53 protein-coding genes, 4 tRNA genes and 1 pseudogene (2 of these 58 cut by a window edge) are annotated in these 55,710 nt (G+C 61.3%); 35 read left to right on the forward strand and 23 right to left on the reverse strand.

Annotated features, from left to right (window positions below; genetic code table 11):
- From sucC to QRN10_RS20255, 4 genes are all read left to right on the forward strand, one after another.
- Positions 1-645, forward strand: partial view of an ADP-forming succinate--CoA ligase subunit beta gene (gene sucC / locus QRN10_RS20240; protein ID WP_060754516.1) — the 3' portion only. Its footprint begins 522 nt before the window's first position; only the last 645 of its 1,167 coding nucleotides appear in the window; the start codon falls outside the window, past its left edge; it ends in the stop codon at positions 643-645.
- The gene (sucD, locus tag QRN10_RS20245) at positions 645-1,526 is read left to right on the forward strand and encodes a succinate--CoA ligase subunit alpha (RefSeq protein ID WP_003172813.1); all 882 of its coding nucleotides are present in this window, start codon (positions 645-647) and stop codon (positions 1,524-1,526) included. Before sucC ends, sucD begins: the two co-directional genes overlap by 1 nt.
- Before the next feature lie 350 nt (positions 1,527-1,876).
- Positions 1,877-3,190 (forward strand): branched-chain amino acid transport system II carrier protein, encoded by a 1,314-nt coding sequence (brnQ, locus tag QRN10_RS20250; protein ID WP_181079969.1) that lies wholly within the window; start codon positions 1,877-1,879, stop codon positions 3,188-3,190.
- A gap of 170 nt (positions 3,191-3,360) precedes the next feature.
- Positions 3,361-4,101, forward strand: a complete 741-nt coding sequence (locus QRN10_RS20255; RefSeq protein WP_181079968.1) for a DUF599 domain-containing protein — start codon at positions 3,361-3,363, stop codon at positions 4,099-4,101.
- Between the two features lie 92 nt (positions 4,102-4,193).
- Here the strand turns inward: QRN10_RS20255 and QRN10_RS20260 are convergent, their stop codons facing one another.
- Positions 4,194-4,436 carry a hypothetical protein gene (locus QRN10_RS20260; RefSeq protein WP_181079967.1) on the reverse strand — a complete coding sequence of 81 codons (243 nt, stop codon included), beginning with the start codon at positions 4,434-4,436 and terminating at the stop codon, positions 4,194-4,196.
- 158 nt (positions 4,437-4,594) lie between these two features.
- Here QRN10_RS20260 and QRN10_RS20265 point away from each other — a divergent pair, with 158 nt between their 5' ends.
- The 4 genes from QRN10_RS20265 (at position 4,595) to QRN10_RS20280 (ending at position 8,310) form a co-directional block, all read left to right on the forward strand.
- Positions 4,595-5,071, forward strand: coding sequence for a PaaI family thioesterase (locus QRN10_RS20265; protein WP_181079966.1), 477 nt, complete (start codon positions 4,595-4,597; stop codon positions 5,069-5,071).
- Positions 5,068-5,520, forward strand: a complete 453-nt coding sequence (locus tag QRN10_RS20270) for a PaaI family thioesterase (protein ID WP_266248654.1) — start codon at positions 5,068-5,070, stop codon at positions 5,518-5,520. Before QRN10_RS20265 ends, QRN10_RS20270 begins: the two co-directional genes overlap by 4 nt.
- A gap of 89 nt (positions 5,521-5,609) precedes the next feature.
- Positions 5,610-7,514 carry a molecular chaperone HtpG gene (htpG, locus tag QRN10_RS20275; protein WP_181079964.1) on the forward strand — a complete coding sequence of 635 codons (1,905 nt, stop codon included), beginning with the start codon at positions 5,610-5,612 and terminating at the stop codon, positions 7,512-7,514.
- Between the two features lie 67 nt (positions 7,515-7,581).
- On the forward strand, positions 7,582-8,310 hold the full coding sequence (locus tag QRN10_RS20280) for a dienelactone hydrolase family protein (protein WP_181079963.1): 729 nt from the start codon (positions 7,582-7,584) through the stop codon (positions 8,308-8,310).
- Positions 8,311-8,410: 100 nt separating this feature from the next.
- Here the strand turns inward: QRN10_RS20280 and QRN10_RS20285 are convergent, their stop codons facing one another.
- Entirely contained in the window at positions 8,411-9,277 is an 867-nt protein-coding gene (locus tag QRN10_RS20285; RefSeq protein WP_285428987.1) for a pirin family protein, read from the reverse strand.
- Between the two features lie 64 nt (positions 9,278-9,341).
- Positions 9,342-9,758 (reverse strand): OsmC family protein, encoded by a 417-nt coding sequence (locus QRN10_RS20290; RefSeq protein WP_181079961.1) that lies wholly within the window; start codon positions 9,756-9,758, stop codon positions 9,342-9,344.
- A 137-nt stretch (positions 9,759-9,895) separates the two neighbouring features.
- On the opposite strand from QRN10_RS20290, the gene QRN10_RS20295 reads away from it, so the two are divergent.
- Entirely contained in the window at positions 9,896-10,924 is a 1,029-nt protein-coding gene (locus QRN10_RS20295; RefSeq protein ID WP_502941456.1) for an amidohydrolase family protein, read from the forward strand.
- Between the two features lie 86 nt (positions 10,925-11,010).
- Here the strand turns inward: QRN10_RS20295 and fabB are convergent, their stop codons facing one another.
- The 5 genes from fabB to QRN10_RS20320 all read right to left on the reverse strand — a co-directional run bounded on the left by fabB (position 11,011) and on the right by QRN10_RS20320 (position 17,966).
- Positions 11,011-12,231 (reverse strand): beta-ketoacyl-ACP synthase I, encoded by a 1,221-nt coding sequence (gene fabB / locus QRN10_RS20300; RefSeq protein WP_003190033.1) that lies wholly within the window; start codon positions 12,229-12,231, stop codon positions 11,011-11,013.
- 11 nt (positions 12,232-12,242) lie between these two features.
- Positions 12,243-12,758: a 3-hydroxyacyl-[acyl-carrier-protein] dehydratase FabA gene (fabA, locus tag QRN10_RS20305; protein WP_010211704.1), complete on the reverse strand. Its 516-nt coding sequence runs from the start codon at positions 12,756-12,758 to the stop codon at positions 12,243-12,245.
- Between the two features lie 249 nt (positions 12,759-13,007).
- Positions 13,008-14,909: an ATP-binding protein gene (locus QRN10_RS20310; RefSeq protein ID WP_181079959.1), complete on the reverse strand. Its 1,902-nt coding sequence runs from the start codon at positions 14,907-14,909 to the stop codon at positions 13,008-13,010.
- Positions 14,906-15,835 carry an ABC transporter substrate-binding protein gene (locus tag QRN10_RS20315; RefSeq protein WP_181079958.1) on the reverse strand — a complete coding sequence of 310 codons (930 nt, stop codon included), beginning with the start codon at positions 15,833-15,835 and terminating at the stop codon, positions 14,906-14,908. Before QRN10_RS20315 ends, QRN10_RS20310 begins: the two co-directional genes overlap by 4 nt.
- Position 15,836: 1 nt before the next feature.
- Positions 15,837-17,966 carry a TonB-dependent receptor plug domain-containing protein gene (locus tag QRN10_RS20320; protein WP_502941451.1) on the reverse strand — a complete coding sequence of 710 codons (2,130 nt, stop codon included), beginning with the start codon at positions 17,964-17,966 and terminating at the stop codon, positions 15,837-15,839.
- A 195-nt stretch (positions 17,967-18,161) separates the two neighbouring features.
- Between QRN10_RS20320 and QRN10_RS20325 the strand changes: the two genes are divergently transcribed.
- The 8 genes from QRN10_RS20325 to QRN10_RS20360 all read left to right on the forward strand — a co-directional run bounded on the left by QRN10_RS20325 (position 18,162) and on the right by QRN10_RS20360 (position 24,390).
- A complete protein-coding gene (locus tag QRN10_RS20325) occupies positions 18,162-19,187 on the forward strand; it encodes an NAD(P)H-dependent glycerol-3-phosphate dehydrogenase (protein ID WP_181079957.1) in 1,026 nt (341 codons plus the stop codon).
- A gap of 10 nt (positions 19,188-19,197) precedes the next feature.
- Positions 19,198-19,545: a DUF4389 domain-containing protein gene (locus QRN10_RS20330; protein WP_253511633.1), complete on the forward strand. Its 348-nt coding sequence runs from the start codon at positions 19,198-19,200 to the stop codon at positions 19,543-19,545.
- A complete protein-coding gene (gene sixA / locus QRN10_RS20335) occupies positions 19,542-19,991 on the forward strand; it encodes a phosphohistidine phosphatase SixA (protein ID WP_285428990.1) in 450 nt (149 codons plus the stop codon). The genes QRN10_RS20330 and sixA overlap by 4 nt, the downstream gene beginning before the upstream one ends.
- A gap of 133 nt (positions 19,992-20,124) precedes the next feature.
- Positions 20,125-20,568 (forward strand): hotdog fold thioesterase, encoded by a 444-nt coding sequence (locus QRN10_RS20340; RefSeq protein ID WP_285428991.1) that lies wholly within the window; start codon positions 20,125-20,127, stop codon positions 20,566-20,568.
- A gap of 97 nt (positions 20,569-20,665) precedes the next feature.
- A complete protein-coding gene (locus QRN10_RS20345; RefSeq protein ID WP_285428992.1) occupies positions 20,666-21,469 on the forward strand; it encodes an alpha/beta fold hydrolase in 804 nt (267 codons plus the stop codon).
- Positions 21,466-22,320: an alpha/beta hydrolase gene (locus QRN10_RS20350; RefSeq protein ID WP_285428993.1), complete on the forward strand. Its 855-nt coding sequence runs from the start codon at positions 21,466-21,468 to the stop codon at positions 22,318-22,320. The genes QRN10_RS20345 and QRN10_RS20350 overlap by 4 nt, the downstream gene beginning before the upstream one ends.
- 114 nt (positions 22,321-22,434) lie before the next feature.
- Entirely contained in the window at positions 22,435-23,253 is an 819-nt protein-coding gene (locus QRN10_RS20355) for a DUF4892 domain-containing protein (RefSeq protein WP_181079951.1), read from the forward strand.
- 75 nt (positions 23,254-23,328) lie between these two features.
- Positions 23,329-24,390, forward strand: coding sequence for an AI-2E family transporter (locus QRN10_RS20360; protein ID WP_285428994.1), 1,062 nt, complete (start codon positions 23,329-23,331; stop codon positions 24,388-24,390).
- On the opposite strand, the gene QRN10_RS20365 is transcribed toward QRN10_RS20360, so the two are convergent.
- Both QRN10_RS20365 and QRN10_RS20370 read right to left on the reverse strand, forming a co-directional pair.
- Positions 24,387-25,421, reverse strand: a complete 1,035-nt coding sequence (locus QRN10_RS20365; RefSeq protein WP_285428995.1) for a sensor histidine kinase — start codon at positions 25,419-25,421, stop codon at positions 24,387-24,389. The two genes, QRN10_RS20360 and QRN10_RS20365, sit on opposite strands and share 4 nt — an antisense overlap.
- Positions 25,421-26,185 (reverse strand): response regulator, encoded by a 765-nt coding sequence (locus QRN10_RS20370; RefSeq protein ID WP_094066275.1) that lies wholly within the window; start codon positions 26,183-26,185, stop codon positions 25,421-25,423. The genes QRN10_RS20365 and QRN10_RS20370 overlap by 1 nt, the downstream gene beginning before the upstream one ends.
- Before the next feature lie 259 nt (positions 26,186-26,444).
- Here QRN10_RS20370 and pyrF point away from each other — a divergent pair, with 259 nt between their 5' ends.
- Entirely contained in the window at positions 26,445-27,143 is a 699-nt protein-coding gene (gene pyrF, locus QRN10_RS20375) for an orotidine-5'-phosphate decarboxylase (RefSeq protein WP_181079947.1), read from the forward strand.
- An 80-nt stretch (positions 27,144-27,223) separates the two neighbouring features.
- Here pyrF and QRN10_RS20380 read toward each other — a convergent pair whose 3' ends face one another.
- A complete protein-coding gene (locus tag QRN10_RS20380) occupies positions 27,224-28,228 on the reverse strand; it encodes an NADP-dependent oxidoreductase (RefSeq protein ID WP_285428997.1) in 1,005 nt (334 codons plus the stop codon).
- Between the two features lie 229 nt (positions 28,229-28,457).
- On the opposite strand from QRN10_RS20380, the gene QRN10_RS20385 reads away from it, so the two are divergent.
- The 4 genes and pseudogenes from QRN10_RS20385 (at position 28,458) to QRN10_RS25390 (ending at position 32,915) form a co-directional block, all read left to right on the forward strand.
- Complete coding sequence (locus QRN10_RS20385; RefSeq protein WP_181079945.1) at positions 28,458-29,219, forward strand: SDR family oxidoreductase; 762 nt, start codon at positions 28,458-28,460, stop codon at positions 29,217-29,219.
- A 201-nt stretch (positions 29,220-29,420) separates the two neighbouring features.
- Positions 29,421-30,833, forward strand: a complete 1,413-nt coding sequence (locus QRN10_RS20390; RefSeq protein WP_253511644.1) for an aminotransferase-like domain-containing protein — start codon at positions 29,421-29,423, stop codon at positions 30,831-30,833.
- Positions 30,834-31,829: 996 nt separating this feature from the next.
- Positions 31,830-32,006 (forward strand): annotated as a pseudogene (locus QRN10_RS25385) (HAMP domain-containing protein); the annotation flags it as partial.
- Positions 32,007-32,210: 204 nt separating this feature from the next.
- A complete protein-coding gene (locus QRN10_RS25390) occupies positions 32,211-32,915 on the forward strand; it encodes a methyl-accepting chemotaxis protein (RefSeq protein ID WP_370694767.1) in 705 nt (234 codons plus the stop codon).
- 34 nt (positions 32,916-32,949) lie between these two features.
- Here QRN10_RS25390 and QRN10_RS20400 read toward each other — a convergent pair whose 3' ends face one another.
- Positions 32,950-33,762 (reverse strand): alpha/beta fold hydrolase, encoded by an 813-nt coding sequence (locus QRN10_RS20400; RefSeq protein WP_285428999.1) that lies wholly within the window; start codon positions 33,760-33,762, stop codon positions 32,950-32,952.
- Positions 33,763-33,879: 117 nt separating this feature from the next.
- Positions 33,880-34,650, reverse strand: a complete 771-nt coding sequence (locus QRN10_RS20405) for a hypothetical protein (protein WP_181079941.1) — start codon at positions 34,648-34,650, stop codon at positions 33,880-33,882.
- Positions 34,651-35,020: 370 nt separating this feature from the next.
- Here QRN10_RS20405 and QRN10_RS20410 point away from each other — a divergent pair.
- The 4 genes from QRN10_RS20410 to QRN10_RS20425 all read left to right on the forward strand — a co-directional run bounded on the left by QRN10_RS20410 (position 35,021) and on the right by QRN10_RS20425 (position 35,433).
- A tRNA-Glu gene (locus QRN10_RS20410) sits at positions 35,021-35,096 on the forward strand.
- A 2-nt stretch (positions 35,097-35,098) separates the two neighbouring features.
- Positions 35,099-35,174, forward strand: a tRNA-Gly gene (locus QRN10_RS20415).
- A 104-nt stretch (positions 35,175-35,278) separates the two neighbouring features.
- Positions 35,279-35,354 (forward strand) — tRNA-Glu (locus QRN10_RS20420).
- A gap of 3 nt (positions 35,355-35,357) precedes the next feature.
- Positions 35,358-35,433 (forward strand) — tRNA-Gly (locus tag QRN10_RS20425).
- Positions 35,434-35,534: 101 nt separating this feature from the next.
- Here the strand turns inward: QRN10_RS20425 and QRN10_RS20430 are convergent.
- From QRN10_RS20430 to QRN10_RS20455, 6 genes are all read right to left on the reverse strand, one after another.
- Positions 35,535-37,274 (reverse strand): dipeptidase, encoded by a 1,740-nt coding sequence (locus tag QRN10_RS20430; protein ID WP_285429000.1) that lies wholly within the window; start codon positions 37,272-37,274, stop codon positions 35,535-35,537.
- A gap of 95 nt (positions 37,275-37,369) precedes the next feature.
- Complete coding sequence (locus QRN10_RS20435; protein WP_285429001.1) at positions 37,370-38,587, reverse strand: phospholipase D-like domain-containing protein; 1,218 nt, start codon at positions 38,585-38,587, stop codon at positions 37,370-37,372.
- A 54-nt stretch (positions 38,588-38,641) separates the two neighbouring features.
- Complete coding sequence (locus QRN10_RS20440; protein ID WP_181079938.1) at positions 38,642-39,289, reverse strand: MotA/TolQ/ExbB proton channel family protein; 648 nt, start codon at positions 39,287-39,289, stop codon at positions 38,642-38,644.
- A gap of 17 nt (positions 39,290-39,306) precedes the next feature.
- A complete protein-coding gene (locus tag QRN10_RS20445; protein WP_253511696.1) occupies positions 39,307-41,586 on the reverse strand; it encodes a TonB-dependent receptor in 2,280 nt (759 codons plus the stop codon).
- A gap of 24 nt (positions 41,587-41,610) precedes the next feature.
- Positions 41,611-42,342 (reverse strand): energy transducer TonB family protein, encoded by a 732-nt coding sequence (locus QRN10_RS20450; RefSeq protein ID WP_285429003.1) that lies wholly within the window; start codon positions 42,340-42,342, stop codon positions 41,611-41,613.
- 2 nt (positions 42,343-42,344) lie between these two features.
- Entirely contained in the window at positions 42,345-42,752 is a 408-nt protein-coding gene (locus QRN10_RS20455; protein WP_181079935.1) for an ExbD/TolR family protein, read from the reverse strand.
- Positions 42,753-42,942: 190 nt separating this feature from the next.
- On the opposite strand from QRN10_RS20455, the gene QRN10_RS20460 reads away from it, so the two are divergent.
- Positions 42,943-43,497 carry a GNAT family N-acetyltransferase gene (locus QRN10_RS20460; RefSeq protein ID WP_253511699.1) on the forward strand — a complete coding sequence of 185 codons (555 nt, stop codon included), beginning with the start codon at positions 42,943-42,945 and terminating at the stop codon, positions 43,495-43,497.
- Complete coding sequence (locus QRN10_RS20465) at positions 43,494-45,068, forward strand: alkaline phosphatase D family protein (RefSeq protein ID WP_285429005.1); 1,575 nt, start codon at positions 43,494-43,496, stop codon at positions 45,066-45,068. The genes QRN10_RS20460 and QRN10_RS20465 overlap by 4 nt, the downstream gene beginning before the upstream one ends.
- 49 nt (positions 45,069-45,117) lie before the next feature.
- On the opposite strand, the gene QRN10_RS20470 is transcribed toward QRN10_RS20465, so the two are convergent.
- Complete coding sequence (locus tag QRN10_RS20470; protein WP_285429006.1) at positions 45,118-45,744, reverse strand: alanyl-tRNA editing protein; 627 nt, start codon at positions 45,742-45,744, stop codon at positions 45,118-45,120.
- A gap of 89 nt (positions 45,745-45,833) precedes the next feature.
- On the opposite strand from QRN10_RS20470, the gene QRN10_RS20475 reads away from it, so the two are divergent.
- On the forward strand, positions 45,834-46,766 hold the full coding sequence (locus QRN10_RS20475) for a LysR family transcriptional regulator (protein ID WP_181079931.1): 933 nt from the start codon (positions 45,834-45,836) through the stop codon (positions 46,764-46,766).
- 27 nt (positions 46,767-46,793) lie between these two features.
- On the opposite strand, the gene QRN10_RS20480 is transcribed toward QRN10_RS20475, so the two are convergent.
- Both QRN10_RS20480 and QRN10_RS20485 read right to left on the reverse strand, forming a co-directional pair.
- Positions 46,794-47,201, reverse strand: coding sequence for a PA2817 family protein (locus tag QRN10_RS20480; protein WP_266248683.1), 408 nt, complete (start codon positions 47,199-47,201; stop codon positions 46,794-46,796).
- Between the two features lie 74 nt (positions 47,202-47,275).
- Positions 47,276-49,723, reverse strand: a complete 2,448-nt coding sequence (locus tag QRN10_RS20485) for an acyl-CoA dehydrogenase (protein WP_285429008.1) — start codon at positions 49,721-49,723, stop codon at positions 47,276-47,278.
- 191 nt (positions 49,724-49,914) lie between these two features.
- Here QRN10_RS20485 and QRN10_RS20490 point away from each other — a divergent pair, with 191 nt between their 5' ends.
- From QRN10_RS20490 to QRN10_RS20505, 4 genes are all read left to right on the forward strand, one after another.
- Complete coding sequence (locus tag QRN10_RS20490) at positions 49,915-50,574, forward strand: transglutaminase-like domain-containing protein (RefSeq protein ID WP_253511714.1); 660 nt, start codon at positions 49,915-49,917, stop codon at positions 50,572-50,574.
- A gap of 44 nt (positions 50,575-50,618) precedes the next feature.
- Positions 50,619-51,236 carry a glutathione S-transferase family protein gene (locus tag QRN10_RS20495; RefSeq protein ID WP_266248686.1) on the forward strand — a complete coding sequence of 206 codons (618 nt, stop codon included), beginning with the start codon at positions 50,619-50,621 and terminating at the stop codon, positions 51,234-51,236.
- Positions 51,237-51,370: 134 nt separating this feature from the next.
- Positions 51,371-52,303, forward strand: coding sequence for an ABC transporter ATP-binding protein (locus QRN10_RS20500; protein ID WP_181079926.1), 933 nt, complete (start codon positions 51,371-51,373; stop codon positions 52,301-52,303).
- Positions 52,300-53,079: an ABC transporter permease gene (locus tag QRN10_RS20505; RefSeq protein WP_181079925.1), complete on the forward strand. Its 780-nt coding sequence runs from the start codon at positions 52,300-52,302 to the stop codon at positions 53,077-53,079. The genes QRN10_RS20500 and QRN10_RS20505 overlap by 4 nt, the downstream gene beginning before the upstream one ends.
- 43 nt (positions 53,080-53,122) lie before the next feature.
- Here the strand turns inward: QRN10_RS20505 and QRN10_RS20510 are convergent, their stop codons facing one another.
- Complete coding sequence (locus tag QRN10_RS20510; RefSeq protein WP_253511717.1) at positions 53,123-53,662, reverse strand: TetR/AcrR family transcriptional regulator; 540 nt, start codon at positions 53,660-53,662, stop codon at positions 53,123-53,125.
- Positions 53,663-53,753: 91 nt separating this feature from the next.
- Here QRN10_RS20510 and QRN10_RS20515 point away from each other — a divergent pair, with 91 nt between their 5' ends.
- Both QRN10_RS20515 and QRN10_RS20520 read left to right on the forward strand, forming a co-directional pair.
- The gene (locus QRN10_RS20515) at positions 53,754-54,962 is read left to right on the forward strand and encodes an MFS transporter (RefSeq protein WP_285429009.1); all 1,209 of its coding nucleotides are present in this window, start codon (positions 53,754-53,756) and stop codon (positions 54,960-54,962) included.
- A 123-nt stretch (positions 54,963-55,085) separates the two neighbouring features.
- Positions 55,086-55,710 carry the 5' portion of a TDT family transporter gene (locus tag QRN10_RS20520; protein WP_285429010.1) on the forward strand. The gene runs 524 nt beyond the window's last position, so 625 of the gene's 1,149 nt are visible here — the first part of the coding sequence; the start codon lies at positions 55,086-55,088; its stop codon lies off the right edge, out of view.

Genomic DNA, 55,710 nt, shown 5'->3' on the forward strand with positions numbered 1-55,710 from the left:
GCCCAGTTCGCCAAGATCTTCGTAGGTCTGGCCAAACTGTTCCAGGATCACGATCTGGCCCTGCTGGAAGTGAACCCGCTGGTGATCAAGGCCGACGGCGACCTGCACTGCCTCGATGCCAAGATCAACATCGACGCCAACGCTATGTACCGTCAGCCTAAGCTGAAGACTTTCCACGATCCGTCGCAAGACGATCCGCGCGAAGCGCACGCTGCCAAGTTCGAACTGAACTACGTAGCGCTGGAAGGCAACATCGGTTGCATGGTCAACGGCGCCGGCCTGGCCATGGGTACCATGGACATCGTCAACCTGCATGGCGGCAAACCAGCCAACTTCCTCGACGTGGGCGGTGGTGCTACCAAGGAACGCGTGACCGAAGCCTTCAAGATCATCCTGTCCGACGCCAACGTCGCCGCAGTACTGGTCAACATCTTCGGCGGCATCGTTCGTTGCGACATGATTGCCGAAGGCATCATCGGTGCAGTGAAAGAAGTCGGCGTTAAAATCCCGGTTGTTGTTCGCCTTGAAGGTAACAACGCTGAACTGGGCGCTAAAGTACTGGCAGAAAGCGGTTTGAACATCATCGCGGCTACCAGCCTGACCGACGCTGCTCAACAAGTTGTCAAAGCTGCGGAGGGCAAATAATGAGCGTCCTGATCAATAAAGACACCAAAGTTATCTGCCAGGGTATTACCGGTTCGCAAGGTAGCTTCCACACCCAGCAAGCCATCGAATACGGCACCAAGATGGTTGGCGGCGTAACACCGGGCAAAGGCGGCACCGAGCACCTGGGCCTGCCTGTGTTCAACACCGTGAAAGACGCTGTAGCCGCCACTGGCGCCACCGCCAGCGTGATCTACGTTCCGGCTCCTTTCTGCAAGGACTCGATCCTGGAAGCGGCATTCGGCGGCATCAAGCTGATCGTTTGCATCACCGAAGGCATTCCTACCCTGGACATGCTGGACGCTAAAGTTAAGTGCGACGAGCTGGGCGTGGTCCTGATCGGCCCTAACTGCCCAGGCGTGATCACTCCAGGCGAATGCAAGATCGGCATCATGCCAGGTCACATTCACTTGCCAGGTAAGGTCGGTATCGTTTCCCGTTCCGGCACCCTGACCTACGAAGCTGTGAAGCAGACCACTGACGCCGGTTTCGGTCAGTCGACTTGCGTCGGCATCGGCGGTGACCCGATCCCAGGCTCCAACTTCATCGACATCCTGAAGCTGTTCCAGGAAGACCCGAAGACCGAAGCGATCGTAATGATCGGTGAGATCGGCGGTTCGGCTGAAGAAGAAGCGGCTGCCTACATCAAGGCACACGTGACCAAGCCGGTTGTTTCCTACATCGCTGGTGTGACTGCCCCTGCGGGCAAGCGCATGGGCCATGCGGGCGCAATCATCTCTGGCGGCAAAGGCACTGCAGACGAGAAATTCGCTGCGCTGCAGGACGCAGGCGTTAAAACCGTGCGTTCGCTGGCAGACATCGGCAAGGCCCTGGCCGAGCTGACCGGTTGGGCTGTCAAGTAAGCTCCGCGCTTAACTGACGTTCCACCCACAAAGGCCACCTTCGGGTGGCCTTTGTGCGTCTTGGATGTACACGATCCAATGTGGGAGGGGACTTGCCCCCTCCCACAGGTGGTCGTATTGCCAAATTAAGTATGAAAACGCGACATCAAGATGTCGCTTATCGGACAGTACGCCCCGCAACAGTGCGTTTGTCAGCCTAATTCTGTACCCTGGCCGCCTCTTTATGCGCCCGCATCCCAAAAGGACGCTGCGCGCTGGAACGGTCGGTCCCCAAAAGGGCCGCCGGTATTTCCCTCATCCACAGGGAATCCCTCTCTAAATTCCGATTCAGCAGTGTGGTATTTCCTTAAATGAAAGTGTTGAAAAGCCAGGACATCCTGGCGTTGGGCTTCATGACTTTTGCCCTGTTTGTGGGCGCCGGCAACATCATCTTCCCGCCTATCGTTGGATTGCAGTCCGGGCCTCACGTCTGGATGGCGGCGCTGGGCTTTCTGATCACGGCGGTCGGCCTGCCGGTGGTTACCGTAGTTGCCCTGGCAAAGGTCGGTGGCGGTATGGACGCGTTAAGCAGCCCGATCGGCAAGATCGCCGGTGGCCTGCTCGCGGCGGCGGCGTACCTGGCGGTAGGCCCGCTGTTCGCTACCCCGCGTACCGCGACCGTGTCCTTTGAAGTGGGCCTGGCGCCCTTGACCGGCGAAAGCCCGCTGGCGCTGTTCCTGTACAGCTCGGTGTACTTCCTGGTGGTGTTCTTTGTCTCCCTGTATCCCGGGCGCCTGTTGGACACGGTGGGGCGTTTTCTCGCGCCGCTGAAGATTATCGCGCTGGCTATCCTCGGCATCGCTGCGTTCGCCCTGCCGGCCGGCGATGTGGGTGTCGCTACCCCGGAATATGTCGCTGCGCCATTCTCCCAAGGGTTTATCAATGGTTACCTGACCATGGATACCCTGGGTGCGCTGGTATTCGGCATCGTCATCGTCAATGCGATTCGCTCACGAGGTGTCGAGTCTCCAAAGCTGATCACTCGCTATGCGATCATTGCCGGCCTGATTGCCGGTGTGGGCCTGGCGCTGGTATATGTCAGCCTGTTCCGTCTCGGCTCAGGCAGCCATGCCGTCGCAGCCGGTGCCAGCAACGGTGCGGCAGTGCTGCATGCCTATGTGCAACACACCTTCGGTTCCCTGGGCAGCGGCTTCCTGGCCGTGCTGATCTCCCTGGCGTGCCTGGTGACGGCGGTGGGCCTGACCTGTGCCTGCGCCGAGTACTTCAGCCGCGTGCTGCCCTTGTCCTACAAGACCCTGGTGGTAATCCTGGCGTTGTTCTCGCTGTTCGTATCGAATCTGGGCCTGACCAAGCTGATCGCGTTCTCGATCCCGGTGCTCACCGCGATCTACCCGCCGTGCATCGTGCTGGTGGCACTGAGCTTCTGCAAAGGCTTCTGGCAGGAGCAGGGGCGGATCGTCGGCCCGGTGATGCTGGTGTCGTTCATCTTCGGTTGCATTGATGCGCTCAAGGGTGCGGGCCTGGCGGATTGGTTGCCGGCGCAGTTGGCGAACCTGCCGTTGAGCGAGCAAGGCCTGGCCTGGCTGGTGCCGTCGGTGATGATTCTCGTTGTGGCGGTAGTGGTAGACCGTCTGCTCGGCAAGCGTAGCGAAGCGATCGCATAACGCGCCAGGTTCGAGGTTTACGGAAATGCCCCGTATCAATCGATACGGGGCATTTTTTATGCTTTATGAAACTACACCCTCTAGAGTTGGAAGGGATCAGTGTGGGAGGGGCTTGCCGCTCCCGCCGTCATAGCGCATTACGCCATCATTCACCCTGTCATAGGCCCCGCATGTCGTTCGTCGAAACCAATCAGATTCACCTGCTTGCCGCCCTCTGGTTCGTCCTGTGCTGGGGCGGCTATACCCGTTATGCCACCTGGAAAGCCCGAGACACCGCGTGTCTGGCCAGTGTGCTGCATCTTTACCGTGAAGACTGGATGCGCCGCATGTTGCTGCGTGACAACCGTATCGCCGACGCCAGCGTGATCGGCAACCTGGAGCGCAATGCCTCCTTCTTCGCCTCCAGCACCCTGATTATTCTCGCCGGTATTCTGACCGTGCTTGGCGCTTCCGAGCGCGCAGTGTCATTGCTGGCGGATATTCCCATGGTGCAGCAGGCCTCCCAGGGCATGTCGGAAATCAAGTTGCTGTGCCTGGCGCTGGTGTTTGTCTACGCGTTCTTCACGTTCAGCTGGTGCATGCGCCAATACAACTTCGCGGCGGTGCTGGTAGGGTCGGCGCCGATGATCGGCGAGCGGCATGTGTCTGAGCAGGAACGCAAGGCGTTTGCTTTGCGCGCGGCGCGTGTCATCTCAATGGCCGCCAATCAATTCAACTTCGGACTGCGTTCTTATTACTTCGGCATGACCATGCTTGCCTGGTTTGTCAGCCCCTGGTTGTTCATGTTGATGAGTGCCGGCGTGGTGTTCGTGCTGTATCGCCGCGAATTTCATTCCGACGTGCTGGAGGTGATGGTTTATACGCCAACCGACACGCCGTTAACGGAGCCGGTGAAGGACGCGGTGTCTTAACGCTGTAACCACTGGCGTTAAATACCAGGCAAAGTAAAGCCCGCTATATGAGCGGGCTTTCTTTTTGCAGCACGATTACTTCAAGCCAGGTCTCAGGAGCCGGTGGCAGGTGCTGCTTCTTTTGCGGCGGCAGCGTTGGATTCGGCCTGAGCTTTGGCAGCATCGGCGTTTTCTTTCGCAGCGTCGTTCACTTTATCCTGAGCCTTGGCCATATCTTTCTGAGCTTGCTCAGAATGGGCAGCGGCGTCTTGGGCTTTGTCTTCGGATTTCTTGTCGCAGGCAGCCAGACCGAGAGCAGCGGCCAGCATCATGGAAATAGCTAAAGTCTTGCGCATGGGGTGTTTCTCCTTATTGAAGATATCTACTGGCCTTTCGAGCCTGAGGGTTCAGCATTAGTTCCTTTAATTACGCAGATATATAAACAGCACCCTGCCAGGAACTTTCGCCCGCACCCCGTACTCCGCGGATCAACACTAATAAGAGTCTGGACCGAATGAGCGAAAATCCATTGTTAGAGCGTGCCCGACGCTTCGTTTCGGCATTGCGCCATTGCCAGCTGTTGGGCATTACCGTTCATGAGGCCAATACCCAAGGCATGACGCTCATCCTGCCGTACGGCCCGGCGATCGTCGGCGACCCCCTGACCGGCGTGATACACGGTGGCGCGTTGACCTCGTTGATGGACACTGCCTGCGGCATGGCGACCCTGTGTGTACTGGCGGACTTCGAGGTATGCCCGACCCTAGACCTGCGCATCGACTACATGCACCCGGCGGCGCCTCACCAGCCGGTCTACGGCTTCGCCCAATGCTATCGGGTGACCACCGATGTGATCTTCACCCGTGGCGTTGCCTACCAGGAGGACCCGCAGCACCCCATCGCCCATGTAGTCGGTACATTCATGCGCATGGGCAAGCGTCTCAAGGGCACGCAGGGGCTGGGCGATACCCTCAAGGGAGCGCAGGCATGACCCATCGATTCAAGACCCGCCTTGAACAGGCCCATGCGCGCGGTGACTATACGGCGCTGCTCGAGTTGATTCCGTATGCCCAATTGATTGGCATTGAATGCACGCGCCTGGGCGATGAATTGTTGTTTCGCCTTCCGGCCAACAAAGACAACATTGGTAACCCCATTTTACCGGCCCTGCACGGCGGCGTGATCGCAGGCTTCATGGAGTTGGCTGCGGCGCTGCACCTGCTGGTGTTTACCGGTGCGCCGGGACTGCCGAAAATCATCGACTTTTCTCTGGATTACCTGCGCGCCGGCCAGTTTCGCGACACTTACGCCACTTGCCAGGTGTGGCGTCAGGGGCGTCGCGTGGCGAATGTGGCGATCACTGCGTGGCAAAGCACCGCCGCAGAGCCAATCGCCACTGCTCGAGCGCATTTCAAGATCGAGGACACGAGCCGCTCTTGAAATCCTGCTGTTAGCCCCCAACTTTGATGACAACCCGCCGCCAACCCGCAAGGGCGCGGCCACTGCCATCCAATTGGAGTTTGATGACCATGAGTGTGGAAACTCAAAAGGAAACCCTGGGCTTCCAGACCGAGGTGAAGCAACTGCTGCACCTCATGATCCATTCGCTGTATTCCAACAAGGAAATCTTCCTTCGCGAATTGATCTCGAACGCCTCTGACGCTGTCGACAAATTACGTTTCGAAGCCCTGTCCAAGCCCGAGTTGCTGGAAGGTGGCGCCGAACTGAAAATCCGCGTGAGCTTCGACAAGGACGCCAAGACCGTCACTCTCGAAGACAACGGTATCGGCATGAGCCGTGACGATGCGGTCACACATCTGGGGACCATCGCCAAATCCGGTACTGCCGATTTCATGAAGAACCTGTCGGGCGATCAGAAGAAGGATTCGCACCTGATCGGCCAGTTTGGCGTGGGCTTCTATTCAGCCTTCATCGTGGCTGACAAGGTTGAAGTGTTCAGCCGTCGCGCCGGCCTCGACGCCAGCGAAGGCGTGCATTGGGCGTCGAAAGGCGAGGGCGAGTTTGAAATCGCCACGATCGACAAGCCAGAGCGCGGCACTCGTATCGTGTTGCACCTGAAGTCCGGTGAAGAAGAGTTCGCCGACGGCTGGCGCCTGCGCAACATCATCAAAAAGTACTCCGACCACATCGCGCTGCCGATCGAGCTGCCTAAAGAAAAGGCCGCCGCCGAAGGCGAAGAAACCCCGGCCCAGGAATGGGAAGTGGTCAACCGCGCCAGCGCGCTGTGGACCCGTCCTCGTACCGAAATCAAGGACGAGGAATACCAGGAATTCTACAAGCACATCGCTCACGATTACGAAAACCCGCTGAGCTGGAGCCACAACAAGGTCGAAGGCAAGCTGGAGTACAGCTCGCTGCTCTACGTGCCTGCTCGCGCGCCGTTCGATCTGTACCAGCGTGAAGCGCCCAAGGGGCTCAAGCTGTACGTGCAGCGCGTGTTCGTGATGGACCAGGCGGAATCCTTCCTGCCGCTGTACCTGCGCTTTATCAAAGGCGTGGTCGACTCCAATGACCTGTCGCTGAACGTGTCGCGGGAAATCCTGCAGAAAGACCCGATCATCGACTCCATGAAGTCGGCGCTGACCAAGCGCGTGCTCGACATGCTGGAAAAACTGGCGAAAAACGAGCCTGAGCAATACAAAGGCTTCTGGAAAAACTTCGGCCAGGTCATGAAAGAAGGCCCGGCGGAAGATTTTGCCAACAAGGAAAAAATCGCCGGCCTGCTGCGTTTTGCCTCGACTCAGGGCGACGACGGCGAGCAGGTTGTGTCGCTGGCCGACTACCTGGCGCGCGCCAAGGAAGGCCAGGACAAGATCTACTACCTGACCGGCGAGACCTACGCGCAGGTCAAGAACAGCCCGCACCTGGAGGTCTTCCGCAAGAAAGGCATCGAAGTATTGCTGCTGACCGATCGTATCGACGAGTGGCTGATGAGCTACCTCAGCGAGTTCGACGGTAAGTCCTTTGTCGACGTGGCCCGTGGCGACCTGGATCTGGGCAACCTGGATTCCGAGGAAGACAAAAAAGCCGCTGAAGAGGTGGCCAAGTCCAAGGAAGGCCTGGTTGAGCGGATCAAGACTGCCCTGGGCGATGCCGTCAGCGAAGTGCGGGTTTCCCACCGCCTGACCGATTCCCCGGCGATCCTGGCCATTGGCGAACAGGACCTGGGCCTGCAGATGCGCCAGATCCTCGAGGCGAGCGGGCAGAAAGTACCGGATTCCAAGCCGATCTTTGAATTCAACCCCGCGCACCCGTTGATCGAGAAACTCGACGGCGAGCAGAGCGAAGAGCGTTTTGGCGACCTGTCGCACATCCTCTTCGACCAGGCGGCCCTGGCCGCTGGTGACAGCCTGAAGGACCCGGCCGCCTATGTGCGCCGACTGAACAAGCTGTTGGTTGAACTGTCGGTTTAACAACGTCGCAGGAAAAACCCGCTTCGGCGGGTTTTTTCGTTCTAGTGCACTTCAACTGGAGTAAATGATGAGCCAAGTCACCGTGCGTTCCGTGGTCTATCAGATAGATGGGCAATCGTATGAGAGTCGCCTGGCGTTCGATGCCAGCCACGTGGGCCCGCGACCGGGCCTGCTGATGGCGCCGAACTGGATGGGGGTGAGTGCCGGTGCTGAAGAGATCGCCAAAACCGTCGCCAGTCACGGCTACGTAGTGCTGATCGCCGACCTGTACGGGCAAACTGTGCGTCCCTCCAATGGCGATGAAGCCGGCGCGGCGATGATGCCGTTGAAGAACGACCGACCGCTGTTGAACAAACGTATGCAGGCAGCTTTCGAGCAACTGCAGAACCAGACGGAGGCGGCGGTTGATACATCGAAGCTGGCAACCTTCGGTTTCTGCTTTGGTGGCTGCTGCTCACTGGAATTGGCGCGTACGGGCGCACCTTTGAAGGCGGCGGTGTCCTTTCACGGCACCCTCGATACGCCGAACCCGGCGGATGCACGGAATATCAAGGGTTCCGTGTTGGTGTTGCACGGCGCTTCCGATCCCTTGGTCCCTAAAGAGCAACTGCCGGCGTTTGAAGATGAAATGAACGCCGCCGGTGTGGATTGGCAATTGCTCAGCTACGGCGGTGCGGTGCATTCGTTCACCGACCCGCACGCCAATGTGCCGGGCAAGATGATGTACGACGCGAAGACTGCCGCGCGGGCCTTCCAGTCGATGCACAACCTGCTGGATGAAGTGTTCAAGGGCTGAGTGTTCAGCGCCTGTTCCGGCGTCATCGGGGCGAGCTCCCCCTCCCACACATGATTGGATTCAGATCGTCAAAATGTGGGAAGGGGCTTGCCCCCGATGGCTATCTCCCAGGCAACTCAATCCTTTCCGATTCCCCCGGAACCGTTGGCCAATCCCCAGCCGCCCAGCGCTGCCTGGCCTGCTCGATCACCGCAGGATCACTCGCGACAAAATTCCAATTGATCCGCCTCGGTCCATCCAGCGGTGCTCCGCCCAACACCACCAGATGACAGTCGGATTCGGCTGACAACGTCATCGTCTCTCCCTTCGGCAACACTACCAGGCTATGGGCCTGTAACGGTTCGCCATCGAGTTGCGCTTCGCCCGCCAGCACATACACCGCACGTTCCTCATGCTCATCCGGGATCAGCAAGGTGGTGGCCGTCTGCATTCGCACCTCGGCATACAGGGTGGGCGACAGCACCGGTACCGGCGATTTGAGGCAGAAGCCAGTGCCGGCAATCAAGCGGATCTGCACGCCCAGTGCGTCGCTGACTGGCAAACTCGCTGCCGGGTGATGGCTGTAATGCCCCGGCCCGGTTTCGTGGTCCCTGGGCGACGCCAGCCACACTTGCAGGCCATGCAGCGTAAAACCGCTGGCCTTGAGCGCCTCCGGCGTGCGCTCGACGTGGGCAATCGCGCTGCCGGCTGTCATCCAACTGACCTCGCCGGCTTGCACTACCTGATCGGAGCCCAGGCTGTCCTTGTGCTGCAAGGCGCCCTCGAACAGGTAGGTGAGGGTCGATAACCCGATATGCGGATGCTGGCGGATATTCATGCCGGTGCCTGGCGCATAGCGCGTAGCCAGCATGTGGTCGAAGAATACGAAAGGCCCGACGCTTCGGCATTCGCGCGAGGGCAGCGGGCGCAGGATCGGCTGGCCCTCGACATCTTCCGGGCGAGGGCGGATCACGGTGAGGGTGGTCATGGTGCATCCCTGTCTGAGCGGGTTGGAATGCGCTGAGCATAACCCGCTCGACGGGAGGCTGCCGCTATTGGCTGAAAGCACCTTCGGAGAGGGTGGTCTCGATGTTGATGTCGGCGGTGGTCATCAGTTTGTGTACCGGGCAGCGGTCGGCCACACGATGCAGCTCATCGCGTTGCGCATCGGTGAGCACGCCCTTGAGCGTCAACTTGACGTTGAGCGTATATCGGCCTTTTTGCTCGTCGGTGGCATCGTGGGTCACTTCCACCGTCACGCCTGTCAGCGGAATATCTTTTTTCTGTGCGTAGAGCCTGACCGTCAGCGCCTTGCATGAGGCCAGCGCGGCGTCGAAATAATCGTGGGGGGAGGGCGCCGAATCGTCACCGCCCAGGCTTTTGGGCAGGTCGGTGAACAGTTCGTGGTGGTTGATATTGACGCTGTGGCGATAGTTTTCGGTGTTCAGCGTATTGACGATGACTGGCATGGCAAACCTCACAGTGACGGCAGGATAAAGGTCATGCAGTTATAGAGCATGCTGGCACTTAGGTGTTCCTGCTTTTTTCGCCGGATGAACCCGGCGAGGCACGCCAGGGTCTACCTGTATTCCCTGCCTGACGAGAGATCACCGTGCCCTGGACCCGCTTGAGCCTTGCCCTGCTATTGGCCGCAGGTAGCTTCACCGTGCAGGCCCGCGACTATGCCTACAGCGATGCGCACCTGCACTACGTGGACTTTTTCCAGGAAACCGCGGGCATGGACAAGCTGCTCAAGGCCATGGCGGAAAATCGCATCGACCATGTGATGATTTCAGGCGTTCCGGTCGCCAAGAAATGGCATGAAGACGAACCCAAGCGCCCACGCTACTACGCCGGTGATGACGCCGATGCGTATTGGTACAGCGCCACTGACGTGATTGTCGCGGCCGCCGTAAACACACTGAGCCCGGAGCAGCGTCGCCATTTTCATCCGTTTCTGTCCGGTTTCAACCCCAATGACAAGAACTCCGACGCGCATATCCAGCGCATGCTCGACCTCAATCCGGGCTTGTGGCAGGGCATTGGCGAGGTCTTCACCCGCCACGACGACCTGACCGCGCTGACCTCTGGCGACACCCCGCGCGCCAACAACGAGGCCATGACGCGCATTTATCACCTGGCGGCCGAAAACGACCTGCCGGTGCTGCTGCATTCCAACATCACCTCCAAACGCGAGCGCAACCCGCTGTACCTGGCCGAAATCGAGGAGCCACTGCGCAATCATCCGCACACGCGGTTTATCTGGGCCCATGCCGGCGCCAGCAAGGAGATTCATCGGCATCAGGTACAGATGGATTTTTTGCTGCCCACCTTGAGCCGTCTGCTGGAGGCTTACCCCAATCTGTACATCGACCTGTCATGGAGCATGCTCACGCCTTACCTGCTGGACGAGTCGGGTAAACCGCGGCCGGAGTGGCTGGCCCTGGTGGAGCGCTTCCCGGAGCGCTTTATGCTGGGCTCTGACGTCGTCGGGCGCTTCAATAAACTGGGCAAGGAAATGCACCGCTTCGATCCCTTTCTTGACGCGCTGCCTGAAACGGTTGCCCGTAAGGTGGCGCGGGATAATTTCCTCGCCGTGCTGCCCAGGCACCTGCGTGATAACAGCGCTCCTTGAGCCCGCGCCCCTGCCAGGATTTTCCGTGGCCCATGAAAAAGCCCCGAACCAGTCGGGGCTTTTTCATGGGGAGCAACCTACAAGGCTTACTTGCCCTGCCAGCGCTTGAGCACCAGGGTAGCGTTAGTGCCACCGAAGCCGAAGCTGTTGCTCATCACGGTGTCGATCTTGGCGTTCTCGACGGTCTTGGTCAGGATCGGCATATCGGCGACGACCGGGTCGATCTCGTCGATGTTGGCCGAGCCGGCCATGAAGTTGCCTTCCATCATCAGCAGGCAGTAGATCGCTTCGTGAACGCCGGCGGCACCCAGGGAGTGACCGGACAGGCTCTTGGTAGAGCTGATTTTCGGTGCCTTGTCGCCGAATACCGCACGCACGCCTTCCATTTCCTTGGCGTCGCCGACCGGAGTCGAAGTACCGTGGGTGTTCAGGTAGTCGATTGGGGTGTCGACAGTGGACATCGCCATCTGCATGCAGCGGATCGCGCCTTCACCGCTTGGCGCAACCATGTCGTAGCCGTCGGACGTGGCACCGTAACCGACGATTTCCGCGTAGATCTTGGCGCCACGGGCCAGGGCGTGTTCCAGCTCCTCGACCACCACCATGCCGCCACCGCCGGCAATGACGAAACCGTCACGCTTGGCGTCGTAGGCACGGGAGGCTTTTTCCGGGGTTTCGTTGTACTGGGTGGACAGCGCGCCCATGGCGTCGAACAGGAACGACTGGCTCCAATGTTCTTCTTCACCGCCGCCGGCGAATACGATGTCCTGCTTGCCCAACTGGATCTGCTCGACTGCAGTGCCGATGCAGTGAGCACTGGTGGCGCAGGCGGAGGAGATCGAGTAGTTCACGCCCTTGATCTGGAACGGAGTGGCCAGGCAGGCCGAAACGGTGCTGCCCATGGTACGGGTCACACGGTACGGGCCGACACGTTTCACGCCTTTTTCGCGCAGGATGTCCAGCGCTTCCATCTGGTTCAGGGTGGATGCACCGCCCGAACCGGCGATCAGGCCGGTGCGCACGTTCGACACCTGGTCTTCGCTCAGGCCGGAGTCGGCAATCGCGTCTTTCATGGCCAGGTAGGCGTAGGCGGCGGCGTGGCCGACGAAGCGGTAGATCTTGCGATCGATCAATTCTTCGAGGGGCAGGTCGATGGAGCCGGAAACCTGGCTACGCAGACCCATTTCGGCATATTCCGGGTTGAAGCGGATGCCAGGGCGACTTGCACGCAGGTTAGCGGTGACGGTCTCTTTGTCATTGCCCAGGCAAGAAACGATGCCCAGACCAGTGATAACGACGCGGCGCATGCGGATAACCCTTAAAAGTTGTCAGTGGAAGTGAATACGCCGACCCGAAGGCCTTCGGCAGTATAGATCTCGCGACCGTCGACGCTCACCGAACCATCGGCGATGGCCAGGTTCAGCTTGCCCTTGAGGACGCGCTTGATTTGAATGTTATAGGTGACTTTCTTCGCGGTCGGCAGGACCTGTCCGAAGAATTTCACTTCGCCCGAACCCAGGGCACGGCCGCGACCCGGCAGGCCTTGCCAGCCGAGGAAGAAACCGACCAACTGCCACATGGCGTCGAGGCCCAGGCAACCTGGCATCACAGGATCGCCTTCAAAATGGCAGGCGAAGAACCATAGGTCCGGGGTGATATCCAGCTCGGCGACCAATTCACCTTTGCCGTACTTGCCACCTTCTTCGCTGATATGGGTGATGCGATCCACCATCAGCATGTTGGGGGCGGGCAGTTGCGCGTTACCTGGGCCGAACAGCTCACCGCGACTGCAGCGCAGCAGGTCTTCCCGGGTAAAGGCGTTTTGTTTGGTCATGCGAGCTCCTCAATAATCCCATGCGGCAGGGTAGGGTAGATCTTCCCGAACCGAATGAAGCGTTCATGCCTCATGTCGGCAGCCTACACATAGACTATTGCGTTGTAGTGAAAGTCACAGCGTCAAGGTACTCAATGTACACATGTTCACTGAAATGTTAAACCGGGCCCGTTCAAGGGCCCATTTGGGTGCCTAAGACTGCCGCACTTTCGTCTTTCACGCCAGTCGCAGTTGGCTCATCGCGCGGCATTACTGCACCCAGCGCTGCAGGATTTGCTGCAGATCGGTACGTTTGAACGGCTTGGCCAGGTAATCGTTCATTCCCGCCGCCAGGCAAGCTTCACGGTCGCCCTGCAAGGCGTTGGCGGTCAGGGCAATGATGGGCAGGTCGGCGCAGCCGGGTAACCGGCGAATCTGCCGAGTGGCTTCGTAACCATCGATCAGCGGCAGGCGGCAATCCATCAGGATCGCCGTGAAAATCAGGCTTTCGGCGCTGCGGATGGCTTCGGCGCCGTCGGTGGCCAGGCTCACCTCGTACCCGAGGCTGCGCAGCATGGCTTCCACCACGGTGCGGTTGACCGGATTGTCCTCCACCAGCAGCACGTGACGGCCTTCGCCGGCGGCGCCTTTGCGCTCGGCATCGGGGGGAGCGGAGGGCAGGCTGTGCTGGTCGATGGCCAGCGGGAGCTCAAGGGTAAACACCGAGCCACGGCCTTCTTCACTCTGGGCGCGCAGTGTGCCGCCCATGCGTTCGGCCAGCGTACGCGCGATGGGCAGGCCCAGGCCCGTGCCGCCGTAGCGCCTGGATATGGAGCTGTCGGCTTGCTGGAACGCATCGAACATCAGTTCCAGGCGTTCGGCGCAAATTCCGATTCCGCTGTCGCGCACGGTGCAGGTAAACCACACCAGCTCATGGTCGAGGGTCTGCCAATGGGGTTCGACGCTCACGCTGCCCTGCTCGGTGAACTTCAATGCGTTGCCGATCAGGTTCACCAGAATCTGCCGGATACGCGTGGGGTCGCCCCGCACCCGCAGCGCCTCCATGCCCGGCGGGATCGGCAGTCGCAGCGCCAGCCCGCGCTGCTGGGCGCTGTGCTGGAAGGCTTGGGCGCAGCTGTTGATCAGGTCGGCCAGGTTGAAGGGGATATGTTCCAGCTCCAGGGCCGCACGTTCGATGCGCGAGAAATCGAGGATGTCGTTGATCACCTTGAGCAAATGCTCGGTGGATTCGGAGGCCAGCGCCGCATATTCGGTCTGTTCCTCGGTCATCTCGGTGGTTTCCAGCAACTGCAGCATGCCCAGCACGCCGTTCATCGGAGTGCGCAATTCATGGCTCATCATGGCCAGGAAATCCGATTTGGCGTTATTCGCGCGCTCGGCCTCTTCGCGGGTCTGGATCAATTGGGCCATGGCCTGCTGTTGTTCGCGACTGGCCTGGTTGAGGCCTTCGGCCAGGTTGTTGATATGCCGCGACAGATCGCCCAGCTCCGAGTCGTCCACGATCGGCAGTGCGGTCTTGTAGTGGCCCTGCTGGATAGCTTTTACCGCAGTGCCCATGGCGCTGATCGGCTGTGACAGGCTGGCGGCCAGGCGCCGGGCCAGCAGGAAGGTAAACAGCAGCGTGAACAGCGCCAGGATGCCGGCCTTGAGCAGGATCTCCTGCTGGCGCTGGCTGAACGCATCGTTGGACATACCGACGATGACCCGACCCAGGTAGTCGGCACGCGGCGCCTTGGTTTCGTTGAGGTTGTCCTGAAAAAAGTCGTTGCCCAGCTGGATATGCTGCAGGCGAATCGGCGCCTGGAACACTTTTACCGACAGCGAGCGATCATGTTTTTCCGAAGGCTGTTCGACGTACACCAGAATATTCTCGGTGCTGTCCTGAATCTCCAGGAAACGTACATGAGGCGTCGCCAGCGTGGCGCGCAGCAGGCTCTCGAGCACGTCGGTGTTGCCGGAAATCACCCCATATTCAGTGGCCGGCGCCAACTGGTTGGCGATCAGTTGCCCGGTGTGGTCCAGCTCCTGGCGCAGGTCCTGGATGCGCACGAAGGTAAAGAAGCTGATCAGCAGCAATGTCAGCACCAGCGCCGGGCCCAGGGTAATGAGCTGGGTGCGGGTATTGATGTCCCAACGACGGCGCAGGGTCATGGGCGTTTTTCTCCTTCGGCCAGTTGCGCCGCGACCTGGGCTTCATCGACCTGTTCGATCCCCAGCGAGCGCGCCACTTGGGCATTGCCCACCACTTTGAAATGGTCCGGGTACACCGAGCGCGGCCAGTTGGCGGGGGCATGGTCGAGCAAACGGTCGAGTACCGCCAGCCAGTCGGTCTGGTCGCTGTAAGTGCTGGCCAGGCTGCCGGCCCGCACAAAGCCGGCGTTGGGGCCCACCAGCGGCAGTTGCTGGGCGTAGCTGCTCAACAACAGGTTTTTTGCGGTTTTCGGGTTGTACAGCTGTGGGTCATCCAGGCCCAGCAGTACGTCGCTGTTCCTGAACAGGCTTTGCAGAGGGCGACTGTCGCTGGTGTTGTCCCAGCGCTGGGGCACGATTTCCAAGTTCAGGGGGGCGGCATGCTGACGCAGTTCGGGCAGCAGGAACTCGCTTTCGGCGCCATACAGAACGCCGATCCGGCGTGCCTGGGGCAGGATGCGCGTAATCAGGCGCAGCTGGCGCGCCAGCGGCGGGTCGCTCCATAGCAGGCTGACATGGGCATGTTGTGCAGCGCCCGGGTGCTGATGTGCCTGCAGCCGGCTGATGCGCAGCACCAGCGTCGGTGGGCCCTGATCGTCCTGCAGGCGCCAGTCGAGACTGGGCAGGTCGAGCAGGATCAAGCGTGTGCTGGCGGGCAGGCGGCCGGGCGCGGGTAAGTCTTTGAGCGGGGTAAACGTCACATGGTCTTCGGGGCGTTGCCGCGCCAGGGCCTGAGTAAAGGCCTGCACCCCGTCACTGTCTTCGGCGGCCGTCAGCAATACCTCGGCGGCCCATGCCGGTGCAGCCAGCAGCAGGCACGCCAGCAACGAACAGCGGCGCCAGAGCGCGGAGATGAAGGAGAAGGTCATCCGTGACGGGGCGGCCATGCTAGAACTCCAGCTCCGCACTGAAGTACAGCACGTGGCGCTGGTCGTAGGTGTTGTCGGCCCATGTGGTGGGCTGGTCGTCGAGGCGCTGCTGCAGCATGCCGGCCAGTTCCACATTGGCTTTGCCCAAGGCAATGCGTTTGGCCACGCGCAGGTCGACCCGTTCGAAGCGGTACTGGTTGAGGGCGTCGTCGCCATAGTAGAACAGCGCGCTGGACCAGCCGCGACCCCATTCACGCAGCCAGCCGGCCGAGCCACTGTTGCGTGCGGTTTGCGCCTTGTCCCTGGGGTTGCTGGCGGTGGCGTCGACGTACGCATAGGTCAGGCGCAGGCGGTCGGCGTTGCTGACGCGCCAGTCCAATTGGGTTTCGGCGCCGGTGAACCGCGAACTGTTGGCGTTGCTGGCGATGTATTGGTTATTGCGCAGCGGCGAGCTGATCATGTCGGTGATCTCGTCATAGAACAGCTTCACGTCCATATTCAGGCCGATGTCGGCGAAAAACCCGTTGTAACCCAATTCCCGTGAGCGCATCAGCTCTTTATCGAGGTTGCCGGGGCCACGTGTTTTTACGAAGTATTGCGCGGAGCTTTGTCCGAACGCCGGCGAGCTCAAGTTAGTGACGCGGTAGCTCCAGTTGACGTTGTTCTCGAACATGTCCGGCGAGCGGATCGCCTCGGAGTACACCGCGCGCAGGCCGTGACGCGGGTTGATCAGGTAGTTGACCGCCACCCGGGGCGTCAGCGAATTGCCGCTCAGGTGAGTGTCTTCATACATGGCGCCACCCTGCAGCAACCAGTGTTCGCTGGCGCGCCATTCCAACTGGCCGAACAGGCGCCAGGTGGTGTCGTCCAGGGTGCCGTTGAAATAGGTGTCGGAGTCGGCACGGTCATAGCGATAGTTCATGCCACTGACCAGGCGCAGGCTGTCGGACAGGCTGAGGGTGTCCTGAATCTCCAGGTCGTAGCGGCTTTCCCGGGTGCTCTGGTCGATGTCGCCGCATACGCTCTGGTTGGCGCCGTTGCGCCATTGGTCCAGCACCTGGTTGGCCAGCGCCTGCTCGGCGGCGCTGCCTGGCGGGGCGCTGCCCTGGCTGTAGGTGTCCATATGCCGGGCCAGCTTTTCCGCGTAATTGGGGTTCAGTTGCCACAGCTGGGTCAGTTCCGGGCTGAACGAGACCTTGGCGTCGCAGGCTTTCCAGATCTGCCGGCGGTCCCACCGTTGAGCGGAGCCCTGGATATACAAACTGTGTTCCGGGTTGAAGTCGAAATTCCAGCGCAGGGAACCGGCGTAGTCCTTGGACGTGACGTCGGAATTGGTACCGCCCTCGGTAATGCCGGCGAAGACCGGGCTGTAGGTGTAAGGGCGCTGGTTGGTGCCTTCCTTCGCATCCAGTTGCCAGTCGATGCTCTGCTGCGTATTCAAGGTCTGGCTTACGGCCAGGCTGAAGCGGTTGAGGCGACGGCCATCGCGGCGGTCGGCACCGGCGGCATCGCTGTCGAAGCCATCATCTTGTTGCCCGGACAGCGACAGGCGCAGGTCGCCGGTTTCCCAGCCCGCGCCCTGGCTGGCATAGAAGTCGTTGATGCCGCGCTCGCCGCGAATCACTTTGACCCGCGAGCCATGGCTGTTGGCCGGTGAGCGCGTGAGGATATTGACCACCGCCATCAAGGCATTGGCGCCGTAGCTGACGGTGTTGGGGCCACGGAACACCTCGATGCGCTCGATATCTTCCATGGCCACCGGAATATCGCTCCAGTCCACTGTGGCCAGGCCTGCGCGGTATACCGAGCGGCCGTCGATCAACACCTGCATGCGCCGGGCGTCGCTGGCGCTGGTGCCGTGGTAGTTTACCGCCGCCTGGTTGCCGGTGGTGTAGCCGACCATCATGCCGGGCACCAGGCGCAGCAGCTCGCTGATGTCGCGCGCACCGCTGGCCTTGATCAATTCGCTGTCGATCACCGTCATGCTGCCGGGCACGGCGGCGGCCGACTGCTTGAGGCGCGTGGCGGTCAATACCTGCGGCAGCGGCTGGCTGTCGAGGAACAAGTCGTCAGCCAGTGCAGCACTGCTGCACAGCAGCATCAGCAGCATCAGCAGAAGAGACGAACGGGGAGGAGGGCGCAGATGCACGGTGCGGCCTTGATCATGACGGATAGCCGCCCATGTTAACCGAGGCGCGGCCATTTGCCAGTCGTCGCCCCTGCAATTACTTCACCTACCCGTGGCATTTTCCGACAAGCGCGCGAATCGACAGGGGGGCTGGCCGCAGGCGGGTCGCTCCGTATAATGCCGCCATCGCCACTGGTATGGATTAACGGATTGCATATGACTCAACAGCGCCCTATTGCGGTCCTGGGAGGCGGAAGTTTTGGGACCGCCGTGGCAAACCTGCTGGCCGAGAACGGCCATGCGGTGCGCCAGTGGATGCGTGATCCCGAGCAGGCCGAGGCCATTCGTGTACACCGCGAAAACCCCCGTTACCTCAAAGGCATCAAGATTCACCCGGCAGTCGAGCCGGTCACCGATCTGTTGGCCACCCTCACGGACTGCGAGCTGTGCTTCGTCGCGCTGCCGTCCAGCGCCTTGCGCACGGTGCTGGCGCCCCATGCCGAGCGTCTCGCGGGCAAGCTGCTGGTCAGCCTGACCAAGGGCATCGAAGCGCAGACCTTCAAGTTGATGAGCGAGATCCTTGAAGAAATCGCGCCCCAGGCGCGCATTGGTGTGCTGTCCGGGCCGAACCTGGCGCGGGAGGTGGCCGAGCACGCGCTGACCGCTACCGTGGTGGCCAGCGCCGACGAAGCGCTCTGCGAGCGTGTCCAGGCGGTGCTGCATGGTCGCACGTTCCGCGTTTATGCCAGCAGCGACCGTTTTGGTGTCGAATTGGGCGGCGCGTTGAAAAACGTCTACGCGATCATCGCCGGCATGGCGGTGGCGTTGGGCATGGGGGAAAACACCAAGAGCATGCTGATCACCCGCGCCCTGGCGGAAATGACCCGCTTCGCGGTGAACCAGGGCGCCAACCCTATGACGTTCCTCGGGCTGGCCGGCGTGGGCGATCTGATCGTCACCTGCTCCTCGCCCAAAAGCCGCAATTATCAGGTGGGGTTTGCGCTGGGCCAGGGCTTGAGCCTGGATGAGGCGGTCACGCGCCTGGGCGAAGTGGCCGAAGGGGTCAACACGCTCAAGGTTCTCAAGGCCAAGGCTCAGGAGGCCGGGGTGTACATGCCGTTGGTCGCCGGGTTGCACGCTATCCTGTTTGAAGGGCGCACCTTGGACCAAGTGATCGAGCTGCTGATGCGGGCCGAGCCCAAAACCGATGTCGACTTTATTTCCACCAGTGGTTTCAACTGAGGAACGCACCATGAACGATCCCAAAGCTGCTCCCAAGTACGAATCCATCGGCCTGCGCATCCTGTGGATGCTGGTGTTCGCCCTGGTCTGGCAGGTGGCGCAGTTCCTGCTCGGTGCGCTGGTAGTGGTGCAACTGGTTTATCGCCTGATCTACGGCGCGCCGAACCTGGGCCTGATGAATTTTGGCGACAGCCTCAGCCAGTTCCTTGCACAGATCGGCCGGTTCGGCAGCTTTCATACCGAGCAAAAGCCCTGGCCGTTCGCCGACTGGCCGGCGCCACGCGCACCCGAAGGCGAGGCGCCCCACAGCGTGCCGGCGGCGCCGCACCCGGTGCGCGATGAAGAGCCGAAATTGTGAAGCTGTGGATCCTGCGTCACGGTGAGGCCGAAAGCCAGGTGCGCACCGACGCCGAACGCAACCTCACCGAGCATGGCCGCGCAGAGGTGCTGCGCAGCGCCGCACGGTTGATCGGCCAACCCTTCGACGCGATCATCGCCAGCCCTTACACACGGGCGCAGCAAACCGCTCAGCTGGTGCGCGAGGCGCTGGGGTTTGAGCCGGATATTGACACCGTGCCGTGGCTGACGCCCGAAGGCGATCCGCGGCAAGTGCTGGCCCACCTCGACGGCGAGCAGAACGTGCTGCTGGTCAGCCATCAGCCGTTGGTGGGCAATTTGATCAGCTTCCTCCAGCACGGCCATTGGCGCCAACCGCAGCCGATGTACACCGCCAGCCTGGCGCAGTTGGAAGGCGAGTTCTTGCTGGCGGGGTCGATGAGGCTGGTGAGCGTGCAAAACCCCTAGCGGTGCGCCTTCCTTGCGTTAACCCGCATCATCGATGCGACTTATGGCGCACATTTACACGCCGGGAGCGCGCGCATCGAGACGATTGTGTGGCAGGATTAGGGTCATCATAAAAACACCAAAGGACACCTGCATGAGCCTGTGGCGCACCCAACCGAATATCGAACACCTCAACGCCAGCCAGAAAAACACCATCGGTGAATTGCTGGATATCCGCTTCGAAAGTTTCGACGACGAGTCCCTGACCGCGAGCATGGTGGTTGACGCGCGCACGCATCAACCTTTCGGCCTGCTGCACGGCGGCGCGTCGGTGGTGCTGGCCGAGAGCATCGGCTCGATGGCGGCCTACCTGTGCGTCGACACCAGCAAATACTACTGCGTGGGCCTGGAAGTGAATGCCAACCACCTGCGCGGTGTTCGCAGCGGCCGGGTGACGGCGGTGGCCAGGGCTGTGCATATCGGGCGCAGCACCCAGGTGTGGGACATTCGCCTGAGCAACGAGGAAGGCAAGGCCACATGCATATCGCGCCTGACCATGGCGGTGGTGCCGCTGGGCGAGAACCCACCGGCCCGATAGGCGTGGCGTGAGTGTCACCATTCCTGGCAGTTACAGTCATTGCTGTGCCGGCCGTGCGTGATGACAATCAAGTCCTGATATTGCAGATGGATCCGGTATGTCGCAGCACGTGTTTTTCGCTCACGCCAATGGCTTCCCTTCGGCTACCTATGGCAAGTTGTTTGCCGCGCTGGCGCCGGAATATACCGTGGCGCACCTGCCGCAGCATGGTCACGATCCACGGTTTCCGGTGGACGATAACTGGCACAACCTGGTGGATGAACTTATCCACCATTTGGAGCAACAGCCGCAGCCGGTATGGGGCGTGGGCCATTCCCTGGGGGGCGTGCTGCATTTGCACTCCGCCCTGCGTTGCCCGCAGCTGTATCGCGGGGTGGTCATGCTCGACTCTCCGGTACTGACCCGCGCCGACCGCTGGGTGATCCGCGCCGCCAAGCGCTTCGGGTTTATCGACCGCCTCACCCCGGCCGGGCGCACCCTGGGTCGGCGCGAGGAATTCGCCGACCTGGACGCCGCGCGCAGCTATTTCTCCGGCAAGACCCTGTTTCGTGGCTTCGACCCGGACTGCTTCGAGGCCTACCTGCAACATGGCCTGCAACCGGTGGGCGACCGCTTGCGCCTGCGCTTCGACCCGGCCACCGAGATCAGCATCTACCGTGGTGTACCCCATACCAGCCCCGGCCAGGTGCGCCAGATGAAAGTACCGCTGGCGGTGGTGCGCGGCCGGCAGAGCCGCGTGGTGATGCGTCACCATGCCAGCGGCGTCGGCCGCCTGCCCCTGGGGGAAATGCTCACCATGCCCGGCGGCCATATGTTCCCGCTGGAACGCCCGCAGGACACCGCCACCCTGATCAAAACCCTGTTTGCCCGCTGGGACGCCCGTGAGCGCAGCTGCGCATGAGCTCGCCGGTCGAAGAAGTGCGCCTGAGCCTGCCTCATATCGAGTTGGCCGCCCATCTGTTCGGTCCCGAGGACGGGGTGCCGGTCATCGCCCTGCATGGCTGGCTGGACAATGCCAACAGCTTCGCGCGCCTGGCGCCGAAGTTGACAGGGCTGCGCATCGTGGCCCTGGACATGGCCGGCCACGGGCACTCGGCGCACCGCCCGCCGGGCGCTGGCTACGCCCTGTGGGATTACGTCTACGATGTGCTGCAAGTGGCCGAACAGTTGGGCTGGAAACGTTTTGCATTACTTGGCCACTCCCTCGGTGCCATTGTCTCATTGACGCTGGCCGGCGCCTTGCCTGAGCGCATCACGCACCTGGGCCTGATCGACGGCGTGATCCCGCCCACTGCCCCTGGCGAGAACGCGGCTGAGCGCCTGGGCATGGCGTTGCAGGCGCAATTGAACCTGCGGGACAAACGCAAACCGGTGTACGGCACCCTGGAGCGTGCAGTCGAGGCCCGGATGAAGGGCTTGGTGGCTGTGAGTCGTGAAGCTGCACAATTGCTGGCCCAGCGTGGGTTGATGCCGGTACCGGGCGGTTACACCTGGCGCACGGACAGTCGCCTGACGCTGGCTTCACCGCTGCGTCTGACCGACGACCAGGCCATGGCCTTCGTACGGCGAGTCAATTGCCCTGCGCAATTGGTGGTGGCTGCCGACGGCATGCTGGCGAAACATCCCGAATTGCTTTCCGAGCTACCCTTTACAGTGACGACGCTGCCGGGCGGCCATCATTTACACCTGAATGATGAGTCCGGCGCGGTCCTTGTTGCAGACTGTTTCAATCGGTTCTTCTCCGCGCCTTGACTTGGGGCGGTCAACTGCCGAGGCTGGGCGGATTGAAAGGGAGTCAACCATGCGCAATTTCAACACCGAGCTTAAAACCGCGGCAATCTTCAATGGCCAGGGCTTACCTGTCCGATGAGCCTGCGTAACGACTGCATCCGTCTGCTGGGGTTGTGCGCGTTCAGCCCACTGGTGTTCGCCGCCGACGTACCGGGCAGCCAGGACTTGCCCGCCGTGGCCCGCCAGGTCGACGCGCAGATCGTCGATTATCGCCCCGCTGAAGAAAAGGAACGCATCTATCCCCTGGGCGCCATCCGCAAGATCAGCGGCCAGCTGCGTTACGAAGGCCAGGCCATCGCGCGGGGCCGGGCCACTGCCATTACCTATGAATTGCCTCCCGAACACTCCTCCAGTGCGGCCTTCACCGCCACGCGCGAGGCGTTGCAGGCCCAGGGCGCGCAGTTGCTGTTCTGGTGCCAGGCCCGTGACTGCGGTGAAAGCAGCCTATGGGCCAATGAGATCTTCGGCAACGCCAAGCTGGTGGGGGCCGACAGCCAGCAGGAGTACCTGCTGCTGCGCCTGGCCGAGCCACAGGCCAATTCACTGGTGGCCCTGTATGGCATCACCCGTGGTAATCGCCGCGCGTACCTGCATGTGGAGCAACTGGACGCCGGCAACCCGTTGGGCAACCTGCTGCCCACGTCGGCCACCCTGCTGCGCGAGCTGAAAAGCACCGGCGAGCTGGACTTCCCCGCATTGAGCGATGAGCCGGACGATACCTGGCTGACCCTTATTTCCCGTGGCTTGAACCTCGACACCACCCTACGCGTGAGCCTGAGCGGACCGAACGCCGAAGCCTGGCGCCAGGCGCTGGTCGACAAGGGCGTGCGCGCTGCGCGCATGGAGAGCGGCAGCAGTGAAACCAAAGGTCTGCATGTGCATCTGATACGCTGACCGGTACCGGGCGAACGGACCCGCGCCGTTCGCCTAAGCTTTCTTCCTACAGCCTCCTTTTTTCAGAGATACCCCATGCTCAATAACGATCGCCTGCTGGTGCAAATCCTGCTGCTGGTGCTATTTGGTGCCAGCTTCTGGGTGATGGCGCCGTTCTGGTCGGCGCTGTTCTGGGGCGCGGTGCTGGCGTTCGCCAGTTGGCCTTTGATGGTGTTGTTGACGCGCTGGCTGGGCGGTCGTGAGTCGCTGGCCGCCGCCATTCTGACCTTGGGTTGGATGCTGCTGGTGGCAGTGCCGCTGGTGTGGCTGGGGTTCAATCTGGCGGACCATGTGCGCGATGCCGTGGCGTTGATCAAGGATATCCAGGTCGATGGCTTGCCCGAGGCGCCGACATGGCTGGGTTCGATCCCTTTGGTGGGTGAGCGGCTGGTGGCGATGTGGGACAGCATCGACCAGCAGGGCGTGGCGCTGATGGTCAGCCTCAAGCCGTACCTGGGACAGGTCGGCAACTGGCTGCTGGCACGCAGTGCGCAGATCGGCGGCGGGATTCTGGAGCTGACCTTGAGCCTGGTCTTCGTGTTCTTTTTCTACCGCGACGGGCCGCGCCTGGCGATGTTCGTCCACCGTTTGCTGGAGCGCCTGATCGGTGATCGCGCCGGCTACTACATCGAATTGGTGGCCGGCACGGTGCAGCGTGTGGTCAATGGTGTGATCGGCACCGCTGCCGCCCAGGCGGTGCTCGCGCTTATCGGCTTCCTGATCGCGGGCGTGCCGGGCGCGCTGGTGCTGGGCATCGTGACCTTCCTGCTCAGCCTGATTCCCATGGGCCCGCCGTTGGTATGGATTCCGGCCACGGCCTGGCTGGCGTGGAAGGGCGATTACACCTACGCGGTATTCCTCGGCGTGTGGGGCACGTTCGTCATCAGCGGCGTGGACAACGTGCTCAAGCCTTACCTGATCAGCCGTGGTGGAAACCTGCCGTTGGTGATCGTGCTGCTGGGCGTGTTCGGCGGCTTGATCGCCTTTGGTTTTATCGGCCTGTTCATCGGCCCGACCCTGCTCGCCGTGGCCTACAGCCTGTTGATGGACTGGAGCGCGACCCAGGCACAGGGTCGTCGGGACGACAAGGCGCTTTAAGCCCTGGGCAACCGCATCACTGCGGTCAAGCCGCCGCCGGGTGTTTCCTCCAGGCTCAAGCGGCCGCCCAGGCGTTCCACGGCCTGCTTGGCAATCGTCATGCCCAGGCCGACGCCGCCGGAGTTGCGGTTGCGTGAGCCTTCCAGGCGAAAGAACGGTTCGAACACCGCTTCGCGTTTGTCCGTGGCGATTCCGGGGCCGTGGTCGATGACGCGGATGACCAGCGCTTCACGGCTGTCCTGCAGGTCCACAAGCGCCGTTCCTGCGTAGCGCAGGGCGTTATCGATCAAGTTGTTAAGGCAGGAGCGCAAGGCCATCGGTTGCACTTGAAGCGGCGCGCAGGTGCCGGCAAATTGCACGTCGCAGCCCTGGTCTTGGGCGTTTTCGCTGATCGATTCCACCAGCGCCTGCACGTCCAGCCAGTGCCGGGTTTCGCTGGTGCGTTGTTCGTGCAGATAACTCAAGGTCGCATCAAGCATACCGATCATGTCGTCCAGGTCCTGGCGCATCTGGCCCTGGAGCCGGGTGTCTTCAATCTGCTCCAGGCGCAGCTTGAGGCGAGACAACGGCGTGCGCAGGTCATGGGAAACGGCCCCGAGCATGCGCGCGCGTTGGCTGACCTGCTCGCGGATACGCCGCTGCATCAGGTTGAAGGTCGACGCGGCTTGTTGTGCTTCCAGCGGGCCGGACTCGTTGAGCGGCGGGCTGTCGAGGTCCAGGCTCAAGCGTTCGGCGGCTTCACTCAGGCGCTGGATCGGCCGACTGAGCAGCTTGGCGCCGTACCAGGCGGCGACGATCAGCGAGATGAATTGAAACGTCAGCGGCACCACCGGGCCGCCGAACCAGGAGCGTTTATGCCTGGGCAGCGGTTTCATCGTGCCGTCCGGCTGCTCTACAAAAGTCTCTTCGGGCGGCGGCGGGGGCGGGCCATAGTGGTGGAACCAAAAGAACCCCAGCACGTGGGCCAGCACAATGGCCACCAGCAACACGCCGAACAGCCGACCAAACAGCGTATTGAAGGGGCCGCGCATCAGCCGATGTCCCGCGCGTCGAACAGGTAGCCTTCGCCCCGCACGGTCTTGATCAACTGCGGCGCCTTGGGGTCATCCCCGAGTTTCTGCCGCAGGCGCGAGACCAGCAGGTCGATGCTGCGATCGAATGCCTCTATGGACCGCCCGCGCGCGGCATCCAGCAGTTGTTCACGGCTCAGTACCCGGCGCGGACGCTCGATGAATACCCAAAGCAGGCGGAATTCGGCGTTGGACAGCGGCACCACCAACCCGTCGTCGGCCACCAGCTGGCGCAGCACGCTGTTCAGGCGCCAGGTGTCAAAGCGAATATTGGCACGCTGCTCACTGCGGTCGTCGCGCACGCGGCGCAGAATGGTCTGGATGCGCGCCACCAGCTCGCGCGGCTCGAAGGGCTTGGACATGTAGTCGTCGGCTCCCAATTCCAGCCCGATGATGCGGTCCGTGGGTTCGCAGCGCGCGGTCAGCATCAGAATCGGAATATCCGACTCTGCCCGCAGCCAGCGGCACAGCGACAGGCCATCCTCGCCCGGCAGCATCAGATCGAGCACCACCACGTCAAAGGTTTCGGCGTGCATGGCCTGGCGCATCTCGGCACCGTCGTTGACGCCGGTGGCCAGAATACTGAAGCGCGCCAGGTAATCGATCAGCAGTTCACGAATCGGCACATCGTCGTCGACCACCAGCGCGCGGGTGGTCCAGCGCTTGTCATCGGCGCTCGCCGGACCTTTTTGCTCGTCGTTCACAGGGGCGCAAGGGGTTTGCATAATGCGGTCATCTGCCAGGTGGTTGCGGTCAGCATAGGCGCCCAGCCCCATGGCTGGTAGTGCAGGTCGCAGGGTCGTGCGAGCGAGGCTAGCGGCGGGGCGTGTTGGGGGCGTGTCTTGAATGTATCGACTTTGAAATATATGCCCCGAATGCCCGTCAGAGCACGCTTGGTCAGTATTTACCGATCATCGGATCCCGCAATGGCGTCGCTTGCGCTACAATCCGCGCCGATTTCGACTTGCCTGAGAGCCTATTCCAATGTCCGCCTGCCAGACTCCTATCATCGTCGCCCTGGATTACCCCACCCGTGACGCCGCACTGAAGCTGGCTGACCAGTTGGACCCAAAGCTTTGCCGGGTCAAGGTCGGCAAGGAATTGTTCACCAGTTGCGCTGCGGAAATCGTCGGCACCCTGCGTGACAAAGGCTTCGAGGTGTTCCTGGACCTGAAATTCCACGATATCCCCAACACTACCGCCATGGCGGTCAAGGCTGCGGCTGAAATGGGCGTGTGGATGGTCAACGTGCATTGCTCCGGCGGCCTGCGCATGATGAGCGCGTGCCGTGAAGTGCTGGAACAGCGCAGCGGCCCCAAACCGCTGCTGATCGGTGTGACCGTGCTGACCAGCATGGAGCGCGAGGACCTGGCCGCAATCGGCCTGGACATCGAGCCTCAGGAGCAGGTGTTGCGCCTGGCGGCCCTGGCGCAGAAAGCCGGCCTCGACGGCCTGGTGTGCTCGGCGCTGGAGGCCCAGGCGTTGAAGGCCGCGCACCCGTCCCTGCAACTGGTTACCCCCGGCATCCGCCCGGCGGGCAGCGCCCAGGACGACCAGCGCCGCATCCTGACCCCGCGTCAGGCACTGGACGCCGGTTCCGACTACCTGGTGATCGGCCGTCCGATCAGCCAGGCGGCGGATCCGGCCAAGGCGCTGGCGGCAGTGGTTGCCGAGATCGCCTGATCACGCCGAGCGCGAGTCACTGACGAGAACGCCTGCATCCTGAACCAACGGGATGCAGGCGTTTTTTTTGGCCAGTGCGCTTAGACCTTCAGCACCAACTTGCCGAAGTTATCACCGTTGAACAGCTTCATCAGTGTTTCCGGGAACGTCTCCAGCCCCTCGACGATATCTTCCTTGCTCTTGAGCTTGCCCTGCGCCATCCAGGCGGCCATTTCCTGCCCGGCGGCGGCGAAGTGCGCGGCGTGATCCATCACCACAAAGCCTTCCATTCGCGCGCGGTTGACCAACAGTGACAAGTAGTTGGCCGGGCCTTTGACCGCTTCCTTGTTGTTGTACTGGCTGATTGCGCCGCAGATCACCACGCGAGCCTTCAACGCCAGGCGGCTGAGCACCGCGTCGAGAATATCGCCGCCGACGTTATCGAAATACACATCCACGCCCTTGGGGCACTCGCGCTTGAGGGCGGCGGGTACGTCTTCGTGTTTGTAGTCGATGGCCGCATCGAAACCCAGCTCATTCACCAGGAAAGCGCACTTGTCGGCGCCACCGGCGATGCCCACCACCCGGCAGCCTTTGAGCTTGGCGATCTGGCCGGCGATGCTGCCCACGGCACCGGCGGCCCCGGAGATCACCACGGTCTCGCCGGCCTTTGGCGCGCCGGTCTCCAGCAGGGCGAAGTAGGCGGTCATGCCGGTCATGCCCAGGGCGGACAGGTAGCGCGGCAACGGCGCCACTGTCGGGTCGACCTTATAAAAACCACGCGGCTCGCCGAGGAAGTAATCCTGCACACCCAGGGCACCGTTTACGTAATCGCCGACGGCAAATTTCGGATGGTTCGACGCAATCACTTTGCCTACGCCCAGTGCGCGCATCACTTCGCCGATGCCGACCGGGGGGATGTAGGACTTGCCTTCATTCATCCAGCCGCGCATGGCCGGGTCGAGGGACAGGTATTCGTTATGCACCAGCACTTGGCCGTCCTGGGGCGTGCCCACCGGGACTTCCTGATAAGTGAAGGTATCCCGCGTGGCGGCGCCGACCGGGCGTTTGGCAAGCAGGAACTGGCGGTTGGTCTGGGCGGTCATGGCAGGGACTCTTTGGAAAGGAAGCCTCAGTGATAGACCTTGAATGGCCGGTGGGCAAGCGCAGCGAAGTGTGCGAATGCTCCTCGATAGGCTGCATTGATGGTGGATACACAGGCTTTATCACTGCGGTTCATACAGCGCCAACCGGCCTTTTGATAGTGCTGACGCAGGCTGCGCAACCTTGGCTAGACTCGAGCCACGCTTAAATCCTCCAGAAGGACACCCCTGCATGAGCATGACGTTTTCCGGCCAGGTCGCCTTGGTCACCGGCGCCGCCGCGGGTATCGGCCGCGCCACCGCCCTGGCGTTCGCCGCCGAAGGTTTGAAAGTCGTGGTGGCCGACCTGGACGTGGTGGGCGGCGAGGAGACCGTCTCGCTGATCCGCCAGGCCGGTGGCGAAGCATTGTTCGTGCGCTGCAACGTGACCGTGGAAGCCGAGGTGCAGCAGTTGATGGCGCAGACGCTGGCGGCCTATGGGCGTCTGGACTACGCGTTCAATAACGCCGGTATCGAAATCGAAAAGGGCAAGCTCGCCGACGGCAGCCTGGAGGAGTTCGACGCCATCATGGGCGTTAACGTCAAAGGCGTATGGCTGTGCATGAAGCACCAGTTGCCGCTGCTGTTGGCCCAGGGTGGCGGTGCCATCGTCAACACCGCGTCGGTGGCGGGCTTGGGGGCGGCACCGAAGATGAGCATTTATGCCGCGTCTAAACATGCGGTGATCGGCCTGACCAAGTCGGCTGCCATCGAGTACGCGAAGAAGAAAATCCGCGTGAATGCCGTTTGCCCGGCGGTGATCGATACCGATATGTTCCGACGCGCCTATGAGGCCGACCCGCGCAAGGCCGATTATGCTGCAGCAATGCACCCGGTGGGGCGTATCGGCAAGGTCGAGGAAATCGCCAGCGCGGTGCTCTACTTGTGCAGCGATGGGGCGGCATTCACCACCGGCCAAGCATTGGCGGTGGACGGAGGCGCGACCGCCATCTAAGACCGCATGCCGCGCACGGTTCGAAAACGTCTGGGGCGCTGTGGGGCTTTTCCAGAGCTGGCACAACGCCGTGTGCGAATGTGTATCACAAGGTAAATTATCCAATAAAATCAATACTTTAATAAATCTTAGCGGCCGGCCATCACCTGCTTCTGTGCTTAACTCGTTGAGTTGAAAACAAACAGTTGAAGTGAGTGGCTCATGGATTTAGGGATCGATCGACAAGCCCTTGTACCGGTGGTGCAGCAAATCGTCACGGCCGTGGCTCAATGGATTCGTAACAACCAGGTCAGCCCCGGGACACGCTTGCCGTCCGTTCGGCAGTTGGCCCTGGATAACCTGCTCAGCCAGTCCAATGTGATCGAAGCCTTCGAGCGCATGGTCGCTCAAGGCGTGCTGGCGCATCGGCAAGGCGCGGGATTCGTGGTGGCACAACCACCGGTCACCACTGAATGCCAATGGTATGAAGGCGCCGAGCTGACGTGGGGCGCGTTTGCCGACAACCCGTTGGGTGAATTGAAGCTGGGCTGCGGTTGGCTGCCGGATGCCTGGCATGAAAGCGATGACATCAGCTACGCGATTCGTGAAGTGACCCGCACCGACACCGCCGGCCTGTTCAACTACAGCACGCCCCTGGGCCTGCCTGCGCTGCGTGAGCAATTGCTCAGGCGCCTGACCCGGATTCACATCGCCACTCGCGTCGATTGCATCCTGACCACTGCCGGCGCCAGCCATGCCCAGGACCTGCTGATACGCGTGCTGCTCAAGGCCGGTGACAGTGTCGTGGTGGAAACGCCCGGGTACGGCAACCTCTACCGACAACTGGCCTTCCACGGCGTGCAACTGCTCGAAGTTCCGCGCACCCCAGGCGGGCCGGATATCGCGGCGCTAGAAGCCCTATTGCAGCATCACCGGCCCAAGTGCCTGTTCGTCCACAGCCTGTATCACAACCCCACCGGCTCCAGCCTGTGCCGTGCGGTGGCCGAGCGCTTACTGGAACTGGCCCGCCGCGAGAACTTTCTGATCATTGAAGAGGACGTCTTCGGCGACTTGCAGCACCCCAGCTGCACGCGACTGGCGGCCTTGCCCCACGAGGGGCGGGTGATTTACGTCGCGAGTTTTTCCAAGACCTTGAGCAGCGCCTTGCGCGTGGGCTACCTGTGCGCGAGTGCGACGCTTGTCACCCAACTGGCCAGCCTCAAGACCTTGACGGGCTTGGGCACTTCGCGGTTTGCCGAAGCGGTGGTGGGCACTCTGCTGGCCAATGGCACGTACCGCAAATGGGTGCAGCGCCTGCGCAAGCGTCTGAGCATGGAGATGGCCGCCACACTGCAGGTGCTCGAAGACGAAGAGTGGGAGGTGTTCGCGGTGCCCGCCGGCGGCATGTTCCTGTGGGCGCGGCCCGGTGCGGCGGACCACTCGCGGCTGCAGGCGTGCGCGCGTCGGCTCGGCGTGTTGCTCTCGCCTGGGGCACTGTTCAACCCCACGGGTGAATACAGTGAGTGGCTGCGCATCAATGTAGCCTATGCTGCTGATCAGCGGGCGCTGGCGTTGCTGCGCGCCATGGGGCCCGCCAGATCGACCTCGACGGTTCTGAAAACGACGGGTTTGTAGCTTTTTGCCATTATTGCGGCGTCAGTGACTTGTGTTCAGGCCTCAGTCGTTGCGACTCTCGCTTCCAGTCAACCGGGCTTGATGGCATCTGCCATTGCAAGAGGATCACGTGCAATGATTTCGGGCGTGCAACGACGTTTCGCCAACCTGGGCATGGCGAAAAAGCTAGGCTTGGGTTTCATCCTGGTACTGCTGCTGACGGCGGTGGTGGCGGCCATTGGCGTGTGGTCGCTGCAAACCGTCGGGCAACGTTTCGAGGGGCTGAAGGCTATGTCTTCGCTCAACAGCGGTTTGCTCAAGGTGCGCTTGATCGAACAGGACTACGCCTTGCATGCCGACCCCAAAGCGGTCGACGCGTTGCATGAGGCCGTGGATGCGCTGGCCGCTCAGGCAACCAGCCTTAAAGCTCAATCCGCCGCCAACGTGCCGGCCATGACCGATGTCGAGCAGGCGCTGGCGGCGTATCGCAAGGCGTTTGACGAATTTGTCGAGCTGACCCAGGCCAAGGACCTGGCGCTGGAAATGGCGAGTTGGTCGGTGTCCAGCGTCGCCAATAACCTGGATGTGCTGCAGGCCGGCCTGGCCGATGACGGCGCTTATGGGCTCAAGGAAAGCCAGGGCAAGGAGGGCGCCGAATTCATCGAGCAGGCGGGGCAGGTCAGCCAGGTGTCGCGCCTGATGCTGCAAGCCATGAACGAAGCCCATGTGCGCCTGGACCAGAGTCGTAAAGTCGACGAAGACAACACCGAGCAAGGCAAGATCGAGCAGGCCGATCAGGCACTGGCCCAGGCCGAGCAATTGAAGGCTTCGGTCAAGGACCCGGGTTACCAGACCGTACTCGGCGAAGTCTCGGGGCATATCGCCGCCTTCACTGAAAAACTTGGCGAGTACACCGGCCTGCTGGCTCAGGAAAAGACGGTCTACAAGCAACTGCATGATCGTGCGGAGCAAGTGGTCAGTCGGGTCGACCAGGCCTATGGTGCCGAGGACGTGTCGATGCAGGCGCAGTTGAAGAAAAGCGCGCTGCTGATCATCGGCTCGTCGGCCTTGGCGTTGCTGGTGGGGTTGGTGGCCGCCTGGGTGATTACCCGCTTGATCGTGGCGCCTCTGCGCAGCGCGATCGCGGTGGCACAGCGCATCGCCGACGGCGATTTGAGCGGTCGAATGGAGGTCGACCGCCGCGATGAAATCGGCCAACTGATGCAGGCCATGCAACAGATGAGCAGTGGGTTGAGCCACATGGTCAGTGGGCTGCAGGCTGGTATCGAACAATTGGCCAGCTCCGCGCATTCGTTGTCCAGCGTTACCGAACAGACCAACGTCGAGGTCAGCAGCCAGAAGGAAGAGACCGAGCAGGTTGCCACGGCGATGAACCAGATGACCGCTACCGTGCATGATGTGGCACGCAACGCCGAAGAGGCAGCGCAGGCTGCCCAGACCGCTGATGAAAAAGTCGACAGTGGACAGCAGGTGGTGCGCCAGAGTTTGCAGCGCATCGAATTACTGGCCACCTCCAGCACCGGGGCCAGCGCCAGCATCGAAAGCCTGAGTGCAGAGATCCAGCACATCGGCACAGTGTTGAGTGTGATCAAAAGTGTGGCCGAGCAGACCAACCTGCTGGCGTTGAACGCCGCCATCGAGGCCGCGCGCGCGGGCGAACAGGGCCGGGGGTTCGCGGTGGTGGCCGACGAAGTACGGGCGCTGGCCAAGCGTACACAGCAATCGACGGAAGAGATCGAGCGGCTGGTCAGCACCTTGCGCAGCGCCGCGCAGGCATCGGTGCAGCAGATTCAACACAGTGGCGAGTTGGTGAAGCTGGCGGTCAGCGATGCGTTGGAAACCGAAAGCGCCCTGGGCAGCATCGCGGTGGCGGTGTCGCTGATCCAGCAGATGAACCAGCAGATCGCCGCCGCCGCCGAGCAGCAGAGCTCGGTGGCCGAAGAGATCAACCGCAGTGTCACCAGCATTCGTGCGAGTGCCGATCAATCGGCGTTGAGCATGCAGGGTAACGCCGCGTCGAGCATCCAGTTGGCGCGGTTGGGCGCCGAACTCAAGGGGATGGTCGGGCACTTTCGGCTTTGATCGCGGCCACGGCCACGATCAAAGCCAAGGGCACTCAGGCGTGGTTGGCGAGGAAGGTCAGCAGCGCTTCGTTGACGAACTCCGGGTTTTCCCGCGAAGAGATATGCCCGGCGTGCGGAATCAGGATCACGCTGCAACCGATCAGATCGGCCATTTCTTCAGACTCCGCCGGGGGGCGCGGCGTGTCCTGCTCACCACACATGACCAGCGTGGTGTCACTGTCCAGCTGCGGTAACTGGCTGAGAATATCCTCGCGACTGAAGATCGCTCGACCCAGCGGCACGATGCTGTCCAGCAGGCGCTCCCTGGGAAACGTTTGCAGCGACTCGCGAAAATTGCGGTACAGCGCTGATTCGCGATCGATACCCGGACGGAAGAAGATCGGTGCGATTACATCCAGCAACGGCTCGGGAATGGCGCCGGCTTCTTCGATCATCTTGAACAACGAGAAATAGTATTGGCGCGTGGCCTCGGGCTCGGCGCCCAGGTAGGTGTCCATCAGCACCAGGCTGTTGACGCGCTCAGGGGCCAGCAATGCCAGGCGCGCGCCCCACATGCCGCCGACCGACAGGCCCGCCAGGTTGACGCGTGGGATGTCCAGGTGGTCCAGCAGTGCCAAGCCCTGGCGCGCGAGGTCGTCGAGGGAATGGGTTTGAGAGGGCAATGGCCCGGAATCGCCATGGCCCCATAGCTCGGGCACGATCACGCGGTACTGTTGCGACAGGGCTTCGATCTGCGGCGCCCACATGTCGAGGCTCCACAGGTAACTGGACCCCAGCAGGACGACGGGCCCCGAGCCCTGGTCGAGATAATGCAGCGCTTGTCCATCAATCACGGCAACAGGCATAGCAGGCCTCTAACTTCGTGGAGTGAGGGGCACTTTTTTACGCGAGTCAGGGGTGCAGGGATAGATGCAAAGTGATGGCATCTGGCGAACAGGCGTTCGCCAGGCGGGGAGGGGACATCAGTCGTAGATGACTTTCTTTTTCCACTCGGCATCGGCGTCGACCACTTTCAAGCCTTCGGTCAATTCATTGACCTCGTCTTCGGCGGGCTTGCTATTGGTCAGCACGGTGGAGTTGGCGCGGGCCAGCTGCGATTCCAGCATCTGCAGCTGTGCGCTGTAGAACGCCGGTTCCGGCTGCTTGCGCAAGTACTGCACGCCACGCTCGAAGGCCAGGCGCGCCTGGCCCGGCTGGCCTTGCTGCAGGGCATGCTGGCCGAGGTTATTGAAGAATTCGATGTGCAGCAGCACCAGAATGTGGCGGATTTCCCTGATCCAGTGCTTGGCTTCACTGGCCGGCAGGTAGCCGTCCTGAGCGGCGCGAGTGACCTGGCCGTGCAGGGCCTCGAGCAGGAAGCGGACATCCTTGGCCTTGGCTTCGGTCTGGATCGGCGCGGGTGGGTTATTGACTGGAATGGATTCGCCCTGGGCTACCAGTGCACTCAACTCGGCGATGCGTGCCTTGAGCGCTGCATTGGTTTTGTTGAGGTTCAACAAGCGCTGGTTGACGTTGAGTTCCAGGCGGGTGAGCAGCAGTTTGAGCGCCGGATTCATCAGCTGGCCAGGGAACGTCTCAGTGATCTCACCGCAACGACGCAGACGATCATTGAGTTCGATCTCGACGCGCTTCTTTTCCAGCTTGTTGTTTTCCACCACGTGGTTCATATAGCCAATGGCGATCAGTATTGCGATCCCGGCTATTACCAGCAGGGTGATCATGAGTGGTGTCACCGGTGTGACCTCTTTATAGGGTTTACAGTGGAGTGTAGTGACTGGACCTTGCGGCGGATAGGTCTTATCGACCAGTTGTCGCCTCGTTCCCTGGATGAGTGCTTCCTATATAGATGGATGCTCGCCGCATGGATGCACATTGCCATCATTTGTTCAGGTGAACTATAGCGTTTTGTCGAACGCCAGAATATAGGCGTCAAGGCACGGACGCGCCAAATCCCCTCGCGGGGCGCTAAAGGGGGGCGAAGTCATTGATTTAAATAAATTTATGCTTGGGGGTTGACGACCTTTCAATCCATCCATAGAATGCGCGCCACTTACAGCGTAAAGCACACAGCGACACGCGGTAGGGAGTGAATGTTGTACGTGTGTCCCCTTCGTCTAGTGGCCTAGGACACCGCCCTTTCACGGCGGTAACAGGGGTTCGAGTCCCCTAGGGGACGCCAATGCGGGAATAGCTCAGTTGGTAGAGCACGACCTTGCCAAGGTCGGGGTCGCGAGTTCGAGTCTCGTTTCCCGCTCCAATTTTTAAGCAGTGTTGCCCTCGGGTGGCACTGAGTGAAACCAGGACCCATCTTCGGATGCGGCCTCTGGGCACTGGAACACACACCATGTGTTTCAGTAGCGTGTCCCCTTCGTCTAGTGGCCTAGGACACCGCCCTTTCACGGCGGTAACAGGGGTTCGAGTCCCCTAGGGGACGCCATTTGCGGGAATAGCTCAGTTGGTAGAGCACGACCTTGCCAAGGTCGGGGTCGCGAGTTCGAGTCTCGTTTCCCGCTCCATATTCAACAAAAACGCCGATCAGCGATGATCGGCGTTTTTGTGTGCGCTTGATTTTTACTCAGTCTGAAAAGCCCGCCAATACACGGCGGGCTTTTTGCTGTCAGAGCTTAGGCAATTGTCCGACGCGGCCCATCATTTCGGTCACGATCTGCAAGTCCAGCAAGAACTGATCGACCGTCTTGAATTCGTTGTCGGTGTGCCCTGTGTATTTAACTTCCGGACGCGCCAGGCCGAATTGCACGCCGTTGGGCAACTCATGCACCGAGGTCGCACCGGCCGACGTGCCGAATTTGTGCTCCATGCCCAGGTTTTCAGTGGCGACCGCCAGCAGCGCTTTCACCCATTCGCCTTCCGGGTTGCGGTACATCGGCTCGGCAATCGAATAAGTGAAATCCACCGCGACGTTACTGGTCTTGTCCCAGGCGCTCAGTTTGTCGGCGATTTGTTTTTTCAGCGTTTCTGGTGACTTGCCCTTCGGCACGCGCAGGTTCACCGCCAGTTTGAAGGCTTTTTCATCCTGGCCGACAAACGTCAGCGAAGTAGTCAAAGGACCCATAAAGTCGTCTGCGAAGCCGACGCCCAACTTGCCGCCCAAGTAATCCAGGCCCCAATTGTCGGACGCATAGTGCGCAGCATCGGTGATGTGGTTGTGCTTGAGGGCAATCTTGCCGTCGACGCTGTGGATCAGCTCCAGCATGCGCGCCACCGGGTTGACGCCCGACTCCGGCTCGGACGAGTGCGCCGACACGCCGGTGATGGTCAGTTTCACATCCTTGCCCTCGACCTTGGCGGCCACCTCGAAGTCGCCGCCGTTGCGCTTGGCATACTCCGCGCCGGCTTTCTGCAGGCTCGCCGCCAGTTCGGCAGGCTGGTCGGTGACCAGCGTGGCAACCGACGCCGACGGAATCTGGTTGGTGGCCATGCCGCCGGTCATCGCGATGATTTCCGCGCCGTTGCCTTCGCCTTTGCGACGCGGGAAAGACGCCATGACCGTGCCGTAGCCTTTCTCGGCAATCACCACCGGGTAACCGCCATCCAGCGCCAGGTTGTACTGCGGGGTCGGGTTGTGTTCGAAGTAATACGGGATGGCGTCGCCGGAGGTCTCCTCGGTGGTGTCCACCAACAGTTTAAAGTGGCGTGCCAGCGGCAGCTTCTCTTCCTTGATCACCTTCATGGCATACATCGCCACCACAATCCCGTTCTTATCATCCTCGGTGCCGCGGCCATACATGCGGTCGCCGATCAGCGTGACTTTGAACGGGTCGAGCTTGGTGCCATCTTTGAGCACCCAATTTTCCGGAGTCACCGGCACCACGTCGGCGTGGGCATGGATGCCGACTACTTCATCGCCGCTGCCTTCCAAAGAAATTTCGTATACGCGGTTGTCGACGTTACGGAAATTCAGATTGAAGGCTTTGGCCAGGGCCTGGATCTTATCGGCGATTTTGAGGAATTCCGGGTTCTTGTACTGCGGCACACCGTCGACGTTGAACGTTGGGATTTCCACCAGCTCGCGCAGCGTCTCCAGAGCGGCCTTGCCGTATTTGACCCTGGTGTAAATACCCAGCAAACGGTTGATTTCGTTCTGCTGGTCGGCACTCAGGGTTTTGTTGGAGAGAAAGGCGTTGATTGCCGGGCCTACATCGGCGGTTTTACCCACATCGCCCTTGGCCAGGGTGGCGAGGAAACTGCGGAAATCGCTGGCCGGCGTTTCGCCGAATTGCTTGAGTATCGCCGTGCTTTGCTCAGCGGTGATGTTCGCGAAAGCGGGTGTGGTAACGGCCGTAAGGCTGGCCGCGAACAGACTGGCAGCCACGATTTGCTTGAGTGGAAAGTGCATGGAAAGTCGCATTCCTTTGCAGGTAGTGAGTAGGAAGTTTCTGATCAATGTGTCAGAAACATTTCCACACACTACCACCACTCAGGTGCTGCCGGTCAATGCTGGCCAGGATGCGGCTCGGGGTATTCATCGGTAGCGTTGAGGGCTCTGGCATAGGGTCCGTCCCACAATTGCCGGTGCAAATCCCCTACGCGGCTGGCCATCGCTTCGTTGCGCATCACCACCTCCAGGTTGCGCGAATTATCCAGATAGCCGCCCAGCCAATTGCTGGTGCCCACCCACGCGACCTGCCCATCGATCTCCAGGGTCTTGCTGTGGATCACCCGTGCATAGGGGATAAATCCTTCTTTGGCCTGGGGCAGTGTGACGATTTTGACCTGCACATTGGGCAGCACTGCCAGGCTTTTCAGATAGGGCAGTTCCAGCGCGTCGGTGTTCCAGTCGGACACCATCAGCTTGATCGCCACGCCACGCGCTGCGGCGGCGCGCAGGGCGTTGTCGATGACTGCGTAATAGGGGCGCGTGTTGTCCGGCCCGTAGGACAGCGGTGCGTAGTCGAGCAATTGCACGCGTATCTCTTTTTTCGCCTCCGCCAGCAGACGCGGCAGTTCCAGTTGGGAGTCACCCACTCCGGGCGGGTTGTAACGTTGCGGGCTGGCAACCAGGTAGTTACCCGTACGCGCCGGCAGCTGGCCGGTCGCCGGCAGGGGCACCGTCCGGTGTTCGGCCAGTGCCTGCTGGGCTTGCCAATCCTGTTCGAAAATCGCCTGTACCTGGCCCACCACCGTGGCATCGCTGATGCGCAAGCCCGTTTCATGGATATGTTCCAGGGAGCGCCAGTCGAAATTCTGGCTGCCGACAAACGCTTGTTGACCGTCCACGATCATGTACTTGGCGTGGATGATGCCGCCACTCACTTGCGCGTAAGGCAGTACGCGGAACGTCAGGTTGGGGATGGCGCGCAAGCGCTGCAGTGTGGCGGCGTCCGACAAACGCAGGCCCTTTTCTTCCAGCAGAAAACGTATTTTCACACCGCGTTTGCCGGCTGCTTCCAGGCGTTCGATCACGCGATCCATCACGGAGCCCGGATGATCGGCGGCATAGAACTGGCCGATATCGATGCGGCTCCTGGCACCGTCGAACAGTTCGATCCACACCGGCCCGGGCTCGCGCAGATCGTCGGTGCCCAGGGTGGTGTCCACCGGCACGGTGTGCACCAGTTCGAAGCCCGGAATCGAAAAGTCCGCCTGGGCCAGCGGACTGATCAGTACGCCGGCCAGGCCCATGATGCGCAATTTTAAGAAAACAGACATTCAGGACCTCTGTGGCAAAAGAACGGCGGGCGCATCAAGCGCCCGCCGGGAACCTCAGGCCGTGCGGGTGTGCAACGGCGCCGTTACCAGGTGCGGTGCTTCGTTCTGCACGCGGGCGCCGGTGGCGGCGCGGATCAACAGGATTTTCAGTTGGTCGTTGATGCGTTCCAGGCTGTCCTGGAAGAAGTTGTGGAACACCACGCAGAACAGCGCAATGGCGATCCCCAAACCTGTCGCGAACAGGGCCGTGCCGATGCCGCCGGAAATCTGCCCCGGGTCCGACACACCCGCCGTGGCCAACGCCTTGAAGGTGTCGATGATACCGAGGATGGTACCCAGCAACCCCAGCAGCGGCGCGGCGGTGGTGATGGTTTCGATAATCCACAGGCTGCGGGCCAGGGGCGCGCGGGTGCTTAAATATTGGGTTTCGATCACATCGTCCAGGTCTTTGCGCGAGCCGTGGGAGGCTTTTTGCGCCAGCACCGGCAGCACCATGTTCAGGGGCAGGCTAGGGCGACGGGTCAACGCCTGGGGCAGGTCGCGTTCGCTGTGCACTTGAGCGCCCAGCACTTGGTTCAACGCGCGCGCCTGGCGCCGCACATAGGCGAAGTAGATGCCGCGTTCGATGGTGATGAAGATGGCTATCGCCATCGCGGCGTACATCACATAGAAGGTGATGTCGTGGAGCAGATTCATGTCCATGTTCGCTTACCTCGCAATTAGAAATTGGCTTCCAGGGAGACCGTCACGGTGCGTTCCAGGCCCACGATGTAGGCCGGGTCTCCGTCACGGAAACCGCTGTAGCTGGCGGCGTTGGTCTTGGTGGTGTAGACGCCGTCCAGGTACTTCTTGTCGAACAGGTTGTCGACGTTCAGGCGCAGGGTTGCGTCCTTCACCACTTTCTTGTCCACCGGCAGGTAGATGCCGGCACCGGCGTTGAACACGGTACGGCCGGAGATGGCTTCGTCGTTGGTCAGGTCGCCGTAGAGCTTGCTGGTGTATTTGCCGCCGAAGGTGCCGTAGTAGCGGCCATCGTCATAACCAATGTTGGCCGCCAGCATGTTCTTCGGCACGTTGGCGAACTGCTTGCCGCTGGTGGGCAGCAGGATGGCTGTGCCGGCGTTATAGACGGTGAGATCGTCCTGTTGCTCGGCCTTGGTGTAGGTGTAGGAGGTGTAGTAGTTGAAGTGGTTCGGCAGCAGGCCGCTCCATTCCAGTTCCAGGCCACTGTTGTTGACGGAGCCGGCGTTGATGTCGGCGAAGTCGCCGTTGATGTCCTTGGACGAGACCTGGCGATCCTTGAACTGCATATAAAACAGCGTGGCGGCCACGGTCATGTCTTCATCGGTGTAGCGCCAGCCCAATTCGTGGTTCCAGCTGGTTTCCGGCTTGGCGTCGATCGAACCGGCGCCTTTGTCATACAGCACGTAGTTCTGCGGAATGCGCATGTTGCGCGAGAGGCTGTAGAACAGCTGGTCACGCTCATCCCACTGGTATTTGAGGCCGGCGTTGGGCAGCAGTTTGTTATACGTCTGGCTGCGTTTTTCCGCCTGCTCGGTAAGGCTGCCGTGGTTGGTGCCGTCACGCTTGACGTTCATGTAGGCCAGGCCGGCCACCAGGGTCCAGTCCGGGTTGATGTACCAAGTGTCCTGGGCCCAGACCTTCTGCGCCGGGGTCACGGTGAATCGGTCGCGACCCTGCACGGTGTTGCCGTTGGCATCCACCACGGCGTCGCCGTCCGGCCAGGTGTCGCTGGGTTTGCCGCTGTTTTTCAGGGCAATGAACGGCTGGGTCTGGCTCTGGCGTGCGCGCTCGTACCAGTAACCGAATTGCAGGCTGTGTTCTTCCAGGTCCCAGTTCAGTTTGGTGGTGATGCCCGGACGCCAGGTCTGCGTACGCGAAGGGCGGTAGTAGACGCCGGTGGTGGACGAACCGTCGGCGTTGTACTGGGCGGCGGTAGGTAAGTTGCTCAGGTCGAACACACCGCCCACGTTGGAGCCGCGGTTGAGTGCATAACTGGATGAGCCGACGCCGCTGCCGTTGCCCCAGTAGTAGTACGGGATCACCGACAGGGCGAGGTTGTCGGCCAGTTTGAATTGGGTGTTGAGCACGCCGGTAAAGGTCTGGAATGGGTTCTGCGCCAGCGCGTAATAGCTGTTGACCTTGCCATTGCTGCCCACGGCCGGCGTGGCGGGGTAGGGGTCGAACTTGCGACCGTTCTGCTGGAACTGGCTCTTGGTCAACTGGCTGTAACTGTTGTTGTCCTGCTCGTGGTACTTGAGGATCAGGTTGGCGGTGTTGCCTTCGCCGGCGTCGAAAAAGCTGTTCCACTCCACCTTGTCCGCGCGCACGGCGCCGGAGCCACGCCACATGTCGCCCTCGGTATGCGAGGCCGACAGCCAGTTGCTCAGGCCGTTGACTTCGCCGGTGTTCAGTCGCGCGAAAGTCTTGCGGGTGGCGTTGCTGCCGATGATCTGTTTGACGAACGCGCCGGTTTCCTTGGACGGGCGAATGGTCACGATGCCGATATTACCGCCGCTGGAACCGATGTGCGGACCGTCCGCTTCCGCCGATCCCTGGGTGACGAAGATCTGCTCGATGTTTTCCGGATCGCCCAGCAGGTTGGAATACAGCGCGTAGTTGCCTGAGTCGTTGATCGGCATGCCGTCCACCGACATGCCCACCTGGTCGGAGTTGAGCCCGCGCATGGTGAAGCGAAAGCCCGACAGACCGGTGGCGTCTTCGCTGGAGATGTTCAGGCCCGGGGTGTATTTGAGCTTGTCCACGGCGTTACCGGTGGCGGTCTGTTTATCCAGCGCTTCCTTGGTCACCGTGGAGCGGCCCTTGATGCTTTCTTCCTGCACCATATAGCCGCCGCCCGCCGTGGCCTTGCCTTGCACGCCGATGGTACCGACGTCGCTGTCGCGGGTGTCTGCCATGACCATGCCATGTCCCATGCTTGCGGCAACGAGTGCCAGATGAATCCGTGTGAACCTCATCAGTGTCGTCCTGGTGTCGGGTGCTTATTGCACGCTGTAGTTGAAGGTGGCGGTGAAGCGTTGCTCATTGCGGCCCCCGAAGGCTTGCTCGGGGAACGGCTTGACTTGCTTGATACGCCGCAAGCTGTTGGTGGCGGCCCGGTTGAGCAACATGCTCGACGCCTGGGTCTGCAGGCCGGAATCCAGAACACGGCCCTGGCGATCCACCAGCAGCCAGACCACTACCTCGCCGCTGGGGCGTTCGAGAGACGCCTGGCGGCCGGTGGGGTACTGCTTGTACGTGTCCAGCTCGTTGCGCAGGCCCTTGAGATAGCCACCCTCCAAGGCTTGGCCGTCGACTTTCGGCGGCGCGGGTGGTGCCGGTGCAGCTGCCGCGGGGGCGGTTACCGCTGGCGCCGGTTTGGCGGCGGCAACCGGGGGCGGAGCAGGCGCGGCTTTCGCCACTACCGGTTTGGGCAGCGGTTTGGGCTTGGGCTTGGGTTCGGGTTTTGGCAACGGTTTAGGCGGTGGAGGCGGGGGCGCCGGCTCGGCGTCCGCTTCCTCGATCACCGGCGGTGGCGGCTCAGCCACCGGTTCCGGGATCACTGGCGGCTCGGGCTGCGGTTCGGGTTCGACCAGGGCGAGCTCGACTGCCGACTCGTCATACACCGGCTCGACCTTCAAGGTCTGGGACTGAATACCCAGGGCAATCAGCACCAGGGCGATCACGGCCGGGACACTGCCCAGCAGTTGGCGCGCACGAAACAGAACGTACATAGTCAGGACTTACGCGTGGCAATGGACACGGAGGTGAAGCCACCCAGGCGCAGGGTGTCCATCACCTCCACCAGGCGCGCGACGTCCACGCCCTTGTCACTGTTAACGATGATGGTCGACTTCGCGTCGGGCTTTTGCGCAGCTTTCAGCGCCGGCACCAGGGCATCCACCGCAATGGCCTTGCCGTCGAGTTGCAACTGACCTTCCAGGCCCAGGGTCAGGATGAATTTATTCTGCGGCTTGAGCTGCTGCGAGCTACTGGCGCTGGGGAGTTGAGTCTTCATACCGAGGGCCGGAATCACGTTCAGACTCACGAGTACGAAAAACACCAGGAGGAACATCATCACGTCGATCATCGGGATCAATTCGATGTGCGCCTTGCGTTTTTTCGGTTCGTCCCAGGTTCTCATTCCCTTACCCCGTTATTGAATTAGGGGCGACACGCTAACAAGCAAAAATGACCGAACGGTTAACTTTAATTGACGTTTTGACGGCTCTAGGACGCGTCTTACAGAAGACTTACCGGTCATTTTCAGAGCTTCACAGAATTGAAATACAAGCTGCGCATTCTCAGAAAATTTACATCGAGGGCCTCTGGGAATGAGTAACCAATTGCCACACCTGTCGACCCCGCGCTTACTGTTGCGTGTGCTGAAACCGCACCAGGCCGAGCGGTTGTGCGAGCTGGCCAACGGGCCGAACATCGCCGAGAACACGGCGAGTATCCCGTCGCCCTATACGCTGCAAACCGCGCAGGAATTTATCGAGGGGATGCAGGAAAAATTTCGCGCTACGGGGTTGCTGAGCCTGGGCATGCATCGGCGCGACGACGATGGGTTGATCGGCGTCGTCAGTCTGCGCATCAACACGGCCCACGGGTATGGGCACTTGGGCGGCTGGGTAGCGGCGTCTGAGCGTAACCAAGGGTTTGCGGCTGAGGCTGCCAGCGCGTTGATGGCGTATGGCTTCGAGGCATTGGGACTGCACCGCGTGGGCAGTCAGTGCTTCAGCCGTAATAAAGAATCGGCGCGGGTCATGGAGAACATCGGCCTGTGCTACGAGGGGTGCCTGCGCGGCGCGTTTCTCAAGAACGGTGTGCATGAAGACATGCTGGTGTTCGCCACCTTGCGCGCTGACTGGGAGGCCAGGGTATGAGTGGCTCGGTCGATCACGGCCGACGTCGGGTGCTGGCCGGGCTCGCGGTTGCTACTACATTTTCGATCCTCAGCCCGTATACACGAAGCGCCGGGGTGGATTATCCGTTTACCCTCGGGGTGGCCTCGGGTGACCCGCTGCCGGATGGCTTTGTGATCTGGACGCGGCTGGCCCCGTTGTTCAATGCTGTGGACGGCCGTGGAGGATTGAGCCGCGCGGTACCGGTACGTTGGCGAGTGGCCAGCGATGTCGGGATGACGCGCATTGTGCGGCAAGGCGAGGTCATGACCAGCGAACGGTTTGCGCATTCGGTGCATGTGGAGGTCGCCGGGCTGCAGGCGGGGCGACCGTACTGGTATCAGTTCGAAGGGCTGGGGGCGCAAAGCCCGGTTGGGCAGGCGCGGACCGCCCCGCCGGTGCAGGCAATGACGTCGGCGCGTGTGGGATTTGTCTCGTGCTCCCATTGGGAGCGTGGCTATTTCAGTGCGTATCGCCACTTGGCCGCCGAGCAGCCGGACCTGGTGTTTTTCCTGGGCGACTATATCTACGACAGTTCCTACGCGCCGGACTCTGGCAAGGTGTTTCGCGCCCATGGCAGCGGTAATGCGGTAAGCCTCAGTGATTATCGCAACCGCTACGCGTTGTACAAAACCGACCCTGACCTGCAGGCCTTGCACGCCGCCGCGCCCAGCGTCGCCACCTGGGACGATCACGAGGTGCAGAACGACTACGCCAACCGTTGGTCCCAGGACCCGAAGATTGCGCTGGAGCAATTTCTGCAGCAGCGGGCGGCGGCCTACCAGGCGTATTACGAACATATGCCATTGCGTACCAGCAGCCTGCCCAGGGGCGCCGACATGCGCATATATAGGCGCCTGGACTACGGGCGACTGGCACGTTTCCATGTGCTCGATGGCCGGCAATACCGCTCCGAGCAGCCCTGTGTGCTGGCCAATGGCAGTCATCAGGGCCGGGTAGTGACCAATCCGTGCAGCGACTTGCGCGATCCCGGTCGCACAATGCTGGGTTGGCAGCAAGAGGCGTGGCTGGATCAGGGCTTTGCCCAATCCCGGGCGCAGTGGAACGTGATTGCCCAGGATCTGCTGGTGGCCCCCTTGATCCAGCGCGACCTGACTAACCACAAGCCGGGGCGCTGGACCGATGGTTGGGACGGTTACATGGCCAACCGCTCAAGGATGCTGGCGTCTATCCAGCGCCACCGCGTGAAGAATCCGGTGTTTTGGGGCGGTGATATCCATTCGTTCTGGGCCAACGACCTGCACGTCGATGGCAACGACCCGGACTCGCCGGTGGTTGCCACCGAATTCGTCGGCACCTCGGTGACGTCCGATGGCCCGCCGTACGAGGCGTTCAGCAAGATCCTGCCTATGAACCCTCATGTGAAGTTTTTCGACAGTCGCCAGCGCGGCTACGTTTCGGTGGAGGTCCAGGAGCGGCAGATGCTCACGCACCTGCGCGTGATCAGCGACCCGCGCGATCCGGCGGCAACGGTGTCGACCCTCAAATCGTTCGCGGTGGAACCGGGGCGGGCAGGGGCGATTGCGGTTTGAAGGGTGTGACGCAAGAGCGCCGCTTGAGGCGGCATGTGCAGCACGCGCGTTAATCCAGGGTGTAACGTACTGACAGCGCGCCCTTTTTCTCGGACAGGGCGAGGATCTTCACTTGGCCCAATTCGCTCAATGTCTGCACATGCGTGCCGCCGCAGGCGTAGGCGGGCAGTTCGCCGAAGCCGACTTCGCGGGTGCCGTTGTCCACGACCATATGACGGGGATAGTCGGCGGCGATCCACTCGCTGAGTTGCTGTTGAATCGCTTCGGCCTGCATGGCTTGCGCCGCTTCGCCCCGGATAAACGTCACTTTGCCTTCGCCCGGCCAGTGGTGGGCTTTGATCGGCATCCAACCCAGGGTTTCGCCGACGTTGCCGATCAGGTGACCGGCCGAATGCAGACGCGTGTGCAGGGCGCGGCGCTGTTCATCGACCTTTGCGGTGATTGGACCCGTCTCCACAGGGCGGTCGACATAATGCACCACGCGCCCGGCCTCCTGGGTGACACGCAGCACGTGGCTTTCGCCGAGCCAGCCGGTGTCGAACGGCTGTCCGCCGCCTTGGGGATGGAAGAGGGTCGATTGCAGGATCACCGCGAAGTGATTTTCGTGGGGCGTGCAGCTCAACACTTCAAGCTCGGCGCTCAGGTGGTCGTGGGTAAAAAACAGGCGTTCGGTCATCATCTGCATCCGCATCAAGGTTCTGCTGACAGTATAAATACCGCAGGAATGGGTGATAATCCGTTCAATTATCAATGGACCTGTGCGTCATGAGCATTAATCTTCCGTTGCCCCTGTTGGGTGAAATGGCGATGTTCGTCAAAGTGGTAGAGGCCGGCAGCTTTTCCGAAGCGGCACGCCAACTGAGCGTTTCGCCCTCGGCGGTGAGCCGAAGTATTTCGCGCCTTGAACAGGCACTGGCGACCCGCCTGCTGCAACGCACTACGCGCAAGCTGCGCCTGAGCGAAGGCGGTGAAGAAGTATTCAAGCGCTGCCAGGAGATGGTCAACGCGGCGCGCTCGGTGATGGAGATCAGTGGCCAGTTCACCCATGAGGCCGAAGGGCTGGTGCGGGTCAGCGTACCCAAGGCGGTGGGTCGGTTTGTCGTGCATCCGCACATGCCGGAATTTTTGCGACGCTATCCCCAGGTAGATGTGCAACTGATCCTTGAGGATCGGCATGTGGACCTGATCGATGACAACGTTGACCTGAGTATCCGCATTACCGACAGCCCGCCGCCGGGGCTGGTGGGCCGGCAGTTGTTGCCGATAGAACATTTGCTCTGTGCGACACCGCAGTATCTGGCCGAGCACGGTACGCCGGGCCACCCCCATGATCTGGCGGCGCATAGCTGCATTTATCTGGGGGAAACCCCTGCTGACTCACGCTGGAAATTTCGCCGGGGCACCAAGGCCGTGACCGTTGCGGTGCGCGGGCGCTATGCGGCGAACCACACCGGCGTGCGTCTGGATGCGGTGTTGCAGCATGTGGGTATTGGCAGCCTGCCGTATTTCACGGCGCGCCATGCCTTGGAGGAGGGGCATCTGGTGCAGGTGTTGCCGGGGTGGGATTTTATTGCGTCGTACCACGGCGAGGCGTGGCTGCTGCATTCGCCGACGCGCTATTTGCCACCCAAACTGCGGGTATTTATTGATTATCTGGTGGCGTGCATGGCCAAGGAGCCGACCCTGAAAAAACGTTAGGAGCGAGCGGGCTCGCTCCTGGAAAGGTCAGTGCTTGCTTTGGTCTTCCGGCATGGCCAGCAGTTGTTTTTCCTGGTTCCAATCGAACGGCTCATCGTTCTGCTCGGCTTCGTAGCGACGTTCTTCCAGCGCTTGGTAGAGGTCCAGTTCTTCGTCGGGCATGAAGTGCAGGCAATCGCCGCCGAAGAACCACAGCAGGTCGCGCGGTACGAGGTGGGCAATTTGCGGGTAACGCAGGATGACCTGACTCATCAGGTCCTGGCCCAGGTACTGGCTTTCGATCGGGTCGATGGGCAGCAGGGCGCGCAATTCGTCGAAGCGCTCCAGGAACAGGGCGTGACTTTCCTCGGGCACTTGTTCGGCTTCGCCGACAGCAACCAGGATGCTGCGCAGGTGGTCGAGCAAGACAAGATGATCGGCAACGACGTTGGACACGAGATAAGTCCTCAAAGCAAAAACGGGCGCGAGAGTATATAGCTCATGCGCCCGTAATTATATGACCGCTCGTATCAGCGGACTTTGCCCTCGGCCTGGGCCAGTTCTTCCTTGCTGAAATCATCCACATCGATCACCTTGCGGCGTGCCGCTTCGGCGTCGCGCAGTGTTTGCGCTTCAGCCGCTTGCAACACGCCGGCATTGAGTGCCGCGTCGATGGCGTGCTCGCCGGCAGCCGGCTTGAGCTGGCCGTTTTTGAGCGCGATGTGCAGTTTCTTTTGCAACGGGTGGCTGGCGCTCAGCAGGTCGTAGGCGTGTTGCAGGGCGCCCACCGGATCTTCCGCCGATTGCGGGCGATAGCAGCCGGCCAGCAATTCTTCCAGGGTCGGGTCGCCTTTGGCGCGGCCGATCACTGCGGCCACCTCGGCATCCAGTGCATCCGATGGGCCGGTATGGCGGCGCCCGAACGGGAATACAATCACCCGTAGCAGGCCGCCCAGTACCTTGTTCGGGAAATTGCTGAGCAATTCATCCAGGGCGCGCTCCGACTCACCGAGGCTTTCTTCCATGGCCCACGCGAACAGCGGTTGCAGGTGGTCCGGCGAGTCCAGGTCGTGGTAACGCTTGAGCGCAGCCGATGCCAGGTACATGTGACTCAGCACATCCCCCAGACGCGCCGACAAGCGTTCGCGACGTTTCAATTCACCCCCCAGCAGCATCATGCTCAGGTCGGCGAGCAGGGCGAAGGCGGCAGCCTGGCGGTTCAAGGCACGGAAGTAGCCCTGGCTCAGACGGTTACCCGGCGCTTTTTCGAAATGGCCGATACCCAGGTTCAGCACCAGCGTACTGGCGGCGTTGCTGACGGCGAAGCCGATGTGCTGCATCAGCAGGCTGTCGAACTCCTTGAGTGCCTGGTCTTTGTCTTCACGTCCGGCCAGCGCCATTTCCTTGAGCACGAACGGATGGCAGCGGATGGCGCCCTGACCGAAGATCATCAGGTTGCGCGACAGGATGTTTGCGCCCTCAACGGTGATGAAGATCGGCGCGCCTTGCCAACTGCGGCCCAGGTAGTTGTTCGGGCCCATGATGATGCCCTTGCCGCCGTGCACGTCCATGGCGTGGCCGATGCATTCACGACCACGTTCGGTGAGGTGATACTTGAGGATGGCTGACAGCACCGAGGGTTTCTCGCCCAGGTCGACCGCGTTGGCGGTCAGCATCCTTGCGCTGTCCATCAGCCAGGCATTGCCGCCTATGCGGGCCAGGGCTTCCTGGATGCCCTCGAAGGCCGACAGCGGCACGTTGAACTGTTCGCGCACCTGAGCATACTGGCCGGTCACCAGGCTGGTGAACTTCGCCGCGCCTGTACCCACCGCCGGCAGCGAAATCGAACGGCCTACCGACAGGCAGTTCATCAGCATCATCCAACCCTTGCCGAGCATTTCCTGACCGCCGATAAGGTAGCTCAGGGGGATAAACACGTCCTTGCCGGAGTTGGGGCCGTTCATGAACGCTGCACCCAAAGGCAAATGGCGACGACCGATTTCAACACCGGGAGTGTCGGTGGGGATCAGGGCCAGGCTGATGCCCAGGTCTTCTTCCGCTCCCAACAGGTGGTCGGGGTCGTACGCCTTGAACGCCAGCCCCAGCAGGGTCGCGACCGGACCAAGGGTGATGTAGCGTTTTTCCCAGTTCAGACGCAGGCCGATGGTTTCCTGGCCTTCCCATTCACCTTTGCAGATCACGCCGGTATCGGGCATGGCGCCGGCGTCGGAACCGGCCAGCGGTCCGGTCAGGGCGAAGCACGGGATATCGTCGCCTCGCGCCAGGCGCGGCAGGTAGTGGTTGCGTTGTTCATCGGTGCCGTAATGCAGCAGCAATTCGGCGGGGCCGAGGGAGTTGGGTACCATCACGGTGGAGGCCAGATCGCCACTGCGGGTGGCGAGCTTCATCGCGACCTGTGAATGGGCGTAGGCCGAAAAACCCTTGCCGCCGTATTCCTTGGGAATGATCAGGGCAAAGAAACCGTGAGTCTTGATGTGCTCCCAGGCGGCGGGCGGCAGGTCCATGGCCTGGCCGATTTCCCAGTCGCTGACCATTGCACAGAGTTCTTCGGTGGGACCGTCGATAAAGGCCTGCTCTTCTTCGGTCAACTGCACCTTGGGGTAGGCCAGCAATTTGTCCCAGTCGGGACGCCCGCTGAACAGCTCGCCGTCCCACCATACGGTGCCTGCGTCGATCGCGTCGCGCTCGGTTTCGGACATCGGCGGCAGCACTTTCTGGAACCAGCTGAACAGCGGCTTGGTGAAATATTGGCGACGCAGGTCGGGTAGCAGCAGCGGCGCCGCGACCACGGCCAGCAGCACCCAAAGGATCACCAGCAACCAGCCTGGTGCGTGGCTCCAGGCGCCCATCGCCAGCAGGTAAACGGCGACCACGCCCAGAGCGGGCAGGGGCGCGGTGCGGCGGTGTGCCAGGTAGGCGATGCCGACCACCAGAACCAGTATCCACAACAACAGCATATTCAATCCTCCGTGAAACCAGGGCGAAACCACCAGGGAGCTTAGTCGGCATCCGAGAAAGCGCGGTGGTCAGGGTGTAACGAGTTGTGCTGAAAGCACCCTGCAGCGGGCGCCGACATTTGGCCGAATCGTCGTTATCCGTGGGCTGGGCCTGTGGTTAAACTCCAGGCTTGCCTCGGAGATCAAACATCATGAATGCGTACTTGAGTCCCAGCCGCTTCATCGATAGTGACCACCCTGCCGTGGTGGAGTTCGCGGTAAAACATCGCGGAACCAGCGCGGATTTAAATGACCAGGCGGTCAGCCTTTACTACGCGGTGCGTGAGCAGATTCGCTACAACCCTTATACCTTCAGCCGCGATCCGCGCACCCTCAGTGCCAGCTTCGCCCTGGCCAGCCGTGAGAGTTACTGCGTGCCCAAGGCCACTTTGCTCGCCGCCTGCGCCCGGCATTGCGGCATCCCCGCACGCATCGGCCTGGCGGACGTGCGCAATCACCTGTCGACCCCACGTCTGATCGCGTTGCTCAAGAGTGACGTGTTCGCCATGCACGGGTACACCGAGTTGTACCTGCACGGTCGCTGGGTCAAGGCGACGCCGGCGTTCAACGCCCAGTTGTGCGAACTGTTCGATGTGCCGCCGCTGCCGTTCGACGGCATCAATGACAGCGTTTTCCAGGCCTACAATCGCCAGGGCCAGCGGTCGATGGAGTATCTGGTCGACCATGGGCAGTTTGTGGATGTGCCCGAGGAATTTTTCTTCGCCCACCTGCAGAAATGTTACCCGCACCTGTTTGACGATGCGCCGCCTCCCTTGCTGGGCGACCTGCGGACGGATTTAAGCCGCCTGTGAACCGGCGTATGCTGCTGCGTCCACCCATCCACGAAGGCGCGGTCATGCTGAAAATCTGGGGTCGTAAAAATTCATCGAATGTCAGGAAGGCACTGTGGTGCGCCGAGGAGCTCGGCCTGGAGTATGAAGCCATTGATGCAGGCGGGGCTTTCGGCGTGGTCGACACGCCGCAGTATCGGACGCTGAACCCCAACGGCCGAGTGCCGATGATCGAAGACGGTGACTTCGTGCTGTGGGAGTCCAACACCATCGTGCGCTACCTGTGCGCCAAGCACGGGGCGAGCTGGTATCCGACCGATCTTCAGGCCCGCGCCAACGCGGAAAAGTGGATGGACTGGACCACCTCAACCCTCGCCGAGCCATTCAAAGCAGTGTTCTGGGGCATCGTGCGCACGCCGGCGGAGCAACGGAACTGGGACGCCATCAATGCCGGGCGCAACGCCTGCATCGACGCGCTCGGTATGGTGGACAAGGCCCTGGCCGAACAACCCTACCTGTCCGGCAACGCCATCGGCATGGGCGACATTCCCTTGGGCAGCTTTATCTACGCGTGGTTTGAAATGCCCATCGAACGGCCTGCCATGCCCCATCTGGAGGCGTGGTACCAGCGTTTGCAGCAACGCCCGGCCTACCGAAAAGCGGTTATGACCGCGTTGACTTAATACCCACTATTAATACAGGTGACTGTACTTGTACGGCGCGGCCAAGCACCATGCCTGTCCTGCGCCGTCGTTGAACTAAGGGCGGCGTGCCCTCATCTACTCTTTCTATTCCCTTCTCTGGTGCGTAATCCGATATGAGTTCCGCTCTGTCCATCCGGCAGCTAACCAAAACCTACGGCAACGGTTTCCAGGCCCTGAGTGGTATCGATCTGGACGTTGCCGAAGGTGATTTCTTCGCCTTGCTCGGCCCCAACGGTGCCGGCAAATCCACCACCATCGGTATCCTGTCCACCCTGGTTAACAAGACCAGCGGCACGGTAAATATCTTCGGCCATGACCTGGACAAATCCCCGGCGGCGCTCAAGCGTTCCATCGGCGTGGTGCCCCAGGAATTCAACTTCAACCAGTTCGAAAAGACCTTCGATATTGTCGTGACCCAGGCGGGCTACTACGGTATTCCAGCGAAAATCGCCAAGGAACGCGCCGAGCAGTACCTCACGCAATTGGGCCTGTGGGACAAGCGCGACGTGCCTTCGCGCTCGTTGTCAGGCGGCATGAAGCGGCGCCTGATGATCGCCCGCGCACTGGTGCACGAGCCGCGCCTGCTCATTCTCGACGAGCCTACCGCCGGCGTGGACATCGAGCTGCGACGTTCGATGTGGACCTTTCTCACCGAGCTGAACGAGAAGGGCATCACCATCATTCTCACCACGCATTACCTGGAAGAGGCCGAGCAGTTGTGCCGCAACATCGGCATCATCGACCACGGCACCATTGTTGAGAACACCAGCATGCGCAACCTGCTTGGCCAGTTGCATGTGGAAACGTTTCTGCTGGACCTGAAGAACACACTGACGACCGCGCCGCAGTTGCTAGGCTACCCCAGCCGCCTGGTAGACAGCCGCACCCTGGAAGTCCAGGTGGATAAAGCCATGGGTATCACCGCGCTGTTCGGCCAGTTGGCCACCCAGAACATCGAGGTGCTGAGCCTGCGTAATAAAACCAATCGCCTTGAGGAGTTGTTCGTGTCCCTGGTGGAGAAAAATCTGGCGAAGGTGGCGGTATGAGTTCCGAACTGCAACCCAACCTCGTCGCGCTGCAGACCATCGTCTATCGCGAAGTGAAGCGCTTTACCCGGATCTGGCCGCAGACGTTGCTGCCGCCGGCGATCACCATGGTCTTGTACTTTGTGATCTTCGGGAACCTGATCGGCCGCCAGATTGGCGACATGGGTGGCTTTACCTACATGGAGTACATCGTGCCTGGCCTGATCATGATGTCGGTGATCACCAACTCCTACGGCAACGTGGTCTCGAGTTTCTTCGGCAGCAAATTCCAGCGCTCCATCGAGGAGCTGATGGTGTCGCCAGTGTCGCCGCACACCATCCTGATCGGCTACACCCTCGGTGGTGTGCTGCGCGGCTTGATGGTCGGGGTGATCGTGACGCTGCTGTCGCTGTTCTTCACTCACTTGCAGGTCCATCACCTCGGGGTGACGATTCTGGTGGTGGTGCTGACGGCGACTATCTTCTCGCTGCTGGGCTTTATCAACGCCGTGTTTGCACGCAACTTCGATGACATCTCGATCATCCCGACCTTCGTGCTGACGCCACTGACCTACCTGGGCGGAGTGTTCTACTCCATCAGCCTGCTGCCGCCGTTCTGGCAGACCGTGTCGCTGGCCAACCCGGTGCTGCATATGGTCAATGCCTTCCGCTACGGCATCCTCGGCGTGTCGGATATCAAGATCAGCGTGGCGATTACCTTCATGGTCGTGGCCACCGTGGTTCTGTATATCGGTTGTGCGCGGCTGCTGGTGAGTGGGCGCGGGATGCGCACCTGAGCCCCTGTGGGGGGGTAAGCTCCCTCCCACCTTTAGTTTTGCGTCACGCCTTCAGTGCTAGCTCGATCAACGCATGCAGCTCTGCAACTGTCAAAGGCGTGTTCGAAAACAGAATGCGAAACACCGTGGGCGCGGCCAGAAGGTTGATCAAGCGGTCCACGCTTGGCGCCGTGTCGGCAGGGTAGCGGTCAACAATCGCCTGCAGCTGCGCGCTCAGAATGCTCACGCAATAGCCTGGCGTCTGGCTGCACTGCACATCGCGCATCATCATGCGCCCCGGCTCCGAATTCATTTCATCCAGATATTGCTCGGCCCAGGCCCGCAGGTCACCGCGCAGGCTGCCGGTATCGGCCGGCTCGCTGTCCGGTCGCATGCGCGCCAGGGCCACGTCGGCGAGCAGGGCGCCGAGGTCTCCCCAGCGTCGGTAGATGGTCGACGGGGTTACCCCGGCGCGCGCAGCAATCATCGGCACTGTCACGCTGGAACGCGCATGCACTTCCAGCAGTTCATGCACCGCGCTATGTACCGACGCTTGTACCCGGGCACTGCGGCCTCCCGGGCGTAGGCCTTCTTTAATCACCATGGGCGTGACCTTAACACAAATAATTTGCTTTAAGCGCCAACGGATAGCACACTCCACAAAAGCAAAATATTAGCTTTAACGGAGCGTGCGCATGTCCAGCCTTACTTCCCATCGTCCCAGCCTGGTGTTTCTGGCGATCACCTTGCTGACGTTTCTTGCCGCGTCCAGCGCGCCGACGCCGTTGTACCACCTGTATCAGCAACAATTGGATTTCTCCCCGGGCATGCTCACGCTGATCTTCGGCGTGTACGCCCTGAGCTTGTTGGCGGCGCTGCTGACGGTGGGCTCACTGTCGGACTACCTGGGGCGCAAGCCGATTATTTTCGCTGCGCTGATTCTGGAAATGCTGGCGATGCTGCTGTTTATCAATGAAAGCAGCGTGGCCTGGCTGATCGCTGCGCGCACGTTGCAAGGCTTTGCCACCGGCATGGCCACCGCCGTGCTCGGTGCGGCGCTGCTGGATACCGATCGCGAGCAAGGCCCGCTGATCAACAGCCTTGCGCCTTTGCTGGGTATGGCCTGTGGTGCGATGGGCTGCAGCCTGCTGGTGGAGTACGCGCCGTCCCCGACCCGGTTGATTTACTGGGTGCTGTTCGGCGGCCTGCAGTTGCAGGCCTTGGCGGTATGGCGCCTGCCGGAAACGGTCAGCCGTATTCCAGGAGCACTGGCGTCGTTGTGGCCGACCTTGCATGTGCCTGTCCAGGCCCGCCGCGCGCTGTGGATCGCGTTGCCGGTGGATATCGCGGTATGGGCCATGGGCGGTTTTTATTTGTCCCTGGCGCCGTCATTAGTGCGCGCGGCGACCGGCTCGACATCGAACCTGATCGGGGGAGCGCTGGTGGCGGTGCTGACCGTCAGCGGAGCGTTGATGATTTATGGTCTGCGCCATCGCGCCGCGCATAAGGTTCTGCGCCTGGGCGCAATGCTGTTGGCCATGGGCGTGGCGCTGATCCTCGGGGCCGTGCACACCGCCAGCCTGGCGCTGTTCTTCATCGCCACCCTGATCGCCGGCAGCGGGTTCGGCGCCGGGTTCCTGGGCGCTGTGCGCAGCGTGGTGCCAATGGCGTTGCCCCATGAACGGGCCGGCCTGATGTCGGCATTTTACGTGCTCAGTTATTTGGCTTTCTGCATACCCGCGCTGTTGGCCGGCACACTGACGCGCACGTTCGGTCTGATTGCCACCACGGATGGGTATGGCGCCTTATTGATCGTGCTGGCCCTGAGCGCCTTGCTGGCGCTGCTGCTGCAAGGTCGCGCAATGACCAGAGCGATGTCCAGCCCCACCAAGTGCGTGCGATGAATTGAACACAGTCTGCCGTCGTTATCTGCAAAACAGATAACAGTTAGAGATATTACCCGTTATATAGATATTCGATCAGGTTCTACCATGGTCTCACCCTCATACGAGGAAGAGGATTTCACCATGACCTGTTCCGCTGTTTCCAGTTACAAACCCTTCAGTCACCTGACCCGGCCTCGGGAAGTGATTCGCCAGTTCACGCCCAACTGGTTCGCCGCAACCATGGGCACCGGCGTGCTCGCCCTGGCCCTGGCCCAATTGCCGGTGGCACTGCCGGGCATGCATGCCCTGGCCGAAACGCTGTGGTTGTTCGCCATCGTCTTGTTCATAGTGTTCAGCGGCTTGTACGCCGCGCGCTGGGTGATGTTTTTTCACGAGGCGCGGCGGATCTTCGGGCACTCCACGGTTTCGATGTTCTTCGGCACCATTCCGATGGGCCTGGCCACGATCATCAACGGTCTGCTGCTGTTCGGTCTGCCGCGTTGGGGCAATGCCGTGGTGCCGTGGGCCGAGGTGCTGTGGTGGTTGGATGTGGCCATGGCCCTGGCCTGCGGCGTGCTGATCCCGTTCATGATGTTCACGCGCCAGGAGCACAGCATCGACCAGATGACCGCCGTGTGGCTGCTGCCCGTTGTCGCCGCCGAGGTCGCCGCCGCCAGTGGTGGGCTGTTGGCGCCGCACCTGGTCGACGCCCATGGGCAACTGGTGATGCTGGTGACCAGCTATGTGTTATGGGCATTTTCCCTGC

The organism is Pseudomonas sp. lyk4-R2A-8 (assembly GCF_030209095.1).
Lineage (GTDB): Bacteria > Pseudomonadota > Gammaproteobacteria > Pseudomonadales > Pseudomonadaceae > Aquipseudomonas > Aquipseudomonas quebecensis.

What these genes read in the sequence shown, in the direction of transcription:
- sucD (WP_003172813.1), top strand. Translation starts at nt 645, where the DNA reads ATGAGCGTCCTGATCAATAAAGACACCAAAGTTATCTGCCAGGGTATT.
- brnQ (WP_181079969.1), top strand. Translation starts at nt 1,877, where the DNA reads ATGAAAGTGTTGAAAAGCCAGGACATCCTGGCGTTGGGCTTCATGACT.
- QRN10_RS20255 (WP_181079968.1), top strand. Translation starts at nt 3,361, where the DNA reads ATGTCGTTCGTCGAAACCAATCAGATTCACCTGCTTGCCGCCCTCTGG.
- QRN10_RS20260 (WP_181079967.1), bottom strand. Translation starts at nt 4,436, where the DNA reads ATGCGCAAGACTTTAGCTATTTCCATGATGCTGGCCGCTGCTCTCGGT.
- QRN10_RS20265 (WP_181079966.1), top strand. Translation starts at nt 4,595, where the DNA reads ATGAGCGAAAATCCATTGTTAGAGCGTGCCCGACGCTTCGTTTCGGCA.
- QRN10_RS20270 (WP_266248654.1), top strand. Translation starts at nt 5,068, where the DNA reads ATGACCCATCGATTCAAGACCCGCCTTGAACAGGCCCATGCGCGCGGT.
- htpG (WP_181079964.1), top strand. Translation starts at nt 5,610, where the DNA reads ATGAGTGTGGAAACTCAAAAGGAAACCCTGGGCTTCCAGACCGAGGTG.
- QRN10_RS20280 (WP_181079963.1), top strand. Translation starts at nt 7,582, where the DNA reads ATGAGCCAAGTCACCGTGCGTTCCGTGGTCTATCAGATAGATGGGCAA.
- QRN10_RS20285 (WP_285428987.1), bottom strand. Translation starts at nt 9,277, where the DNA reads ATGACCACCCTCACCGTGATCCGCCCTCGCCCGGAAGATGTCGAGGGC.
- QRN10_RS20290 (WP_181079961.1), bottom strand. Translation starts at nt 9,758, where the DNA reads ATGCCAGTCATCGTCAATACGCTGAACACCGAAAACTATCGCCACAGC.
- fabB (WP_003190033.1), bottom strand. Translation starts at nt 12,231, where the DNA reads ATGCGCCGCGTCGTTATCACTGGTCTGGGCATCGTTTCTTGCCTGGGC.
- fabA (WP_010211704.1), bottom strand. Translation starts at nt 12,758, where the DNA reads ATGACCAAACAAAACGCCTTTACCCGGGAAGACCTGCTGCGCTGCAGT.
- QRN10_RS20310 (WP_181079959.1), bottom strand. Translation starts at nt 14,909, where the DNA reads ATGACCCTGCGCCGTCGTTGGGACATCAATACCCGCACCCAGCTCATT.
- QRN10_RS20315 (WP_181079958.1), bottom strand. Translation starts at nt 15,835, where the DNA reads ATGGCCGCCCCGTCACGGATGACCTTCTCCTTCATCTCCGCGCTCTGG.
- QRN10_RS20325 (WP_181079957.1), top strand. Translation starts at nt 18,162, where the DNA reads ATGACTCAACAGCGCCCTATTGCGGTCCTGGGAGGCGGAAGTTTTGGG.
- QRN10_RS20330 (WP_253511633.1), top strand. Translation starts at nt 19,198, where the DNA reads ATGAACGATCCCAAAGCTGCTCCCAAGTACGAATCCATCGGCCTGCGC.
- QRN10_RS20340 (WP_285428991.1), top strand. Translation starts at nt 20,125, where the DNA reads ATGAGCCTGTGGCGCACCCAACCGAATATCGAACACCTCAACGCCAGC.
- QRN10_RS20345 (WP_285428992.1), top strand. Translation starts at nt 20,666, where the DNA reads ATGTCGCAGCACGTGTTTTTCGCTCACGCCAATGGCTTCCCTTCGGCT.
- QRN10_RS20350 (WP_285428993.1), top strand. Translation starts at nt 21,466, where the DNA reads ATGAGCTCGCCGGTCGAAGAAGTGCGCCTGAGCCTGCCTCATATCGAG.
- QRN10_RS20355 (WP_181079951.1), top strand. Translation starts at nt 22,435, where the DNA reads ATGAGCCTGCGTAACGACTGCATCCGTCTGCTGGGGTTGTGCGCGTTC.
- QRN10_RS20360 (WP_285428994.1), top strand. Translation starts at nt 23,329, where the DNA reads ATGCTCAATAACGATCGCCTGCTGGTGCAAATCCTGCTGCTGGTGCTA.
- QRN10_RS20365 (WP_285428995.1), bottom strand. Translation starts at nt 25,421, where the DNA reads ATGCGCGGCCCCTTCAATACGCTGTTTGGTCGGCTGTTCGGCGTGTTG.
- QRN10_RS20370 (WP_094066275.1), bottom strand. Translation starts at nt 26,185, where the DNA reads ATGCAAACCCCTTGCGCCCCTGTGAACGACGAGCAAAAAGGTCCGGCG.
- pyrF (WP_181079947.1), top strand. Translation starts at nt 26,445, where the DNA reads ATGTCCGCCTGCCAGACTCCTATCATCGTCGCCCTGGATTACCCCACC.
- QRN10_RS20380 (WP_285428997.1), bottom strand. Translation starts at nt 28,228, where the DNA reads ATGACCGCCCAGACCAACCGCCAGTTCCTGCTTGCCAAACGCCCGGTC.
- QRN10_RS20385 (WP_181079945.1), top strand. Translation starts at nt 28,458, where the DNA reads ATGAGCATGACGTTTTCCGGCCAGGTCGCCTTGGTCACCGGCGCCGCC.
- QRN10_RS20390 (WP_253511644.1), top strand. Translation starts at nt 29,421, where the DNA reads ATGGATTTAGGGATCGATCGACAAGCCCTTGTACCGGTGGTGCAGCAA.
- QRN10_RS25390 (WP_370694767.1), top strand. Translation starts at nt 32,211, where the DNA reads ATGACCGCTACCGTGCATGATGTGGCACGCAACGCCGAAGAGGCAGCG.
- QRN10_RS20400 (WP_285428999.1), bottom strand. Translation starts at nt 33,762, where the DNA reads ATGCCTGTTGCCGTGATTGATGGACAAGCGCTGCATTATCTCGACCAG.
- QRN10_RS20430 (WP_285429000.1), bottom strand. Translation starts at nt 37,274, where the DNA reads ATGCACTTTCCACTCAAGCAAATCGTGGCTGCCAGTCTGTTCGCGGCC.
- QRN10_RS20435 (WP_285429001.1), bottom strand. Translation starts at nt 38,587, where the DNA reads ATGTCTGTTTTCTTAAAATTGCGCATCATGGGCCTGGCCGGCGTACTG.
- QRN10_RS20440 (WP_181079938.1), bottom strand. Translation starts at nt 39,289, where the DNA reads ATGGACATGAATCTGCTCCACGACATCACCTTCTATGTGATGTACGCC.
- QRN10_RS20445 (WP_253511696.1), bottom strand. Translation starts at nt 41,586, where the DNA reads ATGAGGTTCACACGGATTCATCTGGCACTCGTTGCCGCAAGCATGGGA.
- QRN10_RS20450 (WP_285429003.1), bottom strand. Translation starts at nt 42,342, where the DNA reads ATGTACGTTCTGTTTCGTGCGCGCCAACTGCTGGGCAGTGTCCCGGCC.
- QRN10_RS20455 (WP_181079935.1), bottom strand. Translation starts at nt 42,752, where the DNA reads ATGAGAACCTGGGACGAACCGAAAAAACGCAAGGCGCACATCGAATTG.
- QRN10_RS20460 (WP_253511699.1), top strand. Translation starts at nt 42,943, where the DNA reads ATGAGTAACCAATTGCCACACCTGTCGACCCCGCGCTTACTGTTGCGT.
- QRN10_RS20465 (WP_285429005.1), top strand. Translation starts at nt 43,494, where the DNA reads ATGAGTGGCTCGGTCGATCACGGCCGACGTCGGGTGCTGGCCGGGCTC.
- QRN10_RS20470 (WP_285429006.1), bottom strand. Translation starts at nt 45,744, where the DNA reads ATGACCGAACGCCTGTTTTTTACCCACGACCACCTGAGCGCCGAGCTT.
- QRN10_RS20475 (WP_181079931.1), top strand. Translation starts at nt 45,834, where the DNA reads ATGAGCATTAATCTTCCGTTGCCCCTGTTGGGTGAAATGGCGATGTTC.
- QRN10_RS20485 (WP_285429008.1), bottom strand. Translation starts at nt 49,723, where the DNA reads ATGCTGTTGTTGTGGATACTGGTTCTGGTGGTCGGCATCGCCTACCTG.
- QRN10_RS20490 (WP_253511714.1), top strand. Translation starts at nt 49,915, where the DNA reads ATGAATGCGTACTTGAGTCCCAGCCGCTTCATCGATAGTGACCACCCT.
- QRN10_RS20495 (WP_266248686.1), top strand. Translation starts at nt 50,619, where the DNA reads ATGCTGAAAATCTGGGGTCGTAAAAATTCATCGAATGTCAGGAAGGCA.
- QRN10_RS20500 (WP_181079926.1), top strand. Translation starts at nt 51,371, where the DNA reads ATGAGTTCCGCTCTGTCCATCCGGCAGCTAACCAAAACCTACGGCAAC.
- QRN10_RS20505 (WP_181079925.1), top strand. Translation starts at nt 52,300, where the DNA reads ATGAGTTCCGAACTGCAACCCAACCTCGTCGCGCTGCAGACCATCGTC.
- QRN10_RS20510 (WP_253511717.1), bottom strand. Translation starts at nt 53,662, where the DNA reads ATGGTGATTAAAGAAGGCCTACGCCCGGGAGGCCGCAGTGCCCGGGTA.
- QRN10_RS20515 (WP_285429009.1), top strand. Translation starts at nt 53,754, where the DNA reads ATGTCCAGCCTTACTTCCCATCGTCCCAGCCTGGTGTTTCTGGCGATC.